The sequence below is a fragment of the Abyssibacter profundi genome (assembly GCF_003151135.1).
GTDB classification, from domain to species: Bacteria; Pseudomonadota; Gammaproteobacteria; order Nevskiales; family OUC007; genus Abyssibacter; species Abyssibacter profundi.
In genome coordinates, this window is the sequence record NZ_QEQK01000011.1 from 1 (window position 1) to 57,671 (window position 57,671).

The 57,671-nt window shown below is 60.6% G+C and carries 43 protein-coding genes, 5 tRNA genes and 1 pseudogene; 34 read left to right on the top strand and 15 right to left on the bottom strand.

Annotated elements, in window-relative coordinates; genetic code table 11:
- Positions 1-459: 459 nt before the first annotated feature.
- From DEH80_RS12385 to cypR, 7 genes are all read right to left on the bottom strand, one after another.
- A complete protein-coding gene (locus DEH80_RS12385) occupies positions 460-1,344 on the bottom strand; it encodes an alpha/beta fold hydrolase (RefSeq protein WP_243412805.1) in 885 nt (294 codons plus the stop codon).
- Positions 1,345-1,354: 10 nt separating this feature from the next.
- Positions 1,355-2,539 carry an acyl-CoA dehydrogenase family protein gene (locus tag DEH80_RS12390; protein ID WP_109720826.1) on the bottom strand — a complete coding sequence of 395 codons (1,185 nt, stop codon included), beginning with the start codon at positions 2,537-2,539 and terminating at the stop codon, positions 1,355-1,357.
- 94 nt (positions 2,540-2,633) lie between these two features.
- Positions 2,634-2,795: a hypothetical protein gene (locus DEH80_RS17355; RefSeq protein ID WP_165831459.1), complete on the bottom strand. Its 162-nt coding sequence runs from the start codon at positions 2,793-2,795 to the stop codon at positions 2,634-2,636.
- Entirely contained in the window at positions 2,792-3,250 is a 459-nt protein-coding gene (locus DEH80_RS12395) for a PaaI family thioesterase (RefSeq protein WP_243412806.1), read from the bottom strand. The genes DEH80_RS17355 and DEH80_RS12395 overlap by 4 nt, the downstream gene beginning before the upstream one ends.
- Positions 3,251-3,279: 29 nt before the next feature.
- A complete protein-coding gene (locus DEH80_RS12400) occupies positions 3,280-3,723 on the bottom strand; it encodes a PaaI family thioesterase (RefSeq protein ID WP_243412807.1) in 444 nt (147 codons plus the stop codon).
- 41 nt (positions 3,724-3,764) lie between these two features.
- Positions 3,765-4,589 carry a transglutaminase-like domain-containing protein gene (locus tag DEH80_RS12405; protein WP_207774587.1) on the bottom strand — a complete coding sequence of 275 codons (825 nt, stop codon included), beginning with the start codon at positions 4,587-4,589 and terminating at the stop codon, positions 3,765-3,767.
- Positions 4,590-4,613: 24 nt separating this feature from the next.
- Complete coding sequence (cypR, locus tag DEH80_RS12410; protein WP_109720829.1) at positions 4,614-5,657, bottom strand: transcriptional regulator CypR; 1,044 nt, start codon at positions 5,655-5,657, stop codon at positions 4,614-4,616.
- Positions 5,658-5,777: 120 nt separating this feature from the next.
- On the opposite strand from cypR, the gene DEH80_RS12415 reads away from it, so the two are divergent.
- The 4 genes from DEH80_RS12415 to DEH80_RS12430 all read left to right on the top strand — a co-directional run bounded on the left by DEH80_RS12415 (position 5,778) and on the right by DEH80_RS12430 (position 10,540).
- On the top strand, positions 5,778-6,098 hold the full coding sequence (locus DEH80_RS12415; RefSeq protein ID WP_109720830.1) for a 2Fe-2S iron-sulfur cluster-binding protein: 321 nt from the start codon (positions 5,778-5,780) through the stop codon (positions 6,096-6,098).
- 15 nt (positions 6,099-6,113) lie between these two features.
- Positions 6,114-7,526, top strand: coding sequence for a cytochrome P450 (locus DEH80_RS12420; RefSeq protein WP_109720831.1), 1,413 nt, complete (start codon positions 6,114-6,116; stop codon positions 7,524-7,526).
- An 18-nt stretch (positions 7,527-7,544) separates the two neighbouring features.
- Positions 7,545-9,167, top strand: a complete 1,623-nt coding sequence (locus DEH80_RS12425) for a GMC family oxidoreductase (RefSeq protein WP_109720832.1) — start codon at positions 7,545-7,547, stop codon at positions 9,165-9,167.
- A 140-nt stretch (positions 9,168-9,307) separates the two neighbouring features.
- Positions 9,308-10,540, top strand: a complete 1,233-nt coding sequence (locus DEH80_RS12430; RefSeq protein ID WP_109720833.1) for an NAD(P)/FAD-dependent oxidoreductase — start codon at positions 9,308-9,310, stop codon at positions 10,538-10,540.
- A 301-nt stretch (positions 10,541-10,841) separates the two neighbouring features.
- Here DEH80_RS12430 and DEH80_RS12435 read toward each other — a convergent pair whose 3' ends face one another.
- On the bottom strand, positions 10,842-11,861 hold the full coding sequence (locus DEH80_RS12435) for an AraC family transcriptional regulator (RefSeq protein WP_207774590.1): 1,020 nt from the start codon (positions 11,859-11,861) through the stop codon (positions 10,842-10,844).
- Positions 11,862-12,135: 274 nt separating this feature from the next.
- On the opposite strand from DEH80_RS12435, the gene DEH80_RS12440 reads away from it, so the two are divergent.
- The 8 genes and pseudogenes from DEH80_RS12440 to DEH80_RS17820 all read left to right on the top strand — a co-directional run.
- Positions 12,136-14,742 (top strand): efflux RND transporter permease subunit, encoded by a 2,607-nt coding sequence (locus DEH80_RS12440; protein WP_207774591.1) that lies wholly within the window; start codon positions 12,136-12,138, stop codon positions 14,740-14,742.
- Positions 14,743-14,813: 71 nt separating this feature from the next.
- Positions 14,814-16,184: a DUF1329 domain-containing protein gene (locus DEH80_RS12445; RefSeq protein ID WP_109720835.1), complete on the top strand. Its 1,371-nt coding sequence runs from the start codon at positions 14,814-14,816 to the stop codon at positions 16,182-16,184.
- A gap of 98 nt (positions 16,185-16,282) precedes the next feature.
- Positions 16,283-18,766 (top strand): DUF1302 family protein, encoded by a 2,484-nt coding sequence (locus DEH80_RS12450; RefSeq protein WP_207774592.1) that lies wholly within the window; start codon positions 16,283-16,285, stop codon positions 18,764-18,766.
- Between the two features lie 10 nt (positions 18,767-18,776).
- Positions 18,777-19,841 carry a WD40/YVTN/BNR-like repeat-containing protein gene (locus DEH80_RS12455; RefSeq protein WP_109720836.1) on the top strand — a complete coding sequence of 355 codons (1,065 nt, stop codon included), beginning with the start codon at positions 18,777-18,779 and terminating at the stop codon, positions 19,839-19,841.
- A 62-nt stretch (positions 19,842-19,903) separates the two neighbouring features.
- A complete protein-coding gene (locus tag DEH80_RS12460; RefSeq protein WP_109720837.1) occupies positions 19,904-20,224 on the top strand; it encodes a 2Fe-2S iron-sulfur cluster-binding protein in 321 nt (106 codons plus the stop codon).
- Between the two features lie 17 nt (positions 20,225-20,241).
- The gene (locus DEH80_RS12465) at positions 20,242-21,621 is read left to right on the top strand and encodes a cytochrome P450 (protein WP_109720838.1); all 1,380 of its coding nucleotides are present in this window, start codon (positions 20,242-20,244) and stop codon (positions 21,619-21,621) included.
- A gap of 150 nt (positions 21,622-21,771) precedes the next feature.
- Complete coding sequence (gene choxAB, locus DEH80_RS12470; protein ID WP_109720839.1) at positions 21,772-23,436, top strand: cholesterol oxidase; 1,665 nt, start codon at positions 21,772-21,774, stop codon at positions 23,434-23,436.
- Between the two features lie 384 nt (positions 23,437-23,820).
- Positions 23,821-24,204, top strand: a pseudogene (locus tag DEH80_RS17820) (restriction endonuclease); the annotation flags it as partial.
- A gap of 294 nt (positions 24,205-24,498) precedes the next feature.
- On the opposite strand, the gene DEH80_RS12480 reads toward DEH80_RS17820, so the two are convergent.
- From DEH80_RS12480 to DEH80_RS12500, 5 genes are all read right to left on the bottom strand, one after another.
- Positions 24,499-24,574, bottom strand: a tRNA-Phe gene (locus DEH80_RS12480).
- Positions 24,575-24,698: 124 nt separating this feature from the next.
- Positions 24,699-24,974, bottom strand: coding sequence for an oxidative damage protection protein (locus DEH80_RS12485; protein ID WP_109720840.1), 276 nt, complete (start codon positions 24,972-24,974; stop codon positions 24,699-24,701).
- Positions 24,971-25,966: an A/G-specific adenine glycosylase gene (gene mutY, locus DEH80_RS12490; protein WP_243412810.1), complete on the bottom strand. Its 996-nt coding sequence runs from the start codon at positions 25,964-25,966 to the stop codon at positions 24,971-24,973. Before mutY ends, DEH80_RS12485 begins: the two co-directional genes overlap by 4 nt.
- A gap of 4 nt (positions 25,967-25,970) precedes the next feature.
- Complete coding sequence (locus DEH80_RS12495) at positions 25,971-26,519, bottom strand: SRPBCC family protein (protein WP_165831460.1); 549 nt, start codon at positions 26,517-26,519, stop codon at positions 25,971-25,973.
- A complete protein-coding gene (locus tag DEH80_RS12500; RefSeq protein WP_109720843.1) occupies positions 26,506-28,722 on the bottom strand; it encodes an AsmA family protein in 2,217 nt (738 codons plus the stop codon). Before DEH80_RS12500 ends, DEH80_RS12495 begins: the two co-directional genes overlap by 14 nt.
- Before the next feature lie 180 nt (positions 28,723-28,902).
- Here DEH80_RS12500 and DEH80_RS12505 point away from each other — a divergent pair.
- The 3 genes from DEH80_RS12505 (at position 28,903) to DEH80_RS12515 (ending at position 32,438) form a co-directional block, all read left to right on the top strand.
- A tRNA-Gly gene (locus DEH80_RS12505) sits at positions 28,903-28,976 on the top strand.
- A 27-nt stretch (positions 28,977-29,003) separates the two neighbouring features.
- On the top strand, positions 29,004-29,537 hold the full coding sequence (locus tag DEH80_RS12510) for a hypothetical protein (RefSeq protein ID WP_109720844.1): 534 nt from the start codon (positions 29,004-29,006) through the stop codon (positions 29,535-29,537).
- A gap of 99 nt (positions 29,538-29,636) precedes the next feature.
- Positions 29,637-32,438 (top strand): fibronectin type III domain-containing protein, encoded by a 2,802-nt coding sequence (locus DEH80_RS12515; RefSeq protein WP_165831461.1) that lies wholly within the window; start codon positions 29,637-29,639, stop codon positions 32,436-32,438.
- Positions 32,439-32,505: 67 nt separating this feature from the next.
- Here the strand turns inward: DEH80_RS12515 and DEH80_RS12520 are convergent, their stop codons facing one another.
- Complete coding sequence (locus tag DEH80_RS12520; protein WP_109720846.1) at positions 32,506-33,591, bottom strand: CE1 family esterase; 1,086 nt, start codon at positions 33,589-33,591, stop codon at positions 32,506-32,508.
- 136 nt (positions 33,592-33,727) lie between these two features.
- A complete protein-coding gene (locus DEH80_RS12525) occupies positions 33,728-38,833 on the bottom strand; it encodes an EAL domain-containing protein (RefSeq protein WP_109720847.1) in 5,106 nt (1,701 codons plus the stop codon).
- Positions 38,834-39,201: 368 nt separating this feature from the next.
- Here DEH80_RS12525 and DEH80_RS12530 point away from each other — a divergent pair, with 368 nt between their 5' ends.
- From DEH80_RS12530 to DEH80_RS12620, 19 genes are all read left to right on the top strand, one after another.
- Positions 39,202-41,892 (top strand): TonB-dependent receptor, encoded by a 2,691-nt coding sequence (locus tag DEH80_RS12530; protein ID WP_109720848.1) that lies wholly within the window; start codon positions 39,202-39,204, stop codon positions 41,890-41,892.
- 73 nt (positions 41,893-41,965) lie between these two features.
- Positions 41,966-42,952 carry an SAM-dependent methyltransferase gene (locus DEH80_RS12535; RefSeq protein ID WP_109720849.1) on the top strand — a complete coding sequence of 329 codons (987 nt, stop codon included), beginning with the start codon at positions 41,966-41,968 and terminating at the stop codon, positions 42,950-42,952.
- Positions 42,942-44,759 (top strand): tetratricopeptide repeat-containing sulfotransferase family protein, encoded by a 1,818-nt coding sequence (locus DEH80_RS12540; protein ID WP_109720850.1) that lies wholly within the window; start codon positions 42,942-42,944, stop codon positions 44,757-44,759. The genes DEH80_RS12535 and DEH80_RS12540 overlap by 11 nt, the downstream gene beginning before the upstream one ends.
- Positions 44,752-45,426 carry a putative 2OG-Fe(II) oxygenase gene (locus DEH80_RS12545; protein WP_165831462.1) on the top strand — a complete coding sequence of 225 codons (675 nt, stop codon included), beginning with the start codon at positions 44,752-44,754 and terminating at the stop codon, positions 45,424-45,426. Before DEH80_RS12540 ends, DEH80_RS12545 begins: the two co-directional genes overlap by 8 nt.
- Positions 45,427-45,576: 150 nt before the next feature.
- Positions 45,577-46,353, top strand: a complete 777-nt coding sequence (locus DEH80_RS12550; protein WP_109720852.1) for a DUF3450 domain-containing protein — start codon at positions 45,577-45,579, stop codon at positions 46,351-46,353.
- Positions 46,353-47,729, top strand: a complete 1,377-nt coding sequence (locus tag DEH80_RS12555) for a MotA/TolQ/ExbB proton channel family protein (protein WP_109720853.1) — start codon at positions 46,353-46,355, stop codon at positions 47,727-47,729. The genes DEH80_RS12550 and DEH80_RS12555 overlap by 1 nt, the downstream gene beginning before the upstream one ends.
- Positions 47,716-48,237, top strand: coding sequence for a MotA/TolQ/ExbB proton channel family protein (locus tag DEH80_RS12560; RefSeq protein WP_109720854.1), 522 nt, complete (start codon positions 47,716-47,718; stop codon positions 48,235-48,237). The genes DEH80_RS12555 and DEH80_RS12560 overlap by 14 nt, the downstream gene beginning before the upstream one ends.
- Positions 48,238-48,252: 15 nt before the next feature.
- On the top strand, positions 48,253-48,660 hold the full coding sequence (locus DEH80_RS12565) for an ExbD/TolR family protein (RefSeq protein WP_109720855.1): 408 nt from the start codon (positions 48,253-48,255) through the stop codon (positions 48,658-48,660).
- A gap of 32 nt (positions 48,661-48,692) precedes the next feature.
- Entirely contained in the window at positions 48,693-49,313 is a 621-nt protein-coding gene (locus DEH80_RS12570) for an energy transducer TonB (RefSeq protein ID WP_109720856.1), read from the top strand.
- On the top strand, positions 49,313-50,551 hold the full coding sequence (locus DEH80_RS12575) for a tetratricopeptide repeat protein (RefSeq protein WP_109720857.1): 1,239 nt from the start codon (positions 49,313-49,315) through the stop codon (positions 50,549-50,551). The genes DEH80_RS12570 and DEH80_RS12575 overlap by 1 nt, the downstream gene beginning before the upstream one ends.
- Positions 50,552-50,571: 20 nt before the next feature.
- Positions 50,572-52,173 (top strand): peptide ABC transporter substrate-binding protein, encoded by a 1,602-nt coding sequence (locus DEH80_RS12580; protein WP_109720858.1) that lies wholly within the window; start codon positions 50,572-50,574, stop codon positions 52,171-52,173.
- A 39-nt stretch (positions 52,174-52,212) separates the two neighbouring features.
- On the top strand, positions 52,213-53,136 hold the full coding sequence (gene oppB, locus DEH80_RS12585; RefSeq protein ID WP_109720859.1) for an oligopeptide ABC transporter permease OppB: 924 nt from the start codon (positions 52,213-52,215) through the stop codon (positions 53,134-53,136).
- Complete coding sequence (locus DEH80_RS12590) at positions 53,133-54,038, top strand: ABC transporter permease subunit (protein ID WP_109720860.1); 906 nt, start codon at positions 53,133-53,135, stop codon at positions 54,036-54,038. Before oppB ends, DEH80_RS12590 begins: the two co-directional genes overlap by 4 nt.
- A 3-nt stretch (positions 54,039-54,041) precedes the next feature.
- Positions 54,042-55,019: an ABC transporter ATP-binding protein gene (locus DEH80_RS12595; RefSeq protein WP_109720861.1), complete on the top strand. Its 978-nt coding sequence runs from the start codon at positions 54,042-54,044 to the stop codon at positions 55,017-55,019.
- Positions 55,016-55,993: an ABC transporter ATP-binding protein gene (locus DEH80_RS12600; RefSeq protein ID WP_109720862.1), complete on the top strand. Its 978-nt coding sequence runs from the start codon at positions 55,016-55,018 to the stop codon at positions 55,991-55,993. Before DEH80_RS12595 ends, DEH80_RS12600 begins: the two co-directional genes overlap by 4 nt.
- Before the next feature lie 4 nt (positions 55,994-55,997).
- Positions 55,998-56,951: a 2-oxoadipate dioxygenase/decarboxylase family protein gene (locus tag DEH80_RS12605; protein ID WP_109720863.1), complete on the top strand. Its 954-nt coding sequence runs from the start codon at positions 55,998-56,000 to the stop codon at positions 56,949-56,951.
- A 37-nt stretch (positions 56,952-56,988) separates the two neighbouring features.
- Positions 56,989-57,073 (top strand) — tRNA-Tyr (locus DEH80_RS12610).
- A 96-nt stretch (positions 57,074-57,169) separates the two neighbouring features.
- Positions 57,170-57,243 (top strand) — tRNA-Gly (locus tag DEH80_RS12615).
- A gap of 36 nt (positions 57,244-57,279) precedes the next feature.
- Positions 57,280-57,355 (top strand) — tRNA-Thr (locus tag DEH80_RS12620).
- Positions 57,356-57,671: the final 316 nt, after the last annotated feature.

Consider the following 57,671-nt stretch of genomic DNA (forward strand, 5'->3'; position numbering starts at 1 on the left):
CGACTGGTTCAACAACCGCCGCATCATGGAATCGATCGGCAATGTCCCGCCGATCGAGCGCGAAGCGGCTTACTATTCACAGATTGAGGGTCAGGCGATGGCCGCCTGACTCAAACCTATGAGCCTCCGGGATTCCCGGGGCGGTTCACTGTGCTGATAATCATTTGCGCTGTAGTGCTGATGGCAACCAGGATGATCAACGTGCGTATTGCTTCAGCAGTCGTCGCGGGCAGCGAAAAGGCGATGGTGATCGTGTTCACAAGTTGACGCGAGCCGCCTTGGCGTAACAAAGTTGATGCCACCATTGCGTCGGGTCGATATCGGGCCTTGATTGCTGGTCATGCCGACGGCAGTGGCGATTCAATCCTCCAATGGCCAACGCTTGGTGATCGAGACCAGCTCCACTGTCTCAAAGTAGTCGAATACGGATGCTGCCCATAGCAATGATTGCATCGGGGATTACATCTGATGGCATTTGGGTGAGGTGGCATGCCTTACCGCGTTGCTGACCGCGTCCGGTTGCTCCATGGGCAGGAAATGGGTCGTCCCGGCCAGGGCGCTCACCTGTGCCATCGGTAGCACGGTGCGCAGGCGTTGGCGTGCCCGGTGCGAGAAGGTTGATGCGCGATCAGCAGCCAACACGATCACCGGGCACTGCAGCCGACGGATGCCGGGCCAGGGATTATGTTCGGTATGGGCAAAGGTGGTGCTCTCCCATTCGGGCGGGCAGGCCAGGCGAACACGGTCCCCACTCTGCACGAGGCCATGCTGGACGTAGGCTTCAAGCCAGGCTTCGGGCCAGGTCTTGAAGCCGCCGCGGCCACGGAAATTGTCAAGGGCTGCGGCATGCGAGTCGAACTCCCGGCGCCGGCGTGCGGCACCGGCTGCCAGCGCAAACCGGTCGGACCGGCGCAGCAGTTTGGCCAGCCACAACTGCCAGCCCTGCCAGCGATCCAGGATTACGGGTTCCGCCAGAATCAGGCCCCGCACCATCTCCGGCCGCCGGGCCGCGGCCATGATGCTGGTGGTGGCGCCGATGGAATGGCCGGCCAGCCAAACCGGCTCATCCAGGCTCTGTAGCCAGGCGGTGAGGTCCTGGTAGTAGGTTTCCCAGCCGCGGAATGTCGCCATGTCCGCCGCCCCGGCGCTGGCGCCGTGGCCGCGCATGTCCCAGGCCAGCACGTTGCAATCGCGCGCCAACTCGTCGAGCAGCGGTTGATAAAGGCGGCCATGGAAGCCCGTCGCATGCGCCCAGTGCAGGGTGGGACGCCCTGGCGTATGCGGCCAGCGCCACAGGGCGATGTCCTGGCCGTCTGGGGCGGTGAATCCGTCGCGCTCGATCACGCGGGGCGTCTCAGTAGGATTTGGGCAGGCCGAGGACATGTTCGCCGATGTAGTTGAGCAGCATTTCGTTGTTTATGGGCGCAATCTCCATCAGCCGGGCGGAGGGCCATAGCGTGATGATGTCGTAGTCCCGGTCGAACCCGTAGCCGCCGTGGGTTTGCAGCGCGGCCTCGACGGCCTTGACCGCGGCGCGCGAGCCCAGCAATTTGGCCATGTTGGCGTGGGCGCCGGCATTGCCGCCCGCATCGAAGGTCGCGGCGGCCTGAATCATCATCAGCCGCGCGGCCTCAAGTTCGGCCTTGGCCTCGGCCAGGCGATGCTGCAGGGCCTGGTAGCTGCCGATGGGTACGCCGAAGGGTTTGCGCTCGTTGGCGTAGGCCACGGCCTTTTTCAGCGCGTAGTTGCCCAGGCCCACGGACATGGCGGTCACCAGCAGGCGTTCCGAGTTCAGGGCCTCGAACATGCCGGCCAGGCCCTGTCCCGGCTGGCCGATCAGGCGGTCCGCTTCAAGTTTGACCTCATCGAAAAACACCAGGTACTGACGCTCCGGCCAGCCGACGTCGATATTCAGGGGCTGCAGTTCCACGCCGGGCGCGTCGGTATCCACCACGAACAGTGACATGCCCTCGGTGCGGCGCTCGACCTCGCCCGCCTTTTGCGTGCGGGCGACCACCAGCATGCGGTCGGCGTCCGCCGCGCCGGAGATAAACACCTTGCGGCCGGTCAGCCGGTAGCCGTCCCCATCCTGTGCCGCCAGCGAGGACATCGCGAAACTGTTGGTGCCGGCATCCGGCTCGGTAATGGCGAAGCACAGTTTTTCCGCGCCGCTGATGGTCGGTTTGACGAAGCGCTCGATCTGCGAGGGCGTGCCCTGGCGGATGATCGGCACGCGCGCGAAGCCGGTCAGGAGCAGCATGGGCAGCACCAGTCCGGCCTCGGCCAGGGTTTCCATCAGCGCAACGAGTTCCACCTGGCCACCGCCGCTGCCGCCCAGTTCGTCGGGGATGGTGATGCCAAGCAGGCCGTATTCGCCCAGCGCTTCCCAGGCTTCCTGCGGGAAGCGGTGGTTATCGATGCACTCGCGCATGTATGCCCGGCTAAAGCCCTCGCTCACGCTGCGGGTGGCCTCGCGGACGTCACGCATGCGCTCGGCCACGCTGGCCTGAGCGAATTCAATTTCGGCTGCTGCACTCATTGTCTATTTTCCTCGTGTCATCGTTCTGGGATGACCAGGTTGCGCTGAACGTTGCTGCGCAATTGGGAGGTGTAGTTCAGCGATTCCTCGTCGTTCACGGCTTTGAGCAGGTCTGAAACGGCCCAGCTGTGGAGAGCCACAGTGAATGTTTGCCAAAGTTCCAGCCCACGCCACTGACCACAGCGCGGCCGTCAGGCTCGGGCGCGGTGATCTGGCCGGCACCGACCAGTACCGGCGTATTGCGATCTGGCGTCATTGTTCATCCTTGGACATACCGCTGGGCGCGGCATCGAACAGCAGTTGCACCCGCCCATGGGCGACAGGTGATTGAGCTCGATGCTGCCAGCAGGTAACGTGGACCAACGTTGTGCGCCGTCCCTGGCGGACGATTTCGGCGGCGGCGTAGGTGGATCGCGCCCGCGCGGAACGCAGGTAGTCCACGTTGCAATCGAGGATGCGCGGGCTGCGAGCCTGTGCGTCGCGACTTTGCGCGGCGACGCGCGCCGTGATCTCGATCAACCCACCGATCACGCCGCCATGCAGGGCCGGCAGCATGATGTTGCCGATCAACGCATCGCGATAAGGCAAATGGACTTCAATGGCGGTGTCGTTCCGCTGGACTTCGAGCCCAAGGTGCCGCGCGTAAGGAATGCGCTCCAGCAAGCTCTGCCAAGTGGCCCGCGTATCGCCGTGCACATCTTGGGCGGGCATCCTTGATGACACTGGGCCGGCTGCCTCGCTCATGCCGCATTGCCCTGCGAAGCCTTCGACTCGAAATGCCTGCCTTGGGTAGCGCGCATGAAGGTGGCATTACCGATAGCCACCGGCCCATCCAGTCCCTCGGAAAATACCTGGCAGCGAACGAACGCAACGTCATCGGACCAGTGATGACAGCGGGCAGAGGCCATCAGGGCACGTTCTCTACCCGCCGGCCGGAGGTAATCCATGCGCAAATCCAGCGTGGCTATGGGTGTCAACTCCTGTATCGCGGCGAATACCGCCAACCCGCAGGCCGAGTCCACCAGTGAAAACAGTACGCTGGAACAGAGCTCGTCGGCTGCATCGTCGGCGTGCAAATCAGGCCCCGGCACCAGTCGCATGCGGACTTGATCTGCTTCCATCGTCAGTACCTGCATCCCGAGATCGCGGCTGTGGGGCACCTGCTCGCCAAACTGCCGCGCCACAGCGACAGGATCATGGCCCGCCACGCCGTCTGTCCCGGCCATCAGCCCTGAGCCCTGTCCTGTTCCATCTCTGCTGCCATGTCGCCGCTCAGTGCATCGGGCGCAGCCAGCAGACGCGGGTAATGTTTTTGATAAGCAGCAGCCAGTTCGGCGTAGGGAAGATCGTCGCGCGAGCCGTGATCGGTCAGATACTGCATGTGGCGGCGCCCGGCGGTGTCGAACTCGTGCATCAGCGCATGCTCGCGGCCATCGAATTCCAGTGCCTTGACGCCAAAGCGTTCGCACAGTCCGATGTTGAACGCCGGGGTGGCCTTGATCCAGCAGCCGCCCAGCCACAACTCGGTATAGCCGTGATAATAGAAAATGTCTGTCTGCATCAATGCCAGCAGGCGTTGGCTGGCCAAGTGGTTTTTCACATCCGCAAAGCCGATGCGAGCGGGTATGCCCGCAGCCCGGGCGCAGGCCGCCAGCAACACAGCCTTGGGTACGCAATAGCCGCGGCCAGCAGCCAGCGTTGTGCTGGCGCGCAACCTGTCAGGCTCCAGCGAGAATGCGTAGGGGTCGTAGCGGATTTCGTCCCGGATCGCATAGTAAAGGCGGATGGCGCGCTGCCGGTCATTGCCTTCCCCGGCGCGGTTGCTGGCGAAGTCCTGAATGTCGGGGTGCTCGCTATCAACAAAATCGCCGGGTGCCAGGTACTCGCGGGTGTCTGCATTCATGTAAATGTTCTTTTGCTTCATAGCGTCGGCACCCGCGACCGGGCGGAGACGACCGCCGAAAAATGCCATTCCAAAGCCGTCACAGTAGGTGGGCGGCGCGAAGCCGGCGAGGACATTTATTGACAACACGGGGGCATTTGAAGACACAGCCCTCGTTTTGAGGGGCGGTGACTAGCCTGAATTTCGTCGATACTGTTCGGGCGGAACAGCGAACCAGCGCTTGAAGGCACGCCTGAAACTTGCGGTGTCGTGGTAGTTCATCAGCGCCGCAATGGCTTCGACGGACATTGGGCTGTCGCGCAGATAGTCTGCTGCCTGGCGGGACAGAATCTCCTCGCGAATTTTTCGAAAGCCGCTGTTTTCCTGTTTGAGCTTGCGCGCAAGGGTGCGTTTGCTCATGAACAGGGCGGCTGCCGCTTCTTCTTCACTGAGCGTGCCTGGTGGATGAGACAGCATCATTTTCTTGAGCCGGGTCTGGTAGTCCGGTTCACGGCTCTGCAGACGAGCGAGCATGGACTCGCACTGCTGCAAGGCCAGTCCGTAGTTTTCACTGTTGGCAGAGACGTTCGGCAGCCTGCACAACGCCATGGGAAATCTTAGTTTCAACTGATCGCAGCCAAAGTAAATGCGGCCGGGCAAATACGCCGGGTAGTTGGCTCGGTAAACCGGCGCCGGATGGGCAAAATAGGCTTCGGCCTCATCCAAGGGCCGGCCGGCGATGAATTCGCCGGTTGCAAAAAATGCCTTAACCGCCGTATCCGCCAAGCAACGCGCAACGTCCTCATCCATCGGCACCTGGAAATCCAACAAGCACTCCATGTGATCTTCCGTCTGTTGCAAGCGCAAGTGGATGAAGCTCGCGCGCGTGGGCAAGAATTTATGAAACGCGTGGAGGGCGGTGAGCAAGTCAGGGCTGCTGCAAACGGCAAACCCCATCGCGCCGTGTGTGGCCGGTGTCAGGCGCTCACCCAGGCGCAAACCGAAGTCCGGCTGGCCGGACAGCGTCAGTGCGTTGCGCAAAATCTGAACCTGCTGGGTTGGCGTAAGCAGGCTGTCATCATTCAGGAATTGTTGAGTGCCAACGCTGGTGCCGTGCAACAGTTTAGGTAGTTGTCGCGCGGTCAGCCCCAGTTCACGGGCGATCAGCCGTGAGTAATTCGACGGGATGTCGGCCTCGGAGTTTTGCAAGCCAGCCACTTGTCTGGTCATGTTCATAAGCTCCCATTGCTGACTTTGAGTGTCTTTAAATGCCCCCGTATTGTCAACAAATGTCCTCCCTGGAGGGTGGGCATACAGTCACTATGAGTTGCAGTTAAAAACGACAGGAAAAGTGCAATGGGCAAAATGACCTTTGTTGAGCACGACGACACCGAACATGTCGTGGAATTCAAGGCTGGCGCCTCACTGATGCAAATCGCTGTGGATCACATGATTCCCGGTATTGATGCGGACTGTGGGGGGGAATGTGCTTGTGGCACCTGCCACGTCATCGTTGCCGACGCGTGGTACGACAAGACCGGCGCGCCGGGTGATGAGGAACAACAGATGCTGTCCATGACCCCGGAGTTGGCAAAAACCTCGCGTTTGGGCTGCCAGGTTCAAACCACCGAGGCGATGGATGGCATGAGCGTTCGTCTGCCCGAATTTCAGATGTAGATATTGGAGGACACAATGTCAACAGAATTGCGGACAAGTGATGTAGTCCAGACCAAGCTGGTCAACGCCACATCCAGAGTGGTGCCGATGCACCTGCAGATCCGGACACTCAAGATGCTGGTGCGGGCAAAGAAGACGGTTATCGGCCCGCGGCGCCCTCCCGTTCACTTTCAGGAAGCGCCCGCTCCCGATGTCAAAACACTAGCGCTCGAGGACATCGACACCAGCAACCCCTTCTTGTACCGGCAGGATCAGTGGGGCGCCTATTTCAAGCGGCTGCGTGACGAGGCACCGGTGCATTACCAGAAAGATAGCCCCTTTGGCCCGTTCTGGTCGATCACGCGCTACGAGGACATTCTGTTCGTGGACAAGCATCACGAGCTGTTTTCCTCCGAGCCGCTCATCGTGCTGGGCGACTTCCCGGAAGGGATGCCCGTGGAGATGTTCATTGCGATGGACCCACCCAAGCACGATGTGCAGCGCCGTTCGGTCCAAGGTGTGGTGGCACCGCAGAATCTGAAGGAAATGGAGGGGCTCATCCGTCAGCGCACCGGTGAAGTGCTCGACAGTCTGCCGCTGCACGAGGCCTTCAATTGGGTGCCGACGGTATCGAAGGAGTTGACGGGTCGCATGCTGGCCACGCTGCTGGATTTCCCTTACGACGAGCGTCACAAGCTGGTCGACTGGTCGGATCGTTTGGCCGGCACCACAGCAGCGACCGGAGGCGAGTTCGACGATGAGGAGAACATGTTTGACGCCGCCGCTGACATGGCGTGGTCTTTTTCCCAGCTATGGCGCGACAAGGAGGCACGACGTGCAGCCGGTGAAGCGCCTGGCTTTGATCTGATCAGCTTGTTGCAGAGCAGCGACGAGACCAAGGACATGATCAATCGTCCGATGGAATTCATCGGCAATCTGGCGCTGCTAATCGTTGGCGGCAATGACACCACGCGGAACTCAATGAGCGGCGGCGTGCTCGCCCTGAATCAGTTTCCCGAGGAATTCGCCAAGCTGAAGGCCAACCCGGGGCTGATTCCCAACATGGTCTCGGAAATCATCCGCTGGCAGACCCCGCTGGCGAATATGCGCCGCGTAGCCACGCAAGACGTTGAACTGCGCGGCCAGACCATCAAGAAAGGTGATCGCGTATTGATGTGGTACGCCTCGGGCAACCGGGATGAACGCAAATTTGACAACCCTGATGATCTGATCATCGACCGTAAGAACGCGCGCAACCATATTTCGTTTGGCTATGGCATCCACCGTTGCATGGGTAACCGTCTGGCCGAATTGCAGTTGCGCATCCTGTGGGAAGAACTGCTCAAGCGCTTCGACAGCATCGAAGTTGTGGGCGAGCCCGAGCGGGTGCAGTCGAACTTCGTGCGCGGCTATTCCAAGCTGATGGTCAAGCTGACGCCCAACGCTTGAGGCGCGGTTTCATTCAGCATGGCATCTGAACAATTCGATTATGTGGTGGTCGGCGGCGGCTCGGCCGGATGCGTTGTGGCCAATCGCCTGTCCGAGAGCGGCCGCCATTCGGTGTTGCTGCTCGAAGCCGGCCCGGAGAGCCGCCGTAATCCATTCGTGAACATGCCGCTGGGCTTTCTGCAGCTGATGTTCAGCCGCCGCTTCAACTGGCAGTTCAATACCGAAGCGCAGCGTCACATGCACGACCGTGCGTTGTTCCAGCCGCGGGGCAAGATGCTAGGCGGTTCCAGCGGTATGAACGCGCAGGTATATATCCGCGGCCATGCTTGGGATTACAACGAATGGGCACGGCTGGGTTGCGATGGTTGGTCATACGCCGACGTGCTGCCGTATTTCCGCAGGTCAGAACATTTCGAACCGAAGGTTGCCCTGTATGACACGGCATTCCATGGTTGGGGCGGCCCACTCAATGTGGCCGAGAGGCGCTATACCAATCCGTTGAGCACGGCATTCGTCGGCGCGGCGGCGCAGGCGGGGTACCGACGCAATCCGGATTTCAACGGTCATGAGCAGGAAGGCGTGGGTTTTTACTACGCGTACCAGAAGGACGGCGCGCGCTGTAGCAATGCGCGCGCCTATCTCGAACCCGCAGCACGACGTTCCAATCTGACTGTCCGCAGCTGCGCGCAGGTTACCCGCGTGCTGCTCGAAGGTACCCGTGCTATCGGGGTCGAATATCAGGGCCGGAAAGGGCTGACGCAGGTTCGTGCCGCGCGCGAAGTTGTGCTCTGCGGCGGCGCGTTCAACACGCCGCAGCTATTGATGCTGTCCGGGGTCGGCCCGCGCGAGGAACTGGCCCGGCACGGCATCAAGCTGCGTCATGCACTGGAAGGTGTGGGGCAGAATCTCCAAGACCATATCGACGTGTTCGTGCGTGTCAAAGCACGCAGCCGCCAGAGCATCTCGTTGCATCCGAGCTACTGGCCCAAGGCCCTGTGGGCGCTGCTGCAGTACCTGATCGGCCGCCGCGGTGTGCTGTCGAGCAATGGCGCCGAAGCCGGCGGATTCATTCGCTCCAGGCCGGACGAGCCGATACCCGACCTGCAACTGCACTTCGCACCCATGCTGTACGCCGATCACGGGCGGGACCTGAAGACCGCCATGAGCGGCTACGGCTATGCGGTGATGATCTACGGACTCCGGCCATCGTCGCGTGGCCGCGTCGGCCTGCACAGCGCAGATCCGTTCGCGCCGCCGCTGATCGATCCGAACTACATGGCTGAGGCTGCCGACGTTGAGCGACTCGTACGCGGGGTACGCCTGGTGCGCAACATCCTGGCGCAGTCGGCTTTCTCCCCGCACCATGAAGTCGAAATTTCTCCGGGGCCGAAGCTGCAGAGCGACGACGACCTTGCGGACTGGGCGCGGCGCAGCGGGGAGTCGGCGTATCACCCGGTCGGCACGTGCAAGATGGGCGTCGATCCGATGGCGGTGGTCGATCCGCGTCTACGCGTGCATGGCCTGCAACACCTGCGGGTGGTCGATGCCTCCATCATGCCCACACTGATCGGAGGCAACACCAATCAGCCGACGACCATGATTGGAGAGAAGGGCGCGGCGATGCTGCTGGAGGATGCGTAGGCCGGTAGTGGCTGAGCCCCGTGTGTGGCGTCGCGCGGGGCGGTTGGCGGCTCCACACTACGCAACCTGGCCCCGCACTCGTTCCAATTGGCATCTCACGGACCAAACTTCCGATTTCAAACGACAAAAACAGAGAGACTATGGCGAACACTGAAAAGGATGTGACTGTCATCATTGGAGGCGGGCACGCGGCAGGCGCGCTCATGACCACCTTGCTGCAAAAGAACTATCAACAGGCGGTGGTTCTGGTGGGCGAGGAGCCCCATCCGCCCTACCAGCGACCGCCGCTGTCCAAGACCTATCTGGCGGGAGATGTTGATCAGGAGTCGCTGTACATGAAGTCGCGTTCAGTGTTCGACGATGCGGGCTACCAGCTGCGGCTCGGGGAGCGCGCCGGGCACATTGACCGGGACGACAAGACCATCACGCTGTCGGACCAGAGCACGCTGAAATACGGCCAACTCGTCCTGGCCACCGGGTCTCGAGTTCGACGGCTGAACGCGCCAGGGGCCGACTTGAAAGGCCTTCATTATCTGCACGACATGGCGGACTCGGATGCCCTTCGTGAACAATTCGTCACGGGCAAACGTCTGGTCATCGTCGGCGGCGGCTATATCGGCCTGGAGGTGGCCGCCACCGCCGTCAAGTCTGGCCTCAAGGTCACGGTGCTGGAAGCTGCCGAGCGGCTCATGCAACGCGTCACAGGCCCGGAGATCTCTGCGTTCTTTTGTGCCAAGCACCGAGCTGCGGGAGTGGAGGTGCGCCTGGGTACGGCGGTCACCGGCTTCGAGGCCGGTGACCACGGTTACGTGGCCGGCGTCACACTGGCCGACGGCACGACGGTCCCGGCCGATCTTGTGCTCGTCTCAGTCGGCATTACACCGGAAACCGCGCTGGCCGAAGCCGCCGGCCTGCCATGTGACGACGGTATTCTCGTGGACGAATATACGCGCACTGGCGATCCCGACATCCTTGCAATCGGAGATTGCACCCGCCACAGAAATCTTTTCTTTGAACAAACGCAGCGGATGGAGTCAGTCGCCAACGCGGTCGATCAAGCCCGTACCGCGGCGGCGACCTTGATGGGGCAGGACAAGCCCTACGATGCCGCACCCTGGTTCTGGTCCAATCAGTATGACGTGCGCCTGCAGATGGTGGGCTTGTCCCAAGCGCATGATGAGCGGGTCGTTCGCGGCAAGCCCGGGGACGAGACATTCGCCGTGTTCTATCTGCGCGAGGGCCATCTTATCGCCGTGGACGCGGTCAATCTGCCCGTAGCTTTCATGGTGGGCAAGAAACTCGTCTACCAGCGCAGGAAGGTCGATGCGCATGCCTTGCGTGATCCGGAAATAGAATTGAAGTCCTTGATCTGAAGCAGACACAGATTCCCTGCAGAAACTTGGTGCCCCTCCGCGTCATGACAGGAGAGGTCCGGGCACTACCCGTTAATCAGAGCAGGGTCGCGTCCATCGAGCTGGCAGCATGACGGGTGCAGCTTGGCTGGGGATGCGCGGGGACAAGGCTCAGGTTCTTGTTGGGTGCAACGGTGCTGCGGTACGTGATGGTCCCGTGCTCTTAAGGAAACACTGATCTATTCGCACGGCTGCGCCGGACGCCTTGCAGGCGAAGCTCTTGGGACTCGAACGCGGTTCGCGCGAATAGATCAGTGTTTCCTTAACTTTGCGACTCGAGACAGTCGCGTTGATACTGGCGCGGAGACATGCCCTCAAGACGTCGGAACGCGTGCGAAAAATTGGCTGGATCGCTGTACCCCAAAGAGTAGGCAACCGATGATACGCTCCGGCAACCTGTGCTCAGGCGTTCCTTGGCGACAGCATGTTGGATGGAGCTGTGCAAAGCTCTGAAACTCGTACCCTCTCGCTTCAAGTAGCGATTCAGCGTGCGCGTGGAGATGTTCAACATGTTGGCCAGTTCCTCCATCGTCGGAAGGCGGTCGCTGACTTCACGCATGGTCATTGACACCCAGTCGGCGAATTGCCCGATTCGCGCGAACTCCGCCACCTGTGCCTGACATCTGGCCTCGGCAACTTTCAGGGAGTTGGTGTCGGCCATGGTCAGTGGCAAGTTGGCGAAGTCATGATCGTATGACAAGCGCACGCCGGGTGGCCCCTCTACTCCGAAGTGAAAATCGGTGCGTCGATACTGCTCGTACCATGCAGCATGCGCCGGCCGGGGCATCGACATACTGATGCGATGAGGAATGACCTGCTGGTCAGAGAGGTCGTTGAGCTCGTGATAGGCCGCCATCGCGATGGTTTCAAGATGAAAGTTCAAGCAATGATTGCTCATGGCGCAAACTGGTGTGAAATGAAGCACCGAGCCTGACGGGTGATACAGGTAGCGCAGCTGGAAGCTGGGCATAACCAACCTGAAGTAACGACCAACAAAGCGCAGTGATTCGGCCAGAGTGGCGCTGCTGAGCATGCCGAAACCGACAATGCTGTGTGACCCCACGGTCAAGAGGCGGCCCAACTCGGCGCCAAGCTCGCTTCGTCCGGTTCGTTCGCTCAACTCGACCAGCACTCGGTCGACTTGCTCGAACGGAATCATCGCATCCGGCGTTGTCAGCAGCTCGTCTGGGATGCCGGCCTCGGTGAGCACCAAGGCAATGTCGATGCCCTCGCCAACCAACAGGTCCGCCAAGCGCAAGTAGTACCGCAGTGGAACCTGCATTACTTGTCCGCTCATCCACAAAAACCTGTGATCACTGTGTTCCCGAGTCGCATCGAAGCCTAGGCGTGTGGGCCGAACTGGCCAGAATTCACAAGACCTTGGCATTACATCACAAGAACGGTGCGGCCAGGTAGTCCAATCTGCATCACATAAGGTCGCAGCCATGCCGTGTCGGTGGCTGCGGGAGGAGACCAACACCCGAACGCTTGGCGCATGCGCATTGGCAATTGTGACGGGGCGTTTCGGTAGTTGGTCATAACAACGAGGAGGCCGTGTGCACGATTCACGCAGTGCGTTTGCCCAGCTATTCATCCGGCTGACGGAGCCGTTGATTTTCAGCAAACGCTGGCTGACTTTGGGGGTAATGGGGGTGCTGACGGTTCTGCTTGCCTGGCAGGCTGCCCAGTTGCGCATCGACGCGGGCTTCGAGAAGCAAATTCCGCTCGAGCACGATTACATCAAGATCTACAAGAAGTACGAGCAGGAGTTTGGTGGCGCAAATGTCACGCTGGTGGCACTGCGGCAAACCGGCCCGGAAGCGGACATATACACGCCCGAATTCATGGCGTCGTTGCGCACTCTGACGACTGCGGTGTTCTACATGCCAGGCATGGATCGCTCTCGCGTGAGCTCGCTGTTCACGCCCAACGTCCGTTATCTGGAAGTCGTAGAGGGCGGCTTTCGCGGTGGCAATGTTGTGCCGGCAGACTTCAGGCCCACGCAGGAATCTCTGCAGCGGGTTCGCGCGAATGTCGAAAAAGCCGGCATTGTCGGTCGCCTCGTTGGTAACAACCACGATGCGGCCATGGTTTATGGGGAGTTGCTCGAGCGGCACCCGGTTACGGGCGAACGGCTCGACTATGTGGACACCGCGCACCGGCTCGAAGAGGTGCGCCGGCGATTTACTCGTCAAACCAAGTTCGAGTTGCGTTTGATCGAGCCACGCGATGGCCTGCCTGCCGGGCATGTGGTCGCCACGCGATATCACGATCCGCGCGGTTTGATGTTCCGGTTCGAGGACTTCGAGTACGAGATCACCGGTGCGGATGGCGGGACGGTCGATCGCACCGTGAAAGGCGGCGCGCTGGAAGTTGTCGAGCTCGATAATCCGGATTACAACCCGAATGTCGATGTTCACATCATCGGCTTTGCCAAGGCGGTTGGCGACATTGCTGATAGCGCCATCGAGGTGTTCTCGTTCTTCGGCCTGACCGTGTTCCTGGTTTTTCTGTTGCTGGCCTACTACTGCGGGTCGCTGAAAGTGGCGCTGTTGCCAACGGCTTGCGGAATACTTGCGGTGGTTTGGGAGCTCGGGCTGCTGCACCTGTTTGGGTACGGGCTGGACCCCTTTGCCGTGCTGATGCCGTTCATCGTGCTGGCAATCAGCACATCGCACGGCATTCAAATCACCAATTTCTGGCTACTGGAATCGGCAGACAACGGCCTGGGGGCTTTTGACGCGGCTGTCGCGACCTATAGGCGCCTCGTGATTCCAGGCATCTCGGCGCTGGCCACCAATCTCGTGGGCTTTGGCACCTTGTTGCTCATTCCCATCGACATCATTCGCGAAATGGCGCTCAACGCCATGTTCGGGCTGGTCGCCATCATTTTGTGCAAGAAAGTGCTGCTGCCGTGCCTGCTGACCTTCGCGCACCTCAAAAACCCGGGCAAGTTCCGCGAACACCAACACCGACGGGACCGCGTTCTCGACCCAGTTTGGCACAAGCTGGCCAAGATCACGGACCGTCCGGTCGCGGCGATTGTGCTGCTGGCCGGTGCGGCCTTGTGGGCAGGTGGTCTGTATGTCGCGCAGGATCTGAAGATCGGTGAGTTGCATGACGGCGTACCGGAGTTGCGCCCCACGTCGCGCTATAACGTTGATTCCGCCCAGATCGTCAATGACTTTTCGATCGGTGTGGATGTGCTCAAGGTTGTCGGCGAAGGCACGGCAGATGGCTGCATCGAACACGACATCATTTCGCTGATCGACCGCTTCGGATGGCGCATGGCCAATACCGATGGCGTGCAGTCCACGCTGTCGCTGCCCAAGCTGCAACGGCAAGTATTCAACAGTTATGTGGAGAGCAACCCCAAGCTCAACGCGCTGCCGCGAGACAGCGCTGCACTGGTCGTTACGGTTCAGCCGTTTCCCAGTTCAACCGGCTTGTTGAACAAGGATTGCAGCGCCATTCCCGTGTTGGTTTTCACGCAAGACCACAAGGCTGAAACCATCGACCACATCATCGAGAGCATCGAAGCATTCATGGCGGAGCTGCCGCCTGATGCGCCGGTCAAATTCAAGTTGGCTACAGGCAATGTCGGCGTCATGGCTGCCGTCAATGACGTGATCGAGGACACCGAGGCCACGGTGCTGATTTGGTTGTTCCTCGGAATCGGTCTCTGTGTGTTTCTGTCCTTCCGCAGCTTGGCCGGCCTGGTCTGTGTACTCGTGCCATTGGCTTTGGTCCACGTGGTGTCCTACGCGGTCATGGTCTGGCTCGAGATCGGCGTGAAGTTTTCTAATCTCGCCGTGGCGGCGTTCGCCGCGGGCATTGGTGTGGACTACGGCATCTACATCTACAGCATTCTGGAAGAGAACGTGATCGAGAAGGGCATGCGGCTGCGCGAAGCCTATGCCGACACGCTGCACCAGACCGGCAAGGCCGTGATTTTCACTGCCGCCACGCTCGCCGCGACTGTGTGCACGTGGATGTTCTCGGAACTCCAGTTTCAAGTCGATATGGGCATCTTGCTCACGATGATGTTCATCGCCAACGCATTTGCAGCGGCGCTGCTGTTGCCCGCGTTTGCGGCATTTTTGCTGCGCCCGAAGGCCCGCTCGGCTGACGAGGGTGCGGCAGCTGTAGCGGCGACCCAATGAGCAGTATCCATCAGTGCCTAATGCGCCTCGAGGCGCGCAAACGAATCCACTAGAACGATGAGGAGAAAAGCATGACCATGATCCACAAATACACCGTGGCCTGCGTGGCAGGCGCAGTTCTGGCTGCCGCTGGCATGCCTGCCAGCGCAGGCGTATCAGCCGAAGAGGCCGCAAAGCTTGGCAAAGAGTTGACGCCGGTGGGCGCCGTTCGGGCAGGCAACGAGGCCGGCACGATTCCGGAATGGACTCCGGCTGAGCAGGCCGGAGAGCTCAAGGGCTGGTTTCCGCAAGACCCGTCCATCGCCGATGAAAAGCCGATGTTCACGATTACTGCGGCCAACCTCTCGGAACATGCCAACAAGCTTTCGGATGGGCACAAGGAACTGCTGAGGCGCTTCCCCGACAGCTACAAGATGATGGTTTATCCATCGCACCGAAAGGTCAATTTTCCGGACGAGATCAAGGAGGCGACGATCAAGAACGCGACCCGGGCCTCGCTGGAAGGCGTGGACAACCCAAAGGGAGCCTATCTCGGATTTCCGTTTCCGATTCCACAGACGGGTGCCGAGCCCGTATGGAATCATCGGGTGAAATGGCGTGGCAATGTCATCAGGCGCTTCAACAACCAGATGATCGTCCAGCAGGACGGGTCGTTCGGCTTGACCAAGATTGTCGAGGACGTCTTGTTCTACTACGCCAACACCGACATGGACAGTCCACCTGAGCTCAAGCCGGGTACGGATTTTCTGCGCTACCTGTCCGAGACCCTGTCGCCGCCACGGATCGCCGGCACCTACATCCTGGTGCATGAAAAAGCCGGCTTCGGCACGGAAGGGCGTTCGGCCTGGCTGTATGCACCCGCACTGAAGCGGATCCGTCGGGCGCCGGCAGTGTGCTGTGACAACCCCTACGAGGGCACCGATGGTCACCAGTTTTACGACCAGGTTGATATGTACAACGGTGTGCTCGAGCGCTTCACCTGGAAGCTCAAGGGCAAGGCGGAAATGTACGTCCCCTACAACAGCTACAAGATTGCCACGCCCCCCACCACGTACGACGACATCGCGTCGCCCAACCACGTCAACCCCGAACTGCCGCGTTACGAGTTGCATCGCGTCTGGGTGGTCGAGGCCAACAACAAGGAAGACCAGCGCCACACCTTCAGCAAACGCGTCATGTACTTCGACGAAGACAGCTGGAATTTGGTGGCGATCGACAACTATGACCACGAGGGCAAGTTGACGCAGTTCCAGGAAGGACACCTGGTCCCGTATTTCAACAATCTGTCGGTCACCACGCACGTAGAGACCATCTACCACCTCAATTCAGGGCGTTACTTCGTGACAGCAATGATCAATGAGGACGAGCCCTATGACGGCACTGTGCGGCTCACGGACAACACCTTCGAGCCGCGAACGATTCAGCGCAAGGCTTCGAAGTAGCAGCGCCAGATGGCGAGGTCGGTGCCTGAGCCCAGGCACCGGCCATTGCCCGACAAAACTAGAACGATGTCCGTGCATTTCGGGGAGGAGAGCAACCCATGAATATTCCGAATCGCATCCGCGCAACAGCCTGCATGGTGGTTGGCCTGATTGGCTGGTCAAGCAATGCAGCGGCAATCGAGTTCGACTTCGATCTGCTTGGCGAGAATTTCTACGGCGTACTGAACAACACCGTTACTTTCGGCGCTGCCTGGCGCATCGAGGAGCGAGATGACTTTCTGGTCGGCAAGTCAGCACTGAATCCGGACCTGTGCACAGCACAGTTTCAGAGCTGTCAGGGCTTGCACCGGACGCAGAATTTTCCGTCGGAACGACTGGCAAACGCGCCTGGCATGGCATCGCTGAACTTCGATGACGGCAACCTCAACTACGACAAGGGCGATATCACACAGGCGCCACTGAAGTTGTCTCAGGACGTCAAGATCGAATTTGGCGGCGGACAGTACGGCTTCTTCTTTCGTGGCATCGGCATATACGACTACGTCAATTACGAGGACTTCGAAGAGACGCGCGCCAACCTGATTACAGCAGAGAATGTCGATCGTGTCGGTATTACTGATCAGCCGACCACCGGCAATCGGTACGCCGAGCAAACCTTCGGTCCGGGTGAGCCAACCACCCTGATTCGTGACAAGGCAGAGGCCAAGGAAATCGGGCTGCGCTATGACCTGCTGGACGCCAATTTCTTTGCTTTCCCGGTCATCGGAGATCGTGAGTACGTGTTTCGCGTGGGCAAGCAGACCGTGAACTGGGGGCAGAGCACAGTCGCCGTCATCAACAGTGTCAATCAGGCGCAGCCGGTCAACGCCAACAGCCTGTACCGGCTGGGATTCGGCCTGCTTGAGGAGCTGTTCGTGCCGGTGGGCATGGTTCGCGGCGCGACGAATTTCGGCGACCTCGGGGTCGAGGTGTACTACCAGTATGAATGGGAGCCCATCGAGATTCCGACACCAGGCAGCTACATGTCATTTGTCGACATCGGGACCGACAATTTGCGAGACACCGTGCATATCTCGTTCGGAGGGTCCGCGGACGACCCGGACAACGTGGGTACGCTGCTCAACAGTCCATTGGCACAAATCACGCCAACCACGCTCAACATCGACCGCCGCCCGGATGTGGATGCGCGAGACAGCGGCCAGTACGGCATTGCGTTTAAGTACTTCGCCGAAGGGATCAACAACGGGACTGAGTTTGGTGCCTACTTCATGAACTATCACTCCAAGCTGCCCTACGTGAGCTTCTATGCCACCGATGCATCCTGTGCGCGGGCCGAGGGCAACGCGGCTGGTGCCAATGCCACCAACACCACGGAATTTCTGGGTCTCTGTCCCAACCTGCCGGTGGCCTTCGAGCCAGGGCGCTCGCAATTGCTGACGGACGCTGTTGCCTTGATCGCTCAACGGCCGGGCATTGCTGCCGACTTGGGTGGGGACCTCCTCGGGCTGGTATCGGGCCTGGTCGGTGATCCCTCGCAACCGCTCTCGGATGCGCTTCCCCTGGATTCATCGGCAGTCCAGGTCGAGTACCCGGAAGACATTCGGATGTTCGGCCTTGATTTCAACACGACGTTTGGCGAGTACGCGTTCCAGGGCGAAGTGTCGTATCGCCCGAACGTGCCGTTGCAGGTGGCTCTGATCGACTTGGCGTTCGCGGCCTTCGGGCCGACCCTGACGCGATGCCACGACGAAAGCTTGGGTTGCGCCGGGGCGCAGGCCGGGCTGGGCTTTGATGAGGCGGGGAACTACGTTGTGTATGACGGCAATGACCATGTCGATGCCCAAGGCAACAACCCGTACCCGGACACCGTAAACTTGTTGGTCGGTGCCGCGCCCGGTTCTGCGCGGTCTTTCCCCAACTTCATAACCACGTTTCGAGGTGGAACCGTTGGCGAGAATGCGCCAAACAGCTACATCCAGGGCTGGATCCCCGGCAAGGTGGCGCAATACAACCTCGGCGCGACGCGTGTGCTGGGTGCATCGGAGAACTGGATCTTTGCAGACCAGGTGATTCTGCTGTACGAGTTGGCCGCCACGCATGTGTTGAACATGCCCGACTTCGACCAACTGCAGATCGAAGGCCCGTTAACCGCGACCACGCATGCCAGTGCGGGTGCGAACGGCAGTGGGGCCGACGGATCGCGGCTGGCCTGTGCTGGCAACCCCAGTTGCAGTGTCGGCCCGGATGGCTTGCGCTTCAATCCCTTTCAGGCGCCGCGCAATGCCTTCGCCGACGCATTCTCGTGGGGATATCGCGTGGTGGGGCGGCTTCGCTATGAAAGCTTGGTCCCCGGTGTGGCATTGCAACCATTGTTCATCTGGCAGCACGACATCCAAGGCAACGCTCCCGGGCCGGCCGGCAATTTTGTCCAAGGACGCAAGACTTTCAACCTGCTGCTCGAGGCCACATACCGCCGACGCTACTCAGCGACGATTGCCTACAACGCATTCTTCGGTGCCGGCGAAAACAACCTGTACCAGGACCGTGACAATCTCGGCTTGTTCCTCAAGTACCAGTTCTGATCTGTCGGCCATGATTCGAGGAGAATTCACATTGAAAATAGCCCCACAAACGTCCCTTGGGTGGCTCGCGCTGCAATGTCGAGCCGGTCTGATCGGGGCGGCCGTGATCGGCTCGGCCACCCATGCCAGTGTGCCGGAGGGAACCGCACCAGCTGAAACCGCAGTCAAGTCCGTCAGCACGTTGTTGACGGATATCGTGAAAACCGGTGACCAGTACGTGGCTGTCGGCTGGCGCGGCCACATCCTGCGCTCGGACAATGCACGTGACTGGCATCAAGCGAAGGTCCCGGTGAACGTGTTGCTCACCGCGGTGGAATTCGTGGACCCGCTTCGGGGCTGGGTTGTCGGGCACGATGGGGTCATCCTGCACACGACCGACGGGGGCGAGCAATGGGTCGTCCAGCAATTCAACCCGGGCGCATCAGCACTGCTCGACGTGATGTTTTTCGACGCATCCAATGGCATCGCCGTTGGAACCTACGGTGCGATGTTCAGTACCAGCGACGGAGGCGTGACCTGGATCAGGTCCGAGAACGCACTGACCGAAGAAGGCTTTCACTTCAACGACCTGACGCGCTTGGGGAATGGAGCCGTTCTGGTGGTTGGAGAATTCGGGACTTTGGCTATTTCCACAGACGCCGCGGCCACATGGTCTGCCGTGGATTCTCCTTATGACAGCTCCTTGTTTGCAGCGGCCCCGCTGGGTGACCGCGGTGCCGTGATCGGCGGACTGCGCGGTAATCTCTTCGTCACGCGCGATGTCACAAGCGGGGAGTGGGCGCGCATCGACAATGCCGCCAAGCAGTCCATATTCGGTCTCACCCCGCTGGGCGATCAGCGATACGCCGTTGCGGCGCTCAATGGCACGCTACAAGTGCTCGATGGCCGCACACTCAAACAGTTGACGCTGGACAAGGCCAAGGCGGGCATTCCACCTGCCGAGCCCTCAGGCCCACCCTATGTATTAGTGCTGTCCGACGATGTAGATCGAGAACTGGGGGCTTTTGTACGAGCCCTTCCGCTCGGGAGTGGGTTGTTGACAGTTGGTGACGCGGGTGTCCGCTACTGGCGATGAAAATTCGCTGAACCATTCACGCGGTTTGCGAAGCGAGAACTCACGGACCTAGGAGAGAACCAATGGGAAAAATCACTTATATCGAGCACGACAACACTGAACACGAGGTGGAACTCGTGGTTGGTTCGACGCTGATGGATACAGCCGTCAACAACGCGGTGCCCGGCATTGACGGCGACTGCGGTGGGGCATGCGCATGTGGAACCTGCCACCTCATCGTGTCGGACGAGTGGCTTGGCCGACTCGGCGAGCCTGGCAGCGATGAACTGCAACTACTCGACATGACGCCGGAGCGTTGCAAAACATCTCGCTTGGGGTGCCAGGTTGAAGTGACAGAGGCGATGGACGGCCTGATCGTTCGACTGCCCGAATTCCAGATGTAGCCAGTGGAGGCACAATCATGAACATCCATACACGCACAATGAATACGGTCGCCCGTGTGGTGCCGATGCACCTGCAGATCAAGGGTGCACATCTATTCTACAAGGCTAGGACCAAGGTGTTCAATACGCCCGAGTTTCCGGCTTTCGTTGAAGAGCCCGTGCCAGATGTGTCAACGCTGGCCCTTGAGGACATCGATGTCAGCAATCCGTTCCTGTTCCGGCAGGACAAGTGGCGTTCTTATTTCAAGCGTCTGCGTGATGAAGCGCCCGTTCACTACCAGAGGAACAGTCCTTTTGGTCCGTTCTGGTCGGTCACACGCTACGAGGACATCCAGTTCGTGGACAAGCACCACGAACTGTTTTCGGCGGAGCCGTTCATTGTCCTAGGCGAACCCCCTGACGAGCTGACCATCGAAATGTTCATCGCCATGGACCCGCCCAAGCACGATCAGCAACGTCGCGCTGTACAGGGTGTTGTGGCACCCAAGAATCTCAAGGAGATGGAGGCGCTGATTCGTGAACGGACTCAGGATGTGCTCGACAACCTCCCGGTCGATGAGCCATTCGATTGGGTCAACAATGTTTCCATCGAATTGACCGCACGCATGTTGGCGACCTTGCTCGATTTTCCCTACGAGCAGCGTCGGCAACTGGTGTATTGGTCCGACCTGGCCGGTGGGGGCGCAGAAATCACTGGGGGAGAAACCGATACCGACCTGCTGTTCGAAGGCATGTCCGACATGGCCAAACAGTTCTCGTTGCTCTGGCGCGACAAGGAAGCCAGGTTGGCCGCAGGGGAACAGCCAGGCTTTGATCTGATCAGTCTCATGCTGAGCAACGACGACACCAAGGACCTGATCGACCGGCCGATGGAGTTTCTTGGGAACCTGGCCTTGCTAATCGTGGGCGGCAACGACACCACGCGAAACTCCATGAGTGGCGGTGTGTATGCACTGAACCAGTTTCCGGACGAGTTTGCGAAGTTGAAGGCCAACCCGGACTTGATACCCAACATGGTGTCCGAAGTGATTCGCTGGCAAACGCCACTGGCTTACATGCGGCGAGTTGCCAAGCAGGATGTTGAGCTCAATGGCCAGTTGATACGCAAGGGTGACAAGGTGGTGATGTGGTACGCATCGGGCAATCGTGACGAGCGCGCGATCGAGCAGCCAGATGACCTGATCATCGACCGCAAAGGCGCACGCAATCACCTGTCTTTCGGCTTCGGCGTGCATCGGTGCATGGGAAACCGCCTTGCCGAACTGCAGTTGAAGATTCTGTGGGAGGAACTCTTGCAGCGTTTCGACACGATTGAAGTGACTGCTGAGCCCGAACGCGTGCAATCGAACTTCGTTCGTGGTTACTCGAAAATGATGGTCAAGTTGGGTTCCAAATAGGGGTGTGCCAGCCTGAGGCATCGGGCTGAAATTTGCCGCCAACGGTTATTCGCCAATCGCCTTTGTCATTGCCAGCATGGGAGCGACTGCCGTCCAGGCTAGGTAGCAACCTCAATTTCGTTGGACCGCGCACGCTGAGAAGGCACACTCATGAGCAATTCGAACCACGACTATGACTACGTCATCATCGGGTCTGGCTTTGGCGGCAGCGTGTCGGCCTGCCGGCTGACCGAAAAGGGCTACAAAGTAGCCGTGCTGGAACAGGGGCGGCGCTGGACGCCCGACAAGCTGCCCAAGACCAACTGGAGGTTCTGGGACTACCTGTGGATGCCGTTCCTGGCGATGAAGGGATTTCTGAGCCTGCGCCTGTTCCGGCACGTCATGATTCTGCATGGCAATGCGGTCGGCGGCGGTTCGATCACGTATGCCCAGACCCTGTTGGTGCCGCCGGATTCAGTGTGGCGCGATGGCAATTGGGCCGGGCTGGATGACTGGCAAGGGCAGATGCCCGAGCACTACGCCGAGGCGCAGCGAATGCTGGGGGTGACCGAAAACAAGCGCCCAGCCGCAAGCGACGCCAAGCTGCTGGACATGGCCAAGGCCGCCGGTGTCGAGGACAGTTTTTACTACACCAATGTCGGCGTATTCTTCGGCGATGATGGTGATGAACCAGGCGCAGAATATCCCGATCCTTACTTCGGCGGCGACGGCCCGTCCCGCAGATCCTGTATTGGCTGTGGTGCCTGCATGGTGGGGTGTCGGCATGATGCCAAGAACACGCTGGACAAGAATTACCTTTATCTGGCCGAGAAGCGCGGGGCCGAGGTGCTTGCTGAGACGAGGGTTGTGGACGTCAAACCGCTGAACGACAAGGCAGATGGCAGCGACGGCTACGAGATCACCACGGTCCCGGCGTTTGCCCGCTTTTTCGGCAAGCGCAGTACGATCACATCGCAGAATGTGATATTTAGCGCCTCATCGCTGGGCACCCAGGCGTTGCTGTTCGATCTCAAGGATCGAGGCTCGTTGCCCAATATTTCTGATAGCCTCGGCAAGCGTGTGCGTACCAATTCCGAGTCGATACTCGGCGTACGCTATCCCGGTACCGAGGAAGATCTGTCCAGAGGTATTGCAATCGGTTCGGGTATTTATATTGACGAGCACACCCATATCGAGGCGGTGCGCTATCCTGCTGGCTCGAACCTGATGAGCGGACTGTTCACCGTGCTGACGGGTGGCCGGGCAGGGCCGACGCGAATCGTGTCTTGGCTGATCGCCATGCTCAAACTGATCGTCACGCGGCCGATCGCTGGCATCCGGGCAGTCCTGCCTTACCGGTGGTCGCGCGAGACCGTGATTTTCTTGGTCATGCAGACCATTGACGGGCATATCAACATGCGCTGGCAGCGGCCTTGGTATTTCCCATTCACCAAGAAGCTCACCACGCATGGCGATCGGATCCCGACTTTTATACCCGAGGCAAACTCCTTTACCGAAAACGCCGCCAAGGCTACCGGCGGAGTAGGCCTGTCGACGATTAGCGAGATTGCTTTCAATGTGCCAATGACTGCCCATTGCATGGGCGGTTGCGCAATGGCCGAGTCACCAGATCGAGGCGTGATCGACGCGCAGAATCGGGTGTTCAACTACCAGAATTTGTACGTCGTGGACGGGTCGATGCTGAGCGCCAATCTAGGCGTTAACCCGTCGCTTACGATTGCCGCACTTGCCGAACGGGCTATGAGCTTTATTCCGGCAAAGGGTGAACATGGCTGCAGTGATCGGCTTGGGCGTGAACTAGGAGAGGTGGCATAAAGCAGTGCGCTCGCGCCTTGTTTCGCATCCATACGATTGGCTGAACCAAACCGTTAAGCCCGCGGTGTGCCACAGGTTTGGCGTACTCCAGACAACGCTCTTGCCAGATCGTTGCCTGGCATCCCGCCCGGCTTCGAAATAAAGCACGCGCCGCTTTCGGTCGCAACCCAAGAGCTGATTGTCACGTCAGCATTTCGACATGCATTGCTGCAATTTGATTGACTCGCTCTCGCTTGGTTTGGATTTTACCTTCTCAGCCAGATAGAACCGCCGCCAGCGGCGGACGTTGGGCAGCTTGGAAACACAGTGATGTATCAACTCGCTGGCACCGTAGGCTTGTTCATGCGGTTTCTGGCACCCGCCGCGTTGGTGTTGGCCGCACTGATGTCTTGGATCGCCAACCGCAAGCGTGCGTCGCTGCTTGAGCGGACTAAGCAACGCGGCGAGTCTGAGCCCCTGCTCAACCTGAGCTGGAAGCAATTCGAGAGCCTAGTTGCTGCCCATTTCGAGCAGAAGGATTACCACGTCACCCTCACCGCCGCTGGTGCCGATGGCGGGGTCGATGCCGTGGCCAAGAAGGATGGCGAGACTTTTCTACTCCAGTGCAAGCAGTGGCGAGCGACCCAAATTAGTGTCGGCGTCGTCCGAGAACTGTTTGGCGTGATGGCCGCCCAAGGCGCGACCGGCGCATACGTCGTCTCAGCAGGCCCATTCACAAGGCCAGCGGTGGAGTTCGCCGAGGGGCGCAATTTCGAAATCGTCGACGCGAACGAGATTGTGGGCACCGTAAAACGTCCTACTGCGGCGCCGGCCGTAGTACTGCCGACCTGCCCCAAGTGCAGCGCTGAAATGGTGAAGCGCACCGCTAAGCGTGGTGCGAATGCGGAAAACCAGTTCTGGGGGGCACAAGGTGCCCAGAATGCCGAGGCACCGCGCCAATTCCTTAGGCGAATTCGCTCAATTCAGGCATATCTTTGCTCATCTGCCTATTCAGGTATAACCCTTCCTGAGCGCAAAGTTATGTGCCAATCCACATCAGGGGCAGGGGGCTGGCTAAAAAGATGGTGGCCAAGGGCGGAATCGAACCACCGACACGAGGATTTTCAATCCACTGCTCTACCAACTGAGCTACTTGGCCATCAGGCTGACGCGAGTTCGAGCGGGCCGGTTGGTGATCCGCAGTTCGAACGGGGCTGCGGTCGACAAAAGGCTGGGTCGAGCGTCGCAGCGGTGGCGTATTAAAGCGGTAAGCGCCTCAAAAATCAACCGTCTTCTGCCGGGGGTGTGTAGCCGGTTTCGGCCAGTTCGCCCCCGAAGAAGAACTTTTCCATTTCCTGCATCAGAAAGTCGCGTGCCTTGGGGTCGGCCAATGGCAGCCGGTATTCGTTGATGAGCATGGTCTGGTGTGACAGCCACTGCGCCCAGGCATCGCGGGAGATCTGGTCGTAAATCCGTTGCCCGATCTCGCCAGGCAGTGGGGGGCGGTCCAGGGCGGGCAGCTCGGCATCGAGTTTTGCGCAATGCACGGTACGGGTCATGGGGCACGGTCCTCTTCGATGAGTCGGCGGATGGGCGCGGGTACGCCCGGTAGGTTGTCGGGGGCGTACCAGCTCATATTGTCGCCATCAGCGATGGCCTGTGCACCCCGGGCAAGCGCTGACATCGGGCACAGCTCCCAGGTGAAATGGGTCAGTTCGTGGACGAGCACCGGCCCGGGGCGCGGCGGTTCCACCAGCGCTAGCGGCGGGGTCGTGGCATCGTCGGCTTCCGGCAGCGACCAGAGTCCCCCCCAGATGCCCACGGGGGGTCTGCGCTCCAGCAGGTAGTGCCCCTGCTCGTTGCGAATCAACCACAGCTGTGAGCGGCGCCGCTTGCGATTGGCCTTGGGCTTCGGAGCGGGGAGTTCATGGGTTCGGTGGCTGCGATGCGCGACGCAGTCAGCGTTCAGAGGGCATGCGTGGCATGCGGGGGCATGACGGGTGCAAACCGTGGCGCCGAGGTCCATGGAGGCCTGGCTGTAGTCGGCGAAGCGTCCGGAGGGAAGCCGGTCTTCAGCAAGCGCCCAAAGCTGGCGCGCGACGGCACTGCGTCCCGGCCAGCCGTCGATACCCGCATGGCGCGCCAGTACGCGTTTGACGTTGCCATCGAGGATGGGCGCCGGCTGGTCGAAACCCATGGACACAATGGCACCGGCGGTTGACCGGCCGATGCCGGGTAGTGCTTCCAGTCCCGCCAAATCCGCCGGGAGCTTGCCGGCGTGCTGTTCACACAGAACCTGCGCCGCCTTATGAAGATTGCGGCCGCGAGCGTAGTAGCCGAGGCCCGCCCATAGCGACAACACGTCGTCGACCTGTGCGCTGGCGAGTGACTCGACGCTTGGAAAGCGTGTCATGAAGCGCGTGAAGTAATCGACGACTACAGTGACTTGGGTCTGCTGCAGCATGATCTCGGAGACCCAGACCCGGTACGGCGTGCGTGGCTGCTGCCACGGCAGGTGTTTGCGGCCGTGATCGTCGAACCATGTGAGCAATCTGTCAGCGTAGCTCGGCGGCAAGGCGTTCAATTCCTTCAGAGGTCTGTACGGCTTCCTGTTCCAGTTTGCGGCGGATGACCCAGGGGCCGATCACCGGAGGGACCCAGAAGTCAGGTTCGATCTCGGCTGTAAACGACAGGCAGGTCCGCTGCTCGCAAGGCCAGATGCGCCAGTTGGCAAGGCCGTAGCGGAGATTGCTTTCGTCCGGCCGGACGTGCGCGCTAACCGAACCGCCATTCGCAGCGGGGGCGAGTTCCATGTCCTGCACTTGTTCGAGCAGCTTGCAGAACCACAGCACGCACACACGGACATCGGTTTCCAGCACGGCCTTGTGAGTCGATGGCTGGTGGCGGATGGTCGCGCGTTGTACCGCCGGGTTGATGGCGGGGAGCTGATCGAACTGCGTCAGCACGGCGTAGGCATCCGACGGGCTGCTATCGAGCTGGACGGTCATGGCCACAGTGTGCCGACTGCCGACATGCTCGACCTGCAGTGATTGGACATCGGCGGCCGTGGCCTGGGTCGAGAGCAGGGCGCTAGCCGCCCCCATCAGCAGGTTCAGTCGTGGTTTGTTCAGTGCTCTGGTCCGTTCCGCGCTGGAGGAAATCCCCAAGCCTGTCGCGGAGTTTCTCACGGGCACGCTCTTTCTCTGCTTCAACTTTCTCTTCCAGCCGTGCCCTTTCCTCTTCAGCCTTTTGCCGCAGTTCCTCTTTCTCGGCCTCGATACGTTCATCGGCCTCGGCCCTGAGCAAACTCTTGACGTCGACACGCACCTTGGGGCTGGTCACCGGGCCGGTCACCGTGACCGGAATGGGTTTGCCCACGAGTGCATCCAGCCGTGAGCCCCCGGGGGCGGCTGTCAGCACCGGGTTCAGCTGGTAGTCCAGTTCCATGGACACCAGATTGACCGAGCCTTTTGCTGCGAGCGTGAACTGGTCTGCTCCGGCACTGAAGTCGGTGGTCTTGGCGACGCCGTTCTTCAGTGTCATGGATCCGCCAAACCGGTTAAAGCGGGTTTCGCCACCGGCCTGCGCTTCGGTGCTTTCTCCGCGCAGCTTGGACTCGGCAGCGGTGAGAACGCGACTGATGTCGATGCCTTTAATGGCACCATCTGACAGACCGAATTGGAGTGTGCCGCTGAGATGGCGGCGCAGGTCACCCACCGTGCGCCCCTGGCTGGTGAGGTCATACGTCACCAGGCCCTTGCCCTGTAGCCAGTCCTTGTCCACCAGATCTTGCAGTAGATTCCCGAATAGCAATTCATCCAGCGACCCCTGGAAGCGGTAGGTGGGCGATGCGTCGGCGGCGCCCGCCACCCGGTTCTCGATACTGACATCACCGCCATAGGCCTTGGCGGTCAGAGATTGCTGTAGCGGCTGGCCGGGCTTGCCCTGCACACGCAAGGTGGCGTCATTAAATGTCATCCCCGACGCCTGCAATTCGGCGATGGCAAATCGGCCGTCGACGTTCAGACCGGCCAGGACATCCAATGGCAGTTCAATCTCGTTGATGTCGCCACCCTGGGGTTCGTCGGTGTCGGTGGTCTCTGGCGATTCGGTGGGCGGGGGTAGGTACCGATCCAGGTTGATGCGATCGACGTCGAGATCAAAGGCCAACGCCTGGCGCTCAAAATCCTGGACACCGGCCGTGCCGGTCAGGGTTGTGTCGTCGAGCGTCAGTGTGAGCTGGCGAATCTCCGCCGATGTACCGCCGGCGCTAAAGCGCGCATCCAGCGTGGCCGACTGCAACACCGAATTGTCCTCGGTCGCAGGGGGTTCGATCGCCAAGGCGCGCAACACGCTGCGTGGATTGAAGCGTTCGGCGACGAGCTGCCCCGATAGCTGGGGCGCTTCGCCGTTGAGCTCGGTGGCGTCCGCGGTTCCTTTCAGGGTGATCCCGGCGGCTTGCACCGTCAGTTCGGTGAGCTTGGCCACCCCGGCAGGTTGATCGAGCTGGGCGCTGGTGGCCACGGTGAACTGCTGCTTGCCGGCCGGTACTGCGTCGCCCTCGGCGGTGCCTTCCAGGCGCAGATTGTCCAGCGTGAACTGGCCGGCATCCGTGTCGGCAGCGAGCTTTGCAACCAGGTCAATGGTCAGCGTCGTTGCCGGCTGCGACAGCGAAACCACGAATCGGCTGGACACGGGGATCGGGTGGGTGGCGTTGGCTGAAATGCGCCCCGTGGACAGGCTGAAGTCCGACAGCGCGACACGCTGGCCGGTGCTGTCATCACGCCAGGTAACCGCCGCATCGTCGATTTCGATGGCTTCGACGGCCAAGTTCGTGATTTCGAATCCGGTCTCGGTCGAGGGGGCGGGCGGTTCTTCAGGTTCTGTGTCCTCCGCCTCGGAGGCGGCGATCAGGTCATCCCAGTTCGTCTGCCCCGATGCATCGCGCGCCAGGTTCAGGCGCATGCCATCCAAACGCACGGTGCCGATCTGGATCTGCTTATCGAGCAGGGGCAATAGTCGAATGCTGACCCCGAAATAGCCGATCTCGGCAAAGGGGTCTGGCCCGAATCCCTCCGCATTGCCCAGCACCACATCGTTGGTCTCGACACCGAGCCAGGGGAAGATCGACAGCTCCAGGTCACCGCGCATTGCAAGATCGCGACCCGTTTCCTCTTCGACGATGCTCTCGATCTCGGCGCGGTAGTCATTGGGGTCGAAAGTCATCACGAGACCGACGGCGGCTACCACCACCAGGGTGACAAACAGTCCGAGGATGACGAGTGCGATTTTCAGCGGTTTGGCCATGCAACTTCCCTGTGCAAAACGACGTGATCGGGCAGCGGCGCCCGGGGCTTGGAGGGTACCAGCGCCGCAGAGTTCCGGTGTGGTTGTGTGGCCAGCGCGGCGACTGGCTCACTGTGGCTTGACGACGGCGCAGGACTCGGGCCAACTACGCGCGTTGCCTAGTCGGGCACCGTTTGTGATGCGGGTGTAGTTCAATGGTAGAACGGCAGCTTCCCAAGCTGCATACGTGGGTTCGATTCCCATCACCCGCTCCACTTATCCCCTTGATCGTGTCTCCACTCATGTCGAACCGCGTCCGAGACGGTCTGCTGGCAGTTGTCGTTACCCTGGCATTGGCGGGCTGCGGGCATCAGGAACCGCCGCTGAGCCGGATGTCGGAATTGCAGATGCCGCCGGATGACTTTGCCGGCGTGACGCATGTTGAGGTCTACGGCAACTCTGATGATTTGGCGGGTGAGACCGGCAGCGAGGCGGTTGGGGCAGCGCTGCAACGGCTGAAGATTGCGGGTGCGGCACAGTACCGATATCTCTCGATTGAGCCCGCTGGAACGACGTTTCGGGTCAAGGTGGACCTGTTTACCAGCGAAGCCGATGCCAAAGAGGCGTTTCGTGGTCGTCACTTACCCGAGGCGCTGGCAATGACCGAGTCACTTCCACTGGGTGATGATGGCTTTATCGTCGAGTCGATCTACGCAGGGGTGCGCAGTGGCCGGGTGACGATTGAGGTGCGCGCGGTTCCGCCGGACGCCCGATTGCGGCCTTTTGTCACAGCTTACGCGGCGTTTCTCGCCGACATCCGGGCCGGGAAACGCTAGCGTTCAATTGCTCCGGGGAATATAGTCCCAACTTAACGTTGAATCAGCGGCAGCATGTTCTTGGCCTGTGCTGTCGCCCGCATTGACCTGGGGACCCCCATGAAACTGATCGACTCCCGGCGCCTGCTGGTTTGCGCCGCCCTTTCGATTTCGGGAGCCGCACTGGCATCCGAGCCACCCTCACACGATGTCACGGTGCCCACCGTGCCTGGCGACACCATTACGCTGGAGTGGACGGGCGTTGTTCCTGCGGGGGCTTCGGGTGCCGCGACCAATTCCTGCATCGTGGGCAGCACCACGGTCGAGGATGGTCATATCGTCAATCTGACGGTGCCGGAGGGCTTGTACGATTCGGTTGCCGTAACGGCGAACTTCACCATTGCCTGGGAAGAAGCGGGTTCGGACCTCGTGCTCACCGTGAACTACGAGGGCGCGGAGGCCGCATCCAGTGATGGCGGCACGCCATCGGAAACCGTGGTGCTCAACAATCCGGCGCAGGGCGAGTTTGATGCACGCGGATGCTCATTCGCGGCCGTTGTTGATACGCCGTACACGGGGACACTCACGTTAACAGCGGTGCCGCTGGGCGGTGGTGTCGGTAGTTCCCCTGAAGCCGGGACGGGTAATGCAGCCGGTCTGGCCCCGCGTTTCCAAACCTATGCGCCGGACTATCCGAAGCTGGGCTTTGGCATGTTTGGCGGCGAGGCGACGATGGACGTCAACGTGAACACCGGCAGCCTGTTCTATATCGGCTTTCTGGAGACGCTGCGTCTGCAGCTGGATGAAAGCACTTCGCCTGCAGGTGAGACCTGGGAGAACAAGAGCGGCACGCTGAACAGCAAGACGACCTCCGACCCGATCCTGGTTGCCGACCGTGACACCGGGCGCGTCTTTGCCCAGCAGTTGATCGTGGGTGAGGGCAATAGCCTGTCCGAATTCACCGATGATGATGGCGAAACCTGGACCCCCGGTGGCGGTGGCGGCATTCGCTCCGGCGCGGATCACCAGTCACTCGGCGTGGGCCCTTATCCGGCCGATACGCTGATCCCGCATCCGCTGTATCCCAATGCGGTTTACTACTGTTCGCAGGATATCGCGCTGGTGTTCTGCTCGCGATCGGATGATGGCGGCCTGACATTTGGTCCCGGCGTGCCGATCTACACCCTCGCCGAATGTCAGGGGCTGCACGGTCACGTCAAAATTGCGCCCAACGGGATCGTCTACCTGCCGGTGGCGGGTTGTCCTTCACCCATCGTCGATTCGGCCAACTCGGTACCGGCGGTTGTGGTCTCGGAAGATGCCGGTGTGACCTGGGAAATTCGGCCGATCACCACAGCCGAACTCGGCTCCGGTGGGCACGGCTCGGACCCCTCGGTGGCCATTGCTGACGACAACACCGTGTACTACACGTACATGGACGCCCGAAACGGCGAGCCCCATATCGTTCGCTCGCTTGATAACGGCGTGACCTGGGAACGCGACGTGAACCTCGGTGCCTTGGCGGGCATCACAGCTGCGGAGTTCCCGGCGACGGTGGCTGGCGATGGCGATCGAGCGGCGGTGGCCTTCTTCGGCACGACGTTTACCGGGGACGGCGATCCGAATGGTGAGGCATTCCCCGGCGCGTGGCATTTGTACAATGCCTCCACCTTCGATGGCGGTCAGACTTATCACGTCGTGAACGTGACGCCGAACGATCCGGTCCAGCGTGGTGGGCTTTGCAGCGGCGGGTTCTGCCGTAATTTGCTGGATTTCTTTGACTCGGTCATCGACCCGGAAGGCCGCATCCTGATCTCTTACGAGGATGGTTGTATCGGCGGTTGCCCGAACGGCTCACACCCGACGTTCTCGGATCAAGCCGTGATCGCTCGCCAGGAAGGTGGGCCGCGGATGTTCGCAGCCATGGACCCCGTGGAACCCGCAGCGCCGCGTGCACCGCGCGTGGAAGGCTACCGCAACGAAGTCTTCGCCTACATCGAGTGGCCGGCTCCGGACAACGGCGGCGCCGAGATTACGGGCTACACGATTTATCGCGGCACGGCGTCCGGCAGTCTGGCTGTTCTGGCCACCACGGAGAAACAGCGCAGTTTTGTCGATGAGGGGCTGGACGCGGAGACCACCTATTACTACGCGGTTGAAGCGACCAACGCGCAGGGCAGCAGCGGGCTGGGGAACGAACTCGCGTTGGCCATGGGCGACAACGCCATCGATCAGCAGGCGGGCTGCGCCTTGCCGGGCATCCAGATGGCGATTGACCGGACGCTCGAGCCCGAAGCCCAGCCACCACAGCGCGACCTCACGGGCGTGTTTGTGGCGGAGCCGGAGGCTTTGCCAGGCACGCTGGCGTTCAACCTGCCCACGGTGGCCGCGGTACCGCCGGAGCAGGGGGGTGATCGCTTTTATGTCTACTTCGACGTGGCACCCGGAGGCGAACGCTTTGAACTTCGCGCTGTAGGCGACGGTTTGGGTGGTGTGGCCTCGGGCGTATTCCGCCAGATCCCGGATCCGACTACCGGCAATCTGGATGGTGTCGAGCAGATTGGTGAACTCACGTCTGACAGTGTGTTTAACACCGATGGCTCGGTCACCATGGTGGTGGAAAAAGCCTTGTTGGGTATCGAGCAGGGCGACACGTTATTGCAGATTTATGCATCGACGCTGCCGGGTGCGGCCGGTTCGAACATCCTGACCGAAGAGGCGGGCTACTTCGACTACACGCTGGTCGGCAATGATTACTGCTCACGCGGAGGGTTGCCGGTGCCGCCCGTGACGGTGACACCGGTGGATCCAGGAACGCCTTCCGGTGGTGATCAGGCCGCGACGGGTGGTGCCGGTGGCGCGCTTGGACTCTGGCTGCTGGCCGGTCTGGGTGGGCTGGTATTGCGACGCCGCCGGATCTGAGGCGTTCGGACCTGTAAACCAAAAAGGGCCGCTGTTCAGCGGCCCTTTTTGGTGCGGCCTGATGAGGCTACTGGCCAGTGGTGAAGAAAGCCCAGGCCTCTCGTGCGCCTTCCACGTCTCGATTCTGGCGACCGAAAACGGGAATAAACACCGAAGCGGTTGCAAAGTCGTGATCCTGGCTGGGGATGTAATGCCCCCCGCCGTTGACCTGATACCAAAGTACCGGGGCGGAGCCGGCTTGACCGGTGTACAGCATGCGCGTGATCGTGCTGCCGTCATCGGGGTTGGTGTCGGGTAGGTCGCCCGCTTGCGCCGGCGTTGGGTTAGCGCCGTTGGCCTGAACCCAGAAGGCCACGGTGTCTTCGGTGCCGGTTTGAGGCGTCAAGGTGCCGGATAGTTCGCTGGCCATGAGCACGGGGTCGAGCGTGCCATTGACGATCATGGTCGGCACCGGGGTCTCCGGCGTCCCGCATTCTGCCCCGACTTCTAGTGTTGCCGAGAACGCCGCGATGCCGGCAATACGCGACGATAACTCGATCGCCACGCGGTAGGAGAACTTGCCGCCGTTGGAGCCGCCCGTGGTGTAGATGCGTTGGTCGTCGATGCCTGCTGCGACGAGGGCATCCAGCAGGGCATCGACAAAGGCGATGTCATCGCCCTGGCCGGAGATGGGGGAGGCGCCGCAATTGTTCCATGTCTGCATGTCCCCGTCGGGCGACCCGGTGACCAGATTCGAACCATTGGGTGCGACGAGTACCACGCCTTCTTCCTCGGCGATTTCCAGCCACTCCTGGTTGGCACCGCCGCTTTCGCTAAACGGCGTGTCGGAGTTCTGTGTCGTGCCGTGGAAAATGATGACCGCGGGCAGCCCAGCCAGCTTGCGGGACTTGTTGTCCGTGGAGCTCGGCGCGTAAATCACGAAGCTGCGTTCTTCGCCGTCGACGGTCAGTGTCTTCTCGGTCGGTACGCCGGAATCGACTTCCCCGATGGGGTCGGAGGGATCACTCGGGTCGGTGGGGTTGCCCGGATCGTTCGGGTCACCTGCCACCGGATCGCTGCCGCCACCACCACTGCTACAGGCCGCGAGCAGCAGCGCTGCAAGCAGGGCGAAGACAGGGCCTAACGGCCCAGAGCGAACAGTGTGCGTGGTCATCGGGAATCCCCCCAGTCAGTGGTGCGGTGCGCGGTCGCGCGCCGGAACATTGCACCACTGAGGGGAGGGCTCGAACCACGGCAGACCCCATGCACGGCAACGTGCGACATTGCCGTGATGCCGCGTCAGACTTCTCCTACAAGTCCTTGAGCGGCTTCGGGTCGGCGTGTAGGAACCCCTGTTGATACACCACGCCCAACTCTCGCAGGGTCGACGATTGCTCCTGGGTTTCCACGCCTTCGGCAATGGTCTCGATGCCCAGCTCCTTGGCAATGTTGACCTGGGCTTCGATCAGTGCCCGATCAACCGGGCTGTCGGGGCTGGCTTGAACAAACCGCTTGTCGACTTTGAGCAGGTCGACTGGCAAATCCCGGAGGTAGGCGAAGGAGGACATGCCGGTCCCGAAATCATCCAGCGCAAAACGGCAGCCAAGCTTGCGCAGCGACTTGATGAAGTGGACGGCCTCGGCGATGTATGAGACCGCCGCTGATTCGGTGATTTCGAATAGCAGCTGCGCGGGGTTGATGCCGGCCTGCTCGATTTCATCCAGCACGTAAGCGGTGAACGTTGCGTCGCCCAGGCTTTGGCCGGACAGATTGATGCCAATGCGGATCGATTCCGAATTCAGTGCCGCGAGCTGCCGCAACGCATGATGAACCACCCAGCGATCAATGGCCGTCATGAGGAAATATCGCTCTGCGGCCGGCAAGAACTCGCTGGCGACCATCGGCGGAGCGCCGTCGTCGACAGGCATGCGGAGCGTCAATTCGAGATAGAACGGCTCGTCGCTACCGCGCTGCTCGGACAAGATGACCGGCTCGAAGTAGAAGACGAATGTGTCCTGTTCCAGCGCGTTGGTGATCTGCGGAAGCAGATCGGTCTCGTCGTGGCGCTGGCCATGCGACATGTCTTCGCCGCTATAAACACAGACCTGGTTGCGGCCGCGTTGCTTGGCTGCGTAGCAGGCCGCATCGGCCTGGCTCATGACGGTGGGGATACTGGCACTGCTCTGGTCGATGGTCACGATGCCAATACTGGCCCCGACCTGGAACGACCGTCCATGCCACTTGAAGTCCAGTTCGTTGAGCGCGGCGATCGCCTCAGAGGCAATGTGCTCGGCCCGTTCGACGGTGCAATGCTCGAGCAGAATGCCGAATTCATCGCCGCCCAGGCGGGCCAGCATGTCGGACCGCCGCAGTTTCTGCCCCAGCAGCTCCGAAAGCTGCTTAAGCAGCTCGTCGCCTGCCGCATGACCGCAGGTGTCGTTGATGACCTTGAATCGATCCAGATCGACGAAGCACATGACGTGCTGCTCCTCGTGACGGCCTGCGCCGAGGATGAGCTGGTGCAGCCGGCGTTCGAACTCGGTGCGATTGACCAGGCCGGTGAGCGCATCATGCGTCGCCTTGTACGACAGCTCCCGAGCCAACATGCGCTCGTCGCTGACATCGCGGAATACCAGCACGGCGCCGGTCATCTCGCCCTGGCTGTCCTGGATGGGGGCTGCGGAGTGGTCAATGGGGATGCGTAGGCCGCTTTCGGAGACCAGTGTGGCGTCAGGGTCGGCGTCTTCCACCAGGCTCTTGGTACGCAGGCACAGCTCGATAGGGTTGGGCAGCGGGCGCTGATCGGTACTACGCACCACGCGGTAAACGTTGAACAGTGACTTGCCCTGCGCCTTGGTCAGCGCGGTGCCAATGAGATCTTCTGCGGTGGGGTTCATGTATTCCACGCGCCCCTCTAGGTCCGTGGTAATCACCCCGTCGCCGATGGACCGCAGCGTGACCTCGACGCGCTCCTTTTCATCGGAGAGCGCCTGCACCAGTGAGGCGCGATGCTTGTCGTCCTGCTCGTTGCGATACGCCAGCGACAGCAGATCGGCCACGCCGCTTAGCGTGCTGTACTCGAACTGCGTCCACTCGCGTGATGCTTCGGATTGCAGCGACAGCACGCCTAGCAACTCTTCGTGAACGACCACCGGCACATCCAGGGTGGTGGCCAAGGTCTGCTGGGGTATCAGCAGCTCCCAGGGCAGGGGCGTGGCTTCCCAGGCCGCAGGCGTGCGCGCGCGCACCATCGCCTGGTGGGCAAACTTGTCGCGCTCATTGCCGTGGATGGTCGTCACCTGTGTCGGCTCCGTACCTTCCGGTCGGGCGCGCGCCGTGACCGCCGCATAGTGCGGTGTGACGGCGGCGTAGGCGACGCGGCAGTCGTCGAAGACAACGGACAGGCTTGCGACCGCCTGCTGGATCACGTCTGCCGGAGCTGTATCCGTGGCGACCAGTCGCGAAAGCTCGCTGATCAGTCGCAAGCGCGTGAATTCTTCCGATAACTTGCGCTCACGATGCTTTGCGGTGTGGATGTCCACAACCTGGGCAATGACGTAGGGAGCGGTGTCTTCAAGTTCCGTCGTCGCGGCCATGGTGATGCTGACCCAGCGTGATTGATCGGCCGTGACCAGTTCTGCTTCCAGTCGGGCGGCGTCCGAATCATTGCCACGCAGGCTCTTAAGCGCGCCTTCGATGCCTTTTTTCTGTCGGCTGGTAAACAGGGTGTTGAGCGGCTGGCCGATCAGGCTATCCATGTCCCGGCCGACCAGGGCGGTTAGTGCGGCATTGGCAGAACGGATAGTGCCATTGGCTTCGGTGATAATCATGGCCACCGCGCTGTGCTCGAAGGCCACGCGGTAGTAAGCCTCGCGATCCGCCAGGGCCCGGGCTGTTCGTCGCTCCTCGCTGATCTCCATGAACGTGATGACGTGCCCGCCAAAGGTCTTTTCGCTGTCCTTGTAGCGGCTGGAGTGCACCCGCCAGGTGCGACCGTCATCGGACTCCAGTGTCACCGAGGCTTCATCCTCGTCGCCGGTGAGTTTGGCGAGTCCGGCGCCCAATTGCTTGAACTGGACGGTCCAGCCGGCGCTACGGATGTTGGCGCTTTCCTTGATGGACCCGAGTTCGAGCACTGTACTGGCCGCGCTGTTGTAGCGACGAATGCGCTGGTTCTCGTCGAGCACGATCAGCGGAAAGTTCAGCGTCTCCTTGATGATCTCCAGGTCGCGGGCCGTGCCCGCCAGCTCGTCACTCTTGACGGCCAGTTCGTCGTTGACCGTCATCAGCTCTTCGTTGGTGGATTGCATCTCCTCATTGGAGGTCTGCAATTCCTCATTCGTGGACTGCAGCTCTTCGTTGGACGACTGCAGCTCCTCGTTCAGGCTTTGCAACTCTTCGTTGGCTGATTCGACTTCCTCCAGCACGGTCTGCAAATGCAGCCGTGTGGTGGCCAGCTCGCGTTCGAGTTCGTTGGCAATGGCATTGCCGGTGTCGTCGTCGCCCCGGCCGGCGCCGTACGCCTCATCTTCCCGGATATGGAACGCGATGATGACGTAGCGCACGTCATTAATCGTGGTCTGATGGACCGAGGGCGAGAACGCAATCATCTGATTGTCTTTCTCGATGGTGTAGGTGCCGCCTTCCACGCTGCTGCCCTCGCTGCGGCAGCGGAACACCATCGCGCGGACCTCCGCCAAGATCGGCGCGGCGAGTAAATCGAACACGCTCCACTGCGTCGGCCCGGATGGCAGTCCAACAAAGGGCGAGACATCGCCGATGACGTGCACCGGGCGGTTCGCGTCATCAATCACCACCGAGGGTGGCGCAAACAGCTTGACGGCTGCTGAATGCACCGCATTTGTCAGCGCTTCGGCTTGGCTGTCGACGCGCTGGCGTTTGGTGGCGGGTGTCCGCGGTGTGGGGTCGAACGCCGAGCGCAGCTGGGCGTCCTCGGCCCGTGCGCCCTCAACGCGGCGGTAGATACGAGCCCGCGCATCGATGGCCGAGTACAGCTCGCCGTACTTGTCGGGCGTCTCGGACTTGCCCAGGAAGAGGATGCCATCCTTGTTGAGGGCGTAGTGGAATATCCCGAGCACCCGTCGCTGCGACTCGGGCGAGAAATAAATCATCACATTGCGGCAGGTGATCATGTCCATCCGCGAGAACGGTGGATCGTCGATCAGGTTCTGGGTTGCGAACACCATGCGCCGGCGCAGCAGCTTGGAGGCGTGATACTCGTCCGACACGTGCTCGAAGTAGCGGTCACGCAGCTCTTTTGGAATGGGCTCGAGGGCCGCGGCGGGGTAGATACCTCTCCGTGCCACATCGACGACCTCGCGCTTTAGATCGCTGACAAAAATCATGAAGTCCGGGGCGTCCGGCTGACCGCGCCGTGCCTCGGCAAGAAGAATCGCCAGCGAATAGGCTTCCTCGCCGGTGGCGCAGCCCGCCACCCAGCATCGCACCATGTCGGTGGAGGGGCGGTCCGTCATGACCTCCTTCACCGCTTTGGCCATCGCCTTGAACGCACCGGTATCGCGGAAAAAAGCAGTGACCGGGATCAGCACATCCGAGGCGAGTTGCCGGGCCTCGCCCTCATCGTTGTCCAGCAGGTCGCAGTAGTCGTCCAGCGATGCGGCCGAAGACATCCCGATACGGCGACGAATTCGGCGAAGCACCGTGCCGCGCTTGTAGTTGTCCAGCCGCAAACCGGTCTTGCGGCGCACGATGCGGCAGACCCGCGTGTAATCGTCGTCCAGATCACGGTTGGGTAGTTCGTGTAGAAACAGCCCGCCAGTGCTGCGCCCGATGGTGTCCAGGCGTCGACCGATCTCGGCCGGGGTGCTGACCGAATCGGCACAGCCGGTTCGGATGGCCGCGCGCGGCATGCCGTCGTATTGCGCGGTGTCTGGGTCTTGTACGAGCACCACACCGCCTGCAGCCTTGACCGCCTTGGCGCCCGTGCTGCCGTCCTGCCCGGTGCCGGAAAGGATGACCGCGACACAGCGTTCATCGCAGCTGGCCGCGATTGAGACGAGGAGCCGGTCGCCGGAGGGATGCGCACTGGTATCCGGGTCAGGCTTGCGCAATCGGATGACGCCACTTTGAAAGACAGCATCGCGATCAGGTGGCACGACATAGATTGTGCCGGCCGCCGGGCGCATGCCCGTCTTGGCCGTTTCGACCTTGCATTCCGTACAGGCCGCAAGCAGCTCGGGGAGCTGGCTATGATGGGTCGGCGAGACGTGCTGCGTGATCATCACGGACGCGCCGACCAATTGATCCAGCTCGCCACATAAGGCCTTGAGGGCCGCCAGACCGCCGGCAGAAGCCACCACGCCAATCATGACCGGGTAATCGGGCGTGGTGCTGCCCTGGTCGTTCTCGTCGATTCCGTTCTGTTGTTTAGCCACGCACGATCCGTTGAAGTCCGCCGCGCCGAGGTCCGGCGACAACCCGCTGAGAAGTGAGCGCTACTGTGCCACCACACCTCAATTAGCGCTATCGCCCATCAGATTGAGCGCGGCCGCTGGACTGAGACGGCACGGTTTCTGCTAGCTGCCGCGGGTATGTCCTTCGGGGATCATCCACATGGATGAAACCAGGGGGGTGGGTGTGCTGGCGAACGCGTGCGTGTGCTCGGGGAAATTGCAGCGCGGTTATGTCGTTATGACGCTTTGTTGACGCTTCGCTAAACGCGGGGCTAGTCTACGGCCGAACCGCTGAGGTCGGACCTCGTCGGGAAGCATAAGTTCAAAGGCACAAAGCCTGAATAAACTCCATGGAGAAATACTCAATGCTCAAGCGTGACGAAAACTCGCGCGGAATGCTGAAGCTCAATCCGCTGTCTGCAGCGATTGCAGCGGCGTTTGCATACGCAGCAGCTCCGCAAGTAGCAGTGGCTCAAACCGACGATGGGGCCGAAGACGAAGAGGCCGTAGACCTTGGGGAATTCGAGGTCACCGGTTCGCGTCTGGGTCGTGCCGACATCGAAGGCGCGTTGCCGGTCGCGGTCATCGACCGGGCCGACATCGAACGCAGTGGCTTTACCTCGGTGGGTGAGCTGCTTCGCAACACCACGTTCAATACCTTTGGTGCCTTCCGTGCCCAGTCCGGTAGCTCCGCCCAGTCGCTGGTGTCGGTTTCGCTGCGTGGCCTGGGTTCCGAGCGTACCCTGGTCCTGATCGACGGTCGTCGTGCGCCCAAGGCGCCGTTTGCCCCGTCTGCGCAGGACTTGAATGCTGTTCCGATCGCGGTCGTTGAGCGCATTGAAATCCTGAAGGACGGTGCTTCGGCCATTTATGGTTCCGACGCCATTGCCGGTGTGGTGAACATCATCACCCGCAAGGACTTCAGCGGCACTCAGATCACGTACCAGGATCAGACCACGGCCCGCGAGGGCGGTGACAGCCGCGGCGGTCAGATCACGTCGGGTATCTCGGGTGAGAAAGGCAACATCGTGTTCGGCGCATCGTTTTTCGAACGCGAGATCATCTTTGCCCGCGACAGCCTCTACAACACGCCGGGTGCGAGCTTCTTCTCGAACAACTTCTCCTACCTCGGCCTGCTGGAAGGTAACGTCAGCCCTGACTTCAACGACGCTGACGGTGACTACTTCGACGACGACACCGGGTTCTTCCTGTACGAAGCTGTGCCTGGTGGCTGCCCGAACCCCACGCCGGGTTACTTTGCCTATCCCATTGGGGTCGACGATCCCAGCGGCGATCCGGTCAACCTCTGTGGTTACGACTTCACTCTGGTATCTGCTGACGAGGCCGAAACCGGCAGTCAGGGCCTGTTCGTACAGGGTAATTACCAGTTCTCGGACAACTGGGGTGTCAACGTCAACGCCAGCATCACGCGTGCAACGTCCTTCGGTCGTTACGCACCGTCGCTGAACGACGTGCAGATCGCGGTTGATGCCAACAGCCCGAACAACCCGGTGGGTGAGGATTTGTTCCTCTACCATCGCTTTGCCGGTCTGGGCCCGCGCGACAACAAGACTGATGCCAATGTTTACGACGTGAGCGGTATCTTTTCGGGTGTCGTCGGTCCCGTGGATTTGGACATCGGCGTGCGACACAACGAGTACCGGTTCTACGAGCTGGGCAGCAACTACGTTGTGATTCCGATTGCCGAACAGTTCATCAACGATGGCTCGTATGACATCTTTAATCCGGCGGGCAACCCGGACGATGTCCTCAACGCCATGAAGGCAACTGTCACCCGTGATTCCAAGTGGATCACCGACGAGGCCTTTGTCGAAGCGTCGATGGACTTGTTCGACATGGCGGGCGGCACGTCGGCTGCTGCGGTGGGCTTGGAGTACCGTGAGGAGTCATACTTCGACCAGTACGATTCGCTGCAGGAAGCGGGCGTCATCGGTGGTACAGCGGGCAACTCGGCCGGTACCGACCGTCGCGTGAAGTCGGCCTTCTTCGAAATGTTCATGCCGGCGATCGACTCCCTCGAAGTCACGCTGTCGGGTCGTTACGAGGACTACAACGATTCCGGTACGAACTTCGCGCCGAAGCTGAGTGCTCGTTACCAGCCGCTGTCGAACATGACGGTTCGCGCTTCCGTCGGTCAGGGCTTCCGTGCCCCGACGCTGGACGTGATCAGCCAGTTGCCGACCCCGTCGGCCGAGTCGATCAACAACGACCAGGCCACCTGTGAAGCGGCCGGTGGCACCTTCAGCGGCGGTACCTGCTCGACGTCGCAGCAGGTCAGCACCATCATCCTGGCCAACCCTGAACTTGAAGCCGAAGAGTCGGATCAGTACGCGGTTGGCTTTGCCATGGATGTGACGTCGTGGTTCAACTTCTCGGTGGACTACTACCACATTAAGATCGATGAACTGATCAGCTTCATCTCGCCTGGTGACATCGTGAACCGTCTGGCGGCTGGCGACCCCATCCCGGCTGGACTGGGTGTTGAGCGTCAAGCTCCCTCCAACCGCATCGTGCGTGTTGTGGCTGGTTTCGCTAATGACGGTGAATTGGAGACCGACGGCATCGATGTGTCCATGGACTTCAATTTTGCAGTCCCGGGCAACCTCGGCACGATTAAGTCGCACCTGGAAGCTACGCATGTTCTGAGCTACGAGCAGGATGGAGGGCGGAACCAGGCCGGTGATCCCGGTGCACCCGATCTGCGCGTGACGTTGGACAATGCCTGGACGTTTGGTCCGGTGACGGCCGCGATTAACGGCAACTACATTTCTGACTACGCGCAGGGTGTGGAAGACGGACGCCAGACCGGAAACGTGCCTTCCTACACCACGTGGGACGTGCAGGTTGGTTATGACATTCCGTTTGTCGACGGCACGATCGCACTGGGTGCGCTCAACGTCTTCGATCGTAACCCGCCGGAAAGCTCGGCCGGTACGGATGGTCAGGGTCGTAACTACAACTTCGACCTCTACGACCAGTACGGTCGTCAGCCGTACGTGAAGTACACGCAGCGCTTCTAAACGAACCGCAGCAAGGCAGTGCACAGGGCCCGAAAGGGCCCTGTGTTTTTTGGGGCAGATAAATCGTGATGATATGACCGCGGCGGGCGCAGCTGATCCGGGTTGGAGCCAATACTGGGCGCAGGGGCATTTGCACTCCTGCCCCACCACGTTTTCGGGTTTTTACGGGCCGCAGACGCAGGCCCTGTGGCAGCGCTTTGCGAGTCGGCTGGGGCCGGCAGACCGGGTGCTGGAATTGGGCTGCGGCAACGGTGGGTTGTTGCGGTTTCTCGCCGGTCAGTTTGAAGTCGGAACAGAGCCCACATTGATCGGCGTGGATGCTGCACAGCTGAATCCAACCGGGCAGGTCGGTGATGAGGGTGCCGGCGCAACGCCGCGTTTTACCCTGCATTCAGAAACACCATTCGATGCGCTGGAGCCGACGGCCGAGTTCACCGGGTTGATCAGTCAGTTTGCCTTCGAGTATGGCGCCACGGAATCAGCCTGGGATGCTGTCGAGGGAGCCGTCGCGCCGCAGTGCAACCTGTGCTGGGTGCTGCACAAGCAGGGCTCACGACTGCAGCGGGTGGCTCAGGACGAGTGCGTGGTGTTACGCACGCTGCTTGAACCCCAGGGCGTCCTCGAACGTGCTGCGCAGATGCTGCCGCTGTTGTTGCAAGCAGCCACCCCGGCCGGGCGTCAGGCGCTCAACAGCAGCCCGGCTGCGGTCGCTACGCGGTCACATTACAATGCGGCGGTTGCCGGTCTGATGGAGCAGGCACGTGCGCTGACTCATGGCGGCTACGCAGAGGAATCGCTGCAACAAATCTCCGTGCTGTTGGGCAGCGTTCCCCAGTTGGGACGCGCGCGGGCCGAGACCGAACTGCAGCAACTGCGGTCTGGTCTGGTGGCTCACCTGGCGCGGCTGGACGCCCTATGTGCATCGGCACTCGATGCGCAGGCTATCGAACAGTACCGGGCGCGACTCGAGCGTCTGGGTTTCCGGTCCATCACAGTCTCCACGCTGTCGGAGCAGGGAGAAGAGATGGGCTGGGTCTTAGAGGGTTTACGTGAACAATAATTCTCAGACGGCGCCAGCAGGTGCTGGTGCACAACGTATCGCGACCGCGTTTGACCTTTATCGGCGTGGCGAATTGGACCGAGCCAGGGAGATCTTCTCGGAGTACATGCACGACCCGGCGCTGGGTACCGATGCCCGGCGCGGTCTGGCCGTCATCGCTTGGCAGCGTCGTCAGCCGGACAGCGCCATTCAGTTGCTGATGGAAGCGGTGCGCCTCGCGCCTGATCATTCGGATGCGCGTGCCGATCTGGCGTTGACGCTGATGATGGCTGGCCGGCTTGAGGAGTCACTGGAACATTGGCAGCGGCGACTGGAGCTGGCCCCGAAGGATGCAGCGGCATGGCACAACTTCGGCAAGGCGTTTGTTGACTTGAAGCGCTATGGGGAGGCCGCCGGCGCGTTCGAGCAGGCATTGACGCTCGATCCGAACTTGGTGGGTACGTATATGACTTACGCCCGGGCCATGCAGGCAGCGGGTGACTGGTCGAAAGCGGAGGATGTGTGGCGCCGGGCCTTGAAAGTGCCGGCTGCCGAGCAGGCTGGCTACATCGGGTTAACGGGATTGCTGTTCAAGCGTGGCCGCCTAGATGAAGCTTTGGAGGCTTATCGTCAGGGCGTGATCCGTTTCCCCGAATCGCCGGATCTGCGGCTTGGTTTCGCCCAGTTGCTGGAAGATTTTGCGGACAAGGCGGGCGCCGAGCGTGAGTATCGTAAGGTGCTGGCGCTGGATGCAGGCGCACCCATGGCGCTGGAGGGGCTGCTGACGCTCCTGCGTGGTGATGCCCTTGACGACGACCTGGCGGCGGCGCGTGCGCTGCTGGCAGATGACCAGCAGCCACCAAAGGCTCGGGCCAATGTTGGATTTGGATTGGGCAAGGCGCTGGATGCCAAGGGGGACGCGGCCGCGGCGATGTCGGTCTGGGCGCAGGCCAACGCGGCACGCCGGGAACAGGCCGGACCTTACGACAGGGAGACGGGCAGCCAGTATATCGATCGGCTGATCGAGGCCTTTTCCCCAGAATTTCTCTCGCAGTCGCGGCTTTGGGGGGTGGACGATCCGCGGCCCGTCTTCATCGTGGGTATGCCCCGCAGTGGGACATCTCTGGTCGAGCAGATTCTCGCCTCGCATCCGGATGCGTACGGGTACGGAGAGCTGCCGGACATTCCGAAATTGGCCAAGGCCCTGCCGGCACGGGCGAACTCTATCCAGCGCTGGCCTGAGGTCGTGGCGTCGTTGAACCCGGAGCTCACCCAGCAAACGGCCATGCGCTACCTTGGGGCGCTCATGGAGCGCAAGCGGGTCAGTGCTGGTCGGCTGATTGACAAGGCGCCGATGAATTACCACTACGTCGGTTTAATTCTGACGCTATTCCCCAACGCCCATGTCATCTGGTGTCGACGTGATCCGCGCGACATCGGTGTTTCGATATACGGCGAGAACTTCGGGCTTGCGCAGAAATACGCCACGGATTTGTCCGACATTGGTTTTTATATTCGGCAGTACGCGAGGCTGATGCGGCACTGGCAGGCGCACCTCGGTGAGAGGATGCATGTCTGCGAGTATGAAGCGATGGTGTCCGATCCCGAGCAGCAGACCCGAGCTCTGGTGTCGGCTGTCGGGTTGCCGTGGGATGATCAGTGCCTGCGTTACTACGAAGATGAGCGGCCTGTCCTGACACCCAGCCGCTGGCAGGTTCGTTCGCCGATATACAAGGCTGCAGTCCAGCGCTGGAAGCGTTACGGAGATGCCTTGAACCCCCTGATTGATGCGTTAGGCGATGAGCTGGAGGGCTACGACAATGGCTGAGGTGCCATTTCAGATTTCACCTGCTTTTGCAGTCCCGTTCGTTCAAACCCAGCTGCCAGGTGCCGACTCGCTGAATCCAAAGCTCAGAGCGCTGTTTCTGAGTCGTGAGGCAGAAGGGGCGGTTTACGCGAACATCAACCCCACCATGCAGATCGATCGGAATTTGTTTGAGAGTCGATTCGATTTGTTTCATTGGGACGATGTGAATGTCGGCACCTTGCGCGATTTTTGTACCGCTGCGGTGTTTCGCGCGGTCGCTGAACTGAACGGGTACGACCGTGAGCGCGTGTCCCGGCTACGGATGTCGGCAGACGCGTGGTTTCACATCACCCGTCAGTCCGGTCAGTTCGGCATGCACAATCACCCGATGGCGACCTGGAGCGGGATTTACTGCGTGGATTCGGGCTATCCCGATGGGAGTCCCGTGGAATCCGCGCGGGTGCAGTTCATGCACCCGGTGCCGGGTGCAGGCTCGTTCTCCGATATGTCGGTGGCCAACATGCGAGCTCCTTGGTCTAACCGTCATAAGGAAATCGCGCTGGAGCCAGGGCAGTTGGTGTTATTTCCCTCCTGGCTGATGCACCAAGTGCTGCCATATCGGGGGACTGGGGAGCGGATTACCGTTGCCTTCAATGCCTGGTTTAAGGATTTACCCGAAGCAGCCTAAGTCGGCATGGGTGGCTGGCATGCTCCATGCGTGTACGCCCGCCTGCGTCCCGGTCTGTGCTGACCGGGGCATCGACTGTGGTACGCTCCGGCGTAACCATGAGGCGCGATCGCGCCTTGTCTGATATGACCCTTTTTTAGGATGACTTGTATGAGTGACATGACTGCTCAGCGCCTCATTATTGGTGTTGTTGCGTCAGGCATGCTGGGGCTTGCCCTTCCGGCAGCAGCCAGCACGGCAACCGTGAACCGTGTGATTCAGACGCAGGTTCAGGCTGAACGCAATGCGAAAGGCACCCAGCGCCAGATCGACAATCTCGACGATGAAACGCAGGCCATTGTTGCGGATTATCGGGCCACGCTGATCGAGATCGACTCGCTCAAGAGCTATGTCGCACAGCTCGAACGCCAGGTTGCGGCACAGCAGGAAGAGATCGGCTCCATCGAGGAGCAGCTTCAGCAGATCGAGTCCACCAATCGCGGTGTGTTGCCGCTGATGGAGGACATGATCACGGCGCTGGATCAGTTTGTGGCGCTGGATGTGCCCTTCCTGCCGAAGGAGCGCAGTGATCGCGTCGCCGAATTGGAAACGCTGATGTCACGTGCGGACATCTCTACGGCCGAGAAGTACCGCCGCATTCTCGAGGCCTATCAGATCGAGATGGAGTTCGGCCGGAACATCGAGGCCTACCAAGGTGAGTTGGGTGATACCGGCCGCGAGGTGGACTTCCTGCGCGTCGGTCGTCTCGCCCTGCTGTACTCGACCCCGAACGGTGAAGAGTTCGGCTACTGGAACAACGAATCCCGCCAGTGGGTGGTCGATTCGGATCTCGAAGACTTTGTGACGGATGGGCTGAAGATTGCGCGTAAGCAGTCACCGCCGAATCTCATGCTCATGCCCGTTCAAGCACCGCAGGAGGCCAACTAATGCACGGTCAGATTACTCGCGTGGCCGCCTGCCTGATCGGCGCTGCCAGCATGCTCGCGGCGCCCCATGTTGGTGCGCAGGCCAAGTCGCTGGATGAGCTGCTGCAGCAGACCCGCGCAGCTCGCTCGGCAGAGAACAAAGAGAACGAACGTCGGATCCAGGAGTTCCGCAGTCAGCGCAATCAGCAGGCCGCGCTGCTGAAGCAAGCCAAGGCCGAACTGGCCGCACTGGAGCGCCGGGCTGACGAGCTGTCGACCACCTTCGATCAGAACGAAGAGACGCTCGCCGAACTCGAGACCACGCTGACCAATAAGTCCGGTGCGCTGGGTGAGATGTTCGGTGTGGTGCGCCAGGTTTCGGGTGATGTTTACTCCGCCGCTCAGAACTCGATGGTCACGGCCCAGCTGGGCTCTGAGCGAATGGAATTCCTGGGTGATCTTGCCGAGTCCAAACGGCTGCCCTCGATCGCCAAGCTGGAACAGCTTTGGTTTGAGATGCAGCGTGAGATGACCGAGTTGGGCAAGGTGGTGCGCTTCGACGCCACAGTCGTCGAGGGCGACGGTGAGCAAGCGACCAAGCCGGTCGTGCGACTGGGTACCTTCACCGCTGTGGTTGATGGCGAATTCGTCACCTACGAAACCGGTGTCGAAGGCAAGTTCCGCAAGCTGCCCAAGCAGCCATCTGCGAGCTACCTCTCTGTGGTTGAAAACTTCGTCGAGCAGTCCAGCGGTTATCACACCATGGTGGTCGATCCCAGTCAGGGCACGCTGCTACGCGCCAAGATTCAGGAGCGCAACCTGATCCAGCGTGTGATGGAAAGCGAGGGCGGCATGATCGGTTGGCTGATCATCGGTCTGACCGTGATTGGTCTGTTGATCTCGCTGCTGAAGTTCCTGTCGCTGGGTGCACTGAGCGCCAAGATCGCAGGGCAGAAAAAGAACATCGGCGAGCCGAAGGACAACAACCCGCTGGGTCGTGTGTTGCAGGCGTACTACCAGGATCCAACCGCCGATACCGAAACCATCGAACTGCGCATGGATGAAGCGGTACTCAAGGAGACCCCGGCGGTGGAACGTGGGTTGTCGATCATTAAGATTCTGGCAGCCATCGGTCCGCTGCTCGGCTTGCTCGGCACCGTGACCGGCATGATCCAGGTGTTCCAGTCGATCACCCTGTATGGCACGGGCGATCCGAAGCTGATGGCCGGCGGTATCTCGCAGGCCTTGATGACCACCGTGCTGGGTCTGGTGATGGCGATTCCGCTCATCCTGATCCACAGCATGCTGGCCAGCCGCGCCAAGGGGATCATCCAGACGCTGGACGAGGAGTCCGTGGGTCTCATCGCTGAGCACAAGGGCTCCAATGCTGCAGCTTGAGCCATTTGCGTCGATTCTGGACTTCCTGGAAAACGGAGGTCCGATCGTCTGGATCCTGCTGTTCGTGGCAATCGGGCTCTGGAGCCTGATCATTGAGCGCCTGCTGTTTGTGAGCTTCACGTATCCGAAGCTCAAGCAGGCGGCAATCGAGCAGTGGGACCAGCAGGCGGACCGACGGAGCTGGTTGTCCAAAGGGCTGCGCGCTCGTCTGATATCGGAAACTTCGAAATCAGTGGCGCGCTCGGTCCTGACCATCAAGACGCTGGTGGCGCTTTGCCCGATGATCGGGCTGCTCGGCACTGTGACCGGCATGGTGTCCGTCTTTGACGTGATGGCCATTTCTGGCACGGGGAATGCCCGGGCGATGGCATCCGGTGTCTACCGCGCAACACTGCCGACCATGGCTGGCATGGTGGTGGCGTTGTCCGGCATTTATTTCAGCGTGCAGCTCGAAAATCTAGCCAAGCGTGAGCGACGCGAGCTAGAAGACGAGCTCGGCTCGCATTGATCGAGGAATACGAACATGCGTCGTAGAGCGAGTTCGCAAGAGGAAGAAGCGGCTATCGACATGACACCGATGCTCGACATCGTGTTCATCATGCTGATCTTCTTCATCGTGACCACCTCCTTTGTGAAGGAGGCCGGTATCGATGTCAGCCGTCCGAACGCCAGCACCGCTGAGCGTAAGGAGGCCGGCAACATCCTGATCGCCATCCGTTCCAATGGTGATGTGTGGATTGACAAGCGTCAGGTGGATATTCGCTCGGTGCGTGCGAATGTCGAAAGACTGCATGCCGAGAACCCGGAGGGCGCCGTCGTGATCATCGCAGACAAGGCCTCCGAAACCGGACGTTTTGTCGAGGTCATGGATCAAGTCCGACTGGCCGGTGTCGAAAACGTGTCAATTGCCGCTCAAGAGCCCGGCAGCTAACGGGCGCCTAGAGCCAGGCGACAGGAAAAGACATGCGAAGACTCGGAGCAATCGGATTGGCGGTGGTCGTTGCCGTTGGTCTGTTCTGGATGATGCACGCCCTCGTGTATCTCAGTGGCGGTGATCTGGCCAAGCGGGAAGACCTGGGCGGGATCGACTTTGTACGCCTGAAGCGTCAGGAAACGCTTCAGGAACGTGAGCGCCGCAAACCGGAGAAACCACCACCGCCGAAGAAGCCGCCGCCGCCGCCGAAGCTGAAGTCCGTGCAGACGCCGAAGCCGCAGCAGCAGCCGCAGCAGATGAACTTGCCGAACCTCAACCTGCCGACCAATATCGGCGGTGGGCCATTCTTGGGGACTTATAGTGCGGGACAGACGTCCGGTAGTTCGCAGGCGGTGCCGTTGGTCCGGATCCAACCCCAGTATCCCAGGCGTGCGGCCCGAGCCGGGACCGAGGGATACGTCACCATGTCATTGGTGATCAATCCGGATGGCACGGTGCGGGACGCGAAGGTGACCGACGCGAGTCCGCGTGGGGTATTCGAGCGGGCAGCGATCGCTGCGATTCTCAAGTGGAAGTTCAAGCCGAGAATTATCGATGGCCAGCCCGTTGAGCAGTCTGCGACGCAGACCCTGAACTTTACGTTGAACTGATGACAATGGTTAAGACATTACCGGCATTGGTAGGGGCTGTGTTGCTGGGCACGCTGGCGGTTTCACCGTCCGCGCAGGCCCAGACCGATTGCGAGAATCCCCGCGAAGCATCCGGGTCGCTCACGGAGTTCACCTACCGCCGTCTCACGCGTATCCAGGAAGACATTGCGGAAGAGAAGTACAACGATGCGATTGAGGGTGTGCGCGAACTGCTGCCCAAGATCAAGCGCAACGAGTACGAGCAGGCACTGGTCTATCAAACGGAGGCCTTTGCCTGGGCATCGCAGGACAACTACCGGAACGCGATCCCGGCATTTCGCAAGGCGATCGAGCTGAATGCGCTGCCGCAGGCTCAGCACGAGCAGATGCTGAACAACTTGGGGCAGTTGTATTACGCAGTCGAGCAGAAAGACGAAGCCATCAAGTACTTGCTGCGTTATCTCGATGAAACTTGCAGCGATCCGTCTCCTGATGCCTACATCCTGATCGCAAGCATCTACGTCGACAAGAAGCAGTACGCCAAGGCCCTCCCCTTTGTGGATCGAGCCATACGCTCCAAGAAGGATGTGCCCGAGACTTGGTATCAGCTCAAACTCGCGATCCATTACGAGCAAAAGCAGTTCAAGCCCGCTGCTGAAACGCTGGTCAAGTTGATCTCCCTGCATCCGATCAAAGAGGATTACTGGAAGCAGTTATCAGGCGTCTTCCTTGAGATGAAGGATGACCCGGAGTCGTTGGCTGTACTTGCGCTGGCCGGACGCCAGGGATTTCTGGATACGGAACGTGAGCTGGAGAATCTGGCGAATGTGTACCTGTTCCTTGAGATCCCCTACAAGGCTGCGGAAGTGCTCCAACGCGGGATGGAGCAGGGCATCATCAAGCGTGATCTTGATTCGCTGGAGAAGCTGGGCACCGCTTGGCAGCTGGCACGCGAGAACGCCGAGGCGCTGGAGGCTTATACCGCCGCTGCGCCGCTGGCTTCCGATGGTCGCATCTGGTTCCGTCTTGGTCAGATTTACATCGACGATGAGAACTGGACCAAGGCCGAGGAGGCGCTGAAGAATGCGCTGGCCAAGGGTGTCGATGATCGGGGTGAAGTGCAGCTGATGATGGGCGTCGCCGCCTGGAACCAAGGGCGCACAGAAGAAGCCCGGCAGGCGTTTCTGGCCGCACGCAACGATAGTTCTACCAAGTCTCAGGCGCAGGCCTGGCTCGCGCACTTGGCTGCAGAAGGCTAAAGAACCTTCGGGGGGAGACCATGCGACGCGCAATACATGCGCTCGTGGCGAGTGTTGTCTTGGTTCTGGGTGCCACCCAGGCAATGGCGGTGGAGCTGGCCGCCGAACAGGTGCTTCGCAAGGGCAACGGGGCTGAGCCTCAGACACTCGACCCGCATAAGGCCGAGGGCGTGCCCTCGTCGAATATTCTTCGCGACCTCTACGAGGGATTGACTGGCGAAGCACCCAACGGGGACATCGTCCCTGGCGCAGCGGAATCCTGGACCATTTCGGAAGACGGGACCGTTTACACCTTCCGCCTTCGCGAAGCGGCGCGATGGTCGAATGGTGACCCGGTGACGGCGCAGGACTTCGTGTTCGGGCTGCGGCGCAGCGCCGATCCGATGACCGCCTCCAAGTACGCTCAGATTCTGGCGCCCATCGAGAACGCCGAACGTGTGGTGGCAGGCAAGCTACCGGTCGAAGAATTGGCGGTTCGTGCGCTGGATGATCTCACCGTTGAGATCCGCCTAAAGGCACCCACACCGTATTTTCTGGGCTTGCTCAATCACTCAAGCACCTACCCGGTGCATCGCCCCAGCATTGAAGAACACGGCGACAAGTTCTCGCGACCGGGTAACTTGGTGGGCAATGGTGCTTACGTGCTGAGCGAGTGGGTTGTGCAATCTCACATCGTGCTGGAGCGCAACCCCCAGTACTGGGATGACGACAACACCACGATTAACACGGTCTACTACTACGCCACCGAGGATCAGTCATCGGAACTCAAGCGCTATCGCGCCGGTGAATTGGACTACACCTATGACGTGCCGGTGTCGCAGGTCGCCTGGATTCGCGAAAATCTCGGTGACGAATTACAGGTGTCAACCTACCTGGGTGTGTACTACTTTGGCTTCAATGTCACCAAGCCGCCGTTCAAGGACAACGTCAAGCTGAGACGGGCCTTGTCGATGGCCATTGATCGCCAGGTGATCTGCGACAAGATCGTTAAGTTGGGCGAGCAACCGGCTTACGGATTTGTCCCGCCCGGGATTACCGGTTACGAATCCCAGGTGGCGGACTACGCCGATTTGGACCGGGAGGCCCGGTTCGCTGAGGCACGGCGCCTATACCGGGAAGCCGGATACTCGGAAGACAATCCGCTGCAGGTGGAAATTCGCTACAACACTCACGAAAACCATAAGAAGGTTTCGCTGGCCGTGGCGGCCATGTGGCGCGCCGTGCTGGGGGTTGATTACACGCTGATTAACGAAGAGTGGAAGGTGTTCCTGCAGACGCGCAAGCTGAAGCAGGACACCGAGGTGTTCCGCGCGGGCTGGATTGGCGACTACAACGACCCGTACACCTTCCTGGAATTACTGCACTCCAAGCATGGCATCAACGATTCCGGGTACAACAATCCGGAATACGACGCGCTACTGGCCGAGATTGCCGTGCAAACGGATATGGCCAGACGCGCCAAACTGATGGAGCAGGCCGAGCGGATGTTGCTGGCTGATCAGCCCATCATGCCGATTTACTACTACGTCGAAAAAGGCTTGGTGAAGCCCTACGTGGACGGGTTTGTGTCCAACATCATGGACCATCACTACACCAAGCACTGGCGCATCCTGGCGCATTGATGACGTGCGCCCACTCTTCGCAACCGATGGTCTGAAGCCATGCTGAGCTTTGCCCTCAAACGGCTGACAGCTGCCATACCGACGCTGCTGGTGCTGATCACGTTGGCCTTTTTCATGATGCGTCTGGCGCCGGGCGGGCCATTCGACCTCGAAAAACCCGTTCCTCCCGAAGTTCGCGCCAATCTGGATGCCGCTTACGGTCTTGATAAGCCTTTGCTGGTCCAATACGCGAACTATCTTGGCGATGTGTTGCAGGGCGATCTGGGGCCGTCGTTTCAATACGTTGACTACTCGGTCAACGAATTGATCGCACAGGGGTTCCCGGTCTCGCTGAAACTGGGCATCTCGGCAATGATTGTCGCCGTCGTGTTTGGCTCGCTGTTCGGGATGATCGCCGCCATGCGGCAGAACTCGGTAACCGATTACAGCATGATGACCGTCGCCATGACGGGAATCTCGATTCCGAACTTTGTCGTGGCCCCTTTGTTGATTCTGGTATTCGCGGTTGCGTTGGGCTGGCTGCCGGCGGGCGGGTGGAACAATGGCGCCTGGCCCAACATGGTGCTGCCGGTCATCGCATTGGCCCTGCCACAGGTGGCCTACGTGGCGCGCATCATGCGCGGCAGCATGATTGAGGTGCTGCGCTCGAATTATCTGCGGACGGCTCGCGCCAAGGGACTACCGATGCGACAGGTGATGCTGCGCCATGCGCTAAAGCCTGCCTTCCTGCCGGTTCTGTCGTATCTCGGCCCGGCCACCGCAGGGATCATCACCGGGTCGGTGGTGATGGAGCAGATCTTCTCCATCCCCGGCTTGGGTCGCTTCTTTGTCCAAGGCGCGCTGAACCGTGACTACACGCTGGTGCTCGGTGTGGTGATCTTCTACGGCGCATTGATCATCGTGTTCAACTTTTTGGTGGATCTGCTCTACAGCGTGCTGGACCCGAAGGTGCGTGCCCAATGACCACACAAGCCGCACAAGACGTATCGGACGTGCTCGATGGCGATGAGATTGTTCAGGGGCGCAGCCTATGGGTAGACGCCTGGCGACGGCTGCGCCGCAATCGGGCTGCGGTGACCAGTCTGGTGATCTTGGTGTTCATGCTGCTGCTGTGTTTCGTGGGGCCGCTGGTCGCGCCTTACAGCTTTGATGCGGTGGACTGGGACAAGGTGGCCACTGCCCCCAGCCTGAGTGACGGTCACTGGTTCGGCACGGATTCGGTCGGGCGTGATTTGTTCGTACGGACCTTGGTGGGCGGGCAGATCTCGCTGCTGGTCGGAATCGTCGCCACGGCGGTCAGCCTGTTAATCGGCACGGCCTGGGGTGCGACCGCCGGCTACCTGGGTGGTCGGGTCGACGCGGTGATGATGCGCGTTGTCGACATCCTCTACGCATTGCCGTTCATGTTCCTGGTCATTCTGTTAATGGTGCTGTTTGGTCGCAACATCGTGTTGATCTTTGTGGCCATCGGCGCGATTACTTGGCTGGACATGGCGCGAATCGTCCGGGGGCAGACGCTGACGCTAAAGGGCAGAGAGTTTGTCGAGGCGGCACAGGCCATGGGCGTGAGTACCCGAAACATCATCCTGCGGCACGTCGTTCCTAATTTGCTGGGTGTGGTCGTCGTGTACGTGACGCTGACGATCCCCCGGGTCATTCTGGTGGAGTCTTTCCTGAGTTTTCTGGGCCTGGGGGTGCAGGAGCCGTCCACGTCTTGGGGGGCGCTGGTGAATGAAGGCGCTCGTGAGATGGAGTCATCCTGGTGGACGCTGGCATTCCCGGCGAGCTTCTTGGCCATCACGCTGTTCTGCTTCAACTTCGTCGGGGACGGGCTGCGCGATGCCCTGGACCCCAAGGATCGGTAGCCCATGCTTTTGACGGTCGACAACCTGGGTGTACGGTTCACGACGGAAGACGGCGTGGTGGATGCCGTCAACGGCCTGAGCTTCGAGCTGGATGCCGGTGCCACCTTGGGCATTGTGGGTGAATCTGGCTCCGGTAAGAGTCAGACCGCGCTGGCGATCATGGGGCTGCTGGCGGCCAACGGACAGGTCACAGGCTCTGTTCGATTCAAGGACCAAGAGCTTGTTGGTGCGAGTCAGCGGACCATGAACCGCATCCGCGGCGCCCATATCGGAATGATTTTTCAGGATCCGATGACCTCGCTCAATCCCTATCTCAAGGTCAGCACCCAGATGGCTGAGGTGCTGGTGCGACATCGTGGAATGGGACGCCGAGAGGCGGTGCAGGAGTCGATCAAAATGCTCGACGCCGTGCGAATCCCCGATGCGAAGAATCGGGTGCATCGCTACCCGCATGAGTTTTCGGGTGGGATGCGCCAGCGCGTCATGATCGCCATGACGTTGCTGACCCGGCCCGAGCTGTTAATCGCCGATGAGCCGACAACCGCGCTCGACGTGACGGTGCAGGCGCAGATCCTCGACCTGCTGTCCGATTTGCGAACCGAGTTCGGCGTGGCCGTCATCATGATCACGCACGACCTTGGGGTGGTCGCCGATTTATGCGATGACGTACTCGTGCTGTACGGCGGTCAGATCATGGAACATGCCAGCGCCCGGACGCTGTTCAAGGGGCCGACGCACCCGTATGCGCGAGGTTTGTTGGATTCCATCCCGAGTTTGGAGTCGGTGCACCAATCGGAATTGGTGGCGATCCCTGGCAATCCGCCGGACTTGCTCCATCTGCCACCCGGCTGCCCCTTCGAGGCGCGCTGCGCCTGGGCGCACGAATCCTGCGTAGCGCAGCGGCCTGCGTTGGTGACCGTCGACGGGTCTGATCACCGCCGCGCCTGCCACGCGGATGTTCAAGAGGTACGTCCCACATGAGTCGGCCCCTGCTGTCACTGCGTCAGGTCAAGGTGAGCTTTCCGATCGCCACCGGAATGCTCTCCAAGCCGAAGACGCTGCACGCTGTTAACGGAGTGAATCTGGATTTACATCCGGGAGAGACACTCGGGGTAGTTGGCGAATCCGGTTGCGGAAAATCCACCTTGGCCCGGGCGATTCTCGGCCTGGTGCCAACCGCGGCCGGCAGCATCAGCCTGCTGGGCAAGGAACTGACCACGCAGTCGAGCGGCGACTGGCAACGGACTCGACGTGATTTACAGGTGGTTTTCCAGGATCCGCTTGCTGCTTTGAATCCGCGCATGACCGTGGGCGAGATCATCGGAGAGCCCCTGGGTGTGCATGAGCCAGGGCTCACCAAGGAAGCCCGACGTGAGCGCGTGCGGGCCATGATGAAGCGCGTCGGCCTGCTCCCTAACCAGATCAATCGCTACCCGCACGAATTTTCCGGAGGTCAGTGTCAGCGCATCGGCATCGCCCGGGCGCTGATTCTGGAGCCGAAGGTCGTGATCTGTGATGAGCCGGTCTCGGCATTGGATGTGTCCATCCAGGCGCAGATCGTCAATTTGCTGATCAAGCTGAAGCATGAGATGCAGCTGTCATTGGTGTTCATCGCCCACGATCTAGCTGTTGTCCGCCACATCAGCGACCGGGTCATGGTGATGTATCTCGGCAAGGTGGTCGAAGTGGCTGATGCTGAGGAGTTGTACCGCAAGCCGCGACATCCGTATTCCCGGGCTTTGCTAAGCGCGATCCCGGTGCCGGACCCGGATCACGAACGCGAGCGTGAATCAAAATTCCTGCGAGGGGAATTGCCATCTCCGCTGAATCCGCCATCGGGCTGCGCGTTCCGAACCCGTTGTCCGATCGCTGATGCCAAGTGTGCGCAGGATGAGCCAGGACTGCGGTCTGTCGACGGAGGCGCGGCCCATGCCGCGTGTCATTACGTAGGGTAGGGCGATGGCCGATTCGTTGTTGACCCGCGCCGAACTTCGGCAGCGGTTTGTGACTGCAGCGACCGAAAAGTTCGCCGCCAACGTGCCGGACTTTGCGGCCTTGCGACGCCTGGTCAATGACCGAGGCGGGGTCTTTGTAAACGACCATGCGGCAGTTCGCATCGCTGATCCTCGCGTCACGGAGTTGTTGGTTCGGGTTGCTGCGCTCTTGGACCTGTTCCCCGATCGGCGCTACAGCTTTCCCGCGAAGAAGTTGGAGTCGTTTGACCTGCAAGTCCCCGGCGAGGACGCATCCCAGTTCAAGCTGTTTGTTAGCGAAGTCGATATCGACGCCTTTCCTCCTGAGGCTGAGGATGCGATCAGAGAGGACGCTGAGATTAACTGGGCGGCCGCAGATTACCAGGCTCTCATCGAGCGGGTAGAGCAGGCGGAATCCGCCGGGGGGCTGGTCAGCTCTGACGCGGACGCATTGGTGCAAGCGGTGGTCGAGGGGTTGCTCACCCGTTCCGGCCCACCGATTCGACGGGCCGTGCTTGAGCAGGTTGCCGCCGTGTCCGGTGAGGCCGCCAGTGCACTCGCGCTGGGGGCTGACTTCAATCATGTCACGATCGACGTGTTGGCCGCTGGCTACACGGGCATTGAGGCCATGGTGGCCGATATGCAGGCCCGCGGCTTTCGCATGCTACCCGCCATACAGGGCGCCCCCGGGACGAAGCTTAGACAGACGGCGACCATGGCCGCCACCATGCCGACACCTGTGCTGGAAGAGGATGGATCCATCGGACACGCACAGACCGAAAAGCAGTTTGTGGAGATCATCGAGCGATCAACGGTGCCAGATGAGTCCGGTCGGCCAAAATTGGCATCAAACGGTGAGCCGTTGATTTACAAGCATTTTCTGGCAGCTAACGCGGAAAAAATCTTTGATGCCGCATCGACGCGTGCAGGTTTGTCTTGACGGGGGAGTGTCCGATCACGACAATACCGCGCTCCGCGGAGGGGTACCCAAGCGGTCAACGGGAACAGACTGTAAATCTGTCGGCTCAGCCTTCGCAGGTTCGAATCCTGCCCCCTCCACCACTTCACCTGATAAATCGGGTGAAATGGCATTGAGCTTCCACCTTCCGGCACTGTGATCAGAAGACTGGTTCACTCGATGCGGGAACGCCTGGACAGGCGGGTGTAGTTCAATGGTAGAACCTCAGCCTTCCAAGCTGATGATGTGGGTTCGATTCCCATCACCCGCTCCAGATTCGTGAGACTGACGCGAACCTGGACCACAAATTGCCCACCTAGCTCAGTCGGTAGAGCACACCCTTGGTAAGGGTGAGGTCGCCGGTTCGATTCCGGCGGTGGGCACCAAATCCAAAACGCAATCGCGACCGGTCTTTCCGCGCCTGACGTTCAAGTGCAGCGAACCGGCGACCTCCCCCTGAGTCAGGGGGTGGCTCGCGTTAGCGAGTCGGGGGTGTGGAAGCCTCACGCCTCAAGGCGTTTGGGCGCGTAGCGGCCGAACGCCAGTTCGATGCTGGCGATGGGCGCTCAATCCGAAACGCAATCGTAGCCGGATCTTCGCCCCTGAGGTTCGGGTGGCGCGCGCTGCGTCTGTGGTCGGTGCCGGCCTAATTTTCACCGCCTGAGACCGGCGGGTGAAAAAACCCGAAAACAGGGGCTTTCA

Bases quoted from the DNA above. Each gene is read 5' to 3' on its own strand.
- DEH80_RS12390 (WP_109720826.1), bottom strand. From the start codon at position 2,539: ATGAGTGCAGCAGCCGAAATTGAATTCGCTCAGGCCAGCGTGGCCGAG.
- DEH80_RS12550 (WP_109720852.1), top strand. From the start codon at position 45,577: ATGAGTGACATGACTGCTCAGCGCCTCATTATTGGTGTTGTTGCGTCA.
- choxAB (WP_109720839.1), top strand. From the start codon at position 21,772: ATGAGCAATTCGAACCACGACTATGACTACGTCATCATCGGGTCTGGC.
- cypR (WP_109720829.1), bottom strand. From the start codon at position 5,657: ATGAACATGACCAGACAAGTGGCTGGCTTGCAAAACTCCGAGGCCGAC.
- DEH80_RS12530 (WP_109720848.1), top strand. From the start codon at position 39,202: ATGGAGAAATACTCAATGCTCAAGCGTGACGAAAACTCGCGCGGAATG.
- DEH80_RS12415 (WP_109720830.1), top strand. From the start codon at position 5,778: ATGGGCAAAATGACCTTTGTTGAGCACGACGACACCGAACATGTCGTG.
- DEH80_RS12485 (WP_109720840.1), bottom strand. From the start codon at position 24,974: ATGACCCGTACCGTGCATTGCGCAAAACTCGATGCCGAGCTGCCCGCC.
- DEH80_RS12495 (WP_165831460.1), bottom strand. From the start codon at position 26,519: ATGGGGGCGGCTAGCGCCCTGCTCTCGACCCAGGCCACGGCCGCCGAT.
- DEH80_RS12435 (WP_207774590.1), bottom strand. From the start codon at position 11,861: ATGCAGGTTCCACTGCGGTACTACTTGCGCTTGGCGGACCTGTTGGTT.
- DEH80_RS12520 (WP_109720846.1), bottom strand. From the start codon at position 33,591: ATGACCACGCACACTGTTCGCTCTGGGCCGTTAGGCCCTGTCTTCGCC.
- DEH80_RS12570 (WP_109720856.1), top strand. From the start codon at position 48,693: ATGCGAAGACTCGGAGCAATCGGATTGGCGGTGGTCGTTGCCGTTGGT.
- DEH80_RS12590 (WP_109720860.1), top strand. From the start codon at position 53,133: ATGACCACACAAGCCGCACAAGACGTATCGGACGTGCTCGATGGCGAT.
- DEH80_RS12445 (WP_109720835.1), top strand. From the start codon at position 14,814: ATGACCATGATCCACAAATACACCGTGGCCTGCGTGGCAGGCGCAGTT.
- DEH80_RS12430 (WP_109720833.1), top strand. From the start codon at position 9,308: ATGGCGAACACTGAAAAGGATGTGACTGTCATCATTGGAGGCGGGCAC.
- DEH80_RS12580 (WP_109720858.1), top strand. From the start codon at position 50,572: ATGCGACGCGCAATACATGCGCTCGTGGCGAGTGTTGTCTTGGTTCTG.
- DEH80_RS12395 (WP_243412806.1), bottom strand. From the start codon at position 3,250: ATGCCCGCCCAAGATGTGCACGGCGATACGCGGGCCACTTGGCAGAGC.
- DEH80_RS12515 (WP_165831461.1), top strand. From the start codon at position 29,637: ATGAAACTGATCGACTCCCGGCGCCTGCTGGTTTGCGCCGCCCTTTCG.
- DEH80_RS12465 (WP_109720838.1), top strand. From the start codon at position 20,242: ATGAACATCCATACACGCACAATGAATACGGTCGCCCGTGTGGTGCCG.
- DEH80_RS12600 (WP_109720862.1), top strand. From the start codon at position 55,016: ATGAGTCGGCCCCTGCTGTCACTGCGTCAGGTCAAGGTGAGCTTTCCG.
- DEH80_RS12455 (WP_109720836.1), top strand. From the start codon at position 18,777: ATGATTCGAGGAGAATTCACATTGAAAATAGCCCCACAAACGTCCCTT.
- DEH80_RS12500 (WP_109720843.1), bottom strand. From the start codon at position 28,722: ATGGCCAAACCGCTGAAAATCGCACTCGTCATCCTCGGACTGTTTGTC.
- DEH80_RS12575 (WP_109720857.1), top strand. From the start codon at position 49,313: ATGACAATGGTTAAGACATTACCGGCATTGGTAGGGGCTGTGTTGCTG.
- DEH80_RS12595 (WP_109720861.1), top strand. From the start codon at position 54,042: ATGCTTTTGACGGTCGACAACCTGGGTGTACGGTTCACGACGGAAGAC.
- oppB (WP_109720859.1), top strand. From the start codon at position 52,213: ATGCTGAGCTTTGCCCTCAAACGGCTGACAGCTGCCATACCGACGCTG.
- DEH80_RS12420 (WP_109720831.1), top strand. From the start codon at position 6,114: ATGTCAACAGAATTGCGGACAAGTGATGTAGTCCAGACCAAGCTGGTC.
- DEH80_RS17355 (WP_165831459.1), bottom strand. From the start codon at position 2,795: ATGACGCCAGATCGCAATACGCCGGTACTGGTCGGTGCCGGCCAGATC.
- DEH80_RS12535 (WP_109720849.1), top strand. From the start codon at position 41,966: ATGACCGCGGCGGGCGCAGCTGATCCGGGTTGGAGCCAATACTGGGCG.
- DEH80_RS12605 (WP_109720863.1), top strand. From the start codon at position 55,998: ATGGCCGATTCGTTGTTGACCCGCGCCGAACTTCGGCAGCGGTTTGTG.
- DEH80_RS12545 (WP_165831462.1), top strand. From the start codon at position 44,752: ATGGCTGAGGTGCCATTTCAGATTTCACCTGCTTTTGCAGTCCCGTTC.
- DEH80_RS12565 (WP_109720855.1), top strand. From the start codon at position 48,253: ATGCGTCGTAGAGCGAGTTCGCAAGAGGAAGAAGCGGCTATCGACATG.
- DEH80_RS12555 (WP_109720853.1), top strand. From the start codon at position 46,353: ATGCACGGTCAGATTACTCGCGTGGCCGCCTGCCTGATCGGCGCTGCC.
- DEH80_RS12450 (WP_207774592.1), top strand. From the start codon at position 16,283: ATGAATATTCCGAATCGCATCCGCGCAACAGCCTGCATGGTGGTTGGC.
- DEH80_RS12560 (WP_109720854.1), top strand. From the start codon at position 47,716: ATGCTGCAGCTTGAGCCATTTGCGTCGATTCTGGACTTCCTGGAAAAC.
- DEH80_RS12460 (WP_109720837.1), top strand. From the start codon at position 19,904: ATGGGAAAAATCACTTATATCGAGCACGACAACACTGAACACGAGGTG.
- DEH80_RS12510 (WP_109720844.1), top strand. From the start codon at position 29,004: ATGTCGAACCGCGTCCGAGACGGTCTGCTGGCAGTTGTCGTTACCCTG.
- DEH80_RS12425 (WP_109720832.1), top strand. From the start codon at position 7,545: ATGGCATCTGAACAATTCGATTATGTGGTGGTCGGCGGCGGCTCGGCC.